Below are 55,800 nucleotides of genomic sequence, written 5' to 3' on the forward strand. Positions count from 1 at the left end.
GATCTCCACCCAGCCGTGAGGATCGAGCGTCAGTCCGATCCGTTCCGGCTGGTGTCGCAGATGTTTTGAGACGTATTTGGACACCTTCACGGTGCGTCTTTCATCCATGAGCCCCAGCGTGCCCGCTCGGCACGCCCTCCGGCAGGGATTTTCGGCGGCGGCGCGGCGCTGGACACCCCCTATCGTCATTCCAAGATGCGGAATATATTTTCCATTATCACTTCTGCCTTGGGGGGCCCATGACACCTCAGACCTCTCTCCCACGCCGTGCGGCTGCCGAGCTGATCGGGACCGCCGGCCTGCTCATGGTCGTGATCGGATCCGGGCTCAAGGCCGCGGAGCTCAGTCCCGACACCGGTGTGGCCCTCCTCGCCAACTCGTTCGTGTCGGCGATCGGTCTCGGTCTGATCGTCACTCTCCTCGGCCCGCTGTCCGGTGCCCATCTCAACCCGGTGGTGACCCTCACCTCCTGGTGGGCCGGCCGCACCGGCGGTACAGGGCTCGGCGGCCGTGAGGTGTCCGTCTACGTCACCGCACAGACGGCCGGTGCCATCGGTGGCGCCGTCCTCGCGGAGGCCATGTTCGGCCGGCCTCCGGGCAGCTTCGCCACCCAGGTGCGCGACGGGGGCCATCTGCTCGTCGGCGAGGTGATCGCCACCGCCGGCCTCGTCCTGGTGATCCAGGGGCTGGGGCGTATCGGGCGCGCCGGGCTGATACCGGCGGCGGTGGCGGCGTACCTCGCGGCCGCGATCTGGTTCACCTCCTCCGGGTCCTTCGCCAACCCCGCCGGCACCATCGGGCGCAGCTTCAGCGACTCCTTCACGGGCATCGCGCCCGGTTCGCTGCCGGGCTTCGTCGCCGCCCAACTGGCCGGCGGGGTGCTCGGCCTGGTCTTGGCCGCCCTCCTCTACGGGACCGGGGCGAGGGGCGGCGCGAGCGACCGCTCCGCAGCCGGCGAAGGCTCCGAGGCCGGGGAGCCGAAGCCGGGCGGAACCGCCGTACCGGCTGCGCTCCCCGGGGTCGCCACGGCGGCCGGGGAGGGCCCTTACAGGGACGCGTACCGGACCGTGGGTTGAGACGCCGTCTCGGTTGCCCACAGGGAAAGGGCACTTGTCCACAGCTGTTTGGGCGGGTTTTGGCGGCAAACGAGTGATCCGCCCTGGGGAAACCGGGGACCCGGGGCACCGCATACGTTCAGGGCTGACGTCCGGCCCGGCTCGCCAGGGCGTTCATCGTGCGTGCCTGGAGCTCGCGCTCTGTCGCAGCCCGCACGAACTCCGCCACGTGTTCGGCTCCGACCAGCTCCTGGACCGCCCGTACCGTCCCCGCCGGCAGCGCCACGGGTGAGGAGCCCGCCGGCTGCGGGGTGCCGGCCGTTCCCAGGTGCCGCTGGAGGTGCCGGGTCGCGAAGAGCCGCATCGCCCGCGCCAGCTCCGCGTCCACGGTCTGCTGTGCCAGCGGCCGCAGCCGCCGCACCATCGTCGCCGCCTCCGCGGCGTCCGCGTCCGAGGGCGGCACCTGACCGAGGTAGCGCGCGAAGACGTGCTCGGTGGTGAACTCCAGGAACCGCGAGGCGATGTGCTCCACCTGGCCGCGCAGTTCCCGGAGGTGCCCGGTGATCGCCGTGAGCGGCACCCCGGCCGCGTACAACTCGGCGGCCACCGCGAGCTCCTGCGGGGACGGCACCAGGAACTGGTCCGGTCGCCCTGGAATCCGCTCCAGCACGCCCAGCTCGCAGGCCTCGCCCACCGCGTCGTCGTCCGGCAGGCCGCCGAACCGTTCGTTCAGCTCGTCCCGGCTGATCCGGGCAGCCTCCTCGTCGGTCCACGGCCCGTGCACCTCGGCGACCAGCCCCAGTACGCCGCCCAGGCCGCGCCCCGCGTCCCATGCCTCCAGCAGCTCCTTGATGGAGGCCAGGGTGTAGCCCCGGTCCAGCAGGTCGGCGATCTGGCGCAGCCGCGCCAGATGCGTGTCCCGATAGACGTTGGAGCGGCCCCGCCGCTCCGGCTTGGGCAGCAGACCGCGGTCCTGGTACGCGCGGATCGTGCGCACCGTCGCTCCGCTGTGGTGCGCCAGATCCTCGATCCGGTACTCGGCTACCGCCTGATCGGACAATCCCGGCTCCCTACGACATGGCGGCCCGCCCGGCCGCGCCGACCGCGCCGGCCGCGGCCCGGGCGGCAGGTACGGCCGCGGGGTACTCGACCGCCCTGTACGGCGAGCGCTCCTGCGAGGGATGGTACGACCGCCGGAAGGAGCGGGACATGGCCGTGCCGGGCTCTCTCCCCCCGGGCGGGGCAGGACACCGGTGCCCGCTCACAGCTTCGGCTCGATCCGTGCGATGCGCCGCAGGGCGCGCGGCGCGAAACGGGACATCCACAGGGCGCCCTTGGACTCGGGCGTGACCGGTACGACCGCCTCGTCGCGGACCACGGCGCGCAGGATCGCGTCGGCCACCTTCTCCGGAGGGAAGTTGCGCAGGCCGTAGAGCCGCGAGGAGCGTTCCTGGCGGCGTTTCTCCTCGGCCTCGTCGACTCCGGCGAAGCGCGAGGTGGCGGTGATGTTGGTGTTGACGATGCCCGGGCAGATCGCGGAGACCCCGATGGACTTCGAGGCGAGTTCCGCACGCAGGCACTGCGACAGCATCAGCACCGCGGCCTTGGAGGTGCTGTAGGCGGGCAGGGTGCGGGAGGGCAGATAGGCGGCGGCGGACGCGGTGTTGACGATGTGTCCGCCCTGGCCGCGGTCGGCCATCTGCTTTCCGAAGACGCGGCAGCCGTGGATGACGCCCCACAGGTTGACGTCCAGGACCTTCTTCCAGTCCTCGGCGGTGGTGTCGAGGAAGGCTCCGGACAGGCCGATGCCGGCGTTGTTGACCAGGACGTCGACGATTCCGTACTCGGCGGCGACCTTCGCCGCCAGTTTCTCCATCGCCTGCTCGTCACTGACGTCGACGCATTCCGCCCACGCCTCGGGGGCGCCGACGAGTCGGGCCATGTCGGCCGTGCGGGCCGCGCCCTCGCCGTCGCGGTCCACCGCCACCACCCGTGCTCCCGCCTCGGCGAAGGCGAATGTGGTGGCCCGGCCGATGCCGCTGGCCGCTCCGGTGACCAGGACCAGCTGGCCCCCGAAGCGTTCGGCGTACCGTGCCGGCGCCTTCTGCCGAGGGGCCCGCGCGGCCGGCTCCTCCCGGGCGGCGACGAACTCGGCGATCCAGGAGGCCAGCTGGTCGGGCCTGGTGCGCGGGATCCAGTGCTTGGCCGGCAGGGTCCGCCGCAGCAGGTCCGGAGCCCAGCGCTCAAGATCGTCGTAGAGCCGCTCGGACAGGAACGCGTCCCCGGTCGGAGTGATCAGCTGCACAGGCACGTGCGCGTAGGCGTCGGGGCGCGGCCGGCGCAGCCTCGGCCGCACGTTGTCGCGGTAGAGCCAGGCGCCGTGCGCCGCGTCCGACCGCAGCGAGGCCGTCGGGTAGGAGCCGACCGGCACCTTCTCGACCCGCTGCAGCATCGTGGGCCACCGCTTGCCGAGGGGGCCGCGCCAGGCGAGCTCCGGCAGCACGGGAGTGTGCAGCAGGTAGACGTACCAGGACTTGGCGCCCTGGCCGAGGAGCTGCGCCGCCGCCCGGGGGGTCGGCCGCGACATGCGCCTCTTGATCCAGTGGCCGAAGTGGTCCAGGGAGGGGCCCGACATCGACGTGAAGGAGGCGATCCGGCCCTCCGTACGGCCGACCGTCGCGAACTCCCAGCCCTGTACAGAACCCCAGTCGTGGCCCACCAGGTGCACCGGCCGGTCCGGACTGACGGCGTCCGCCACCGCCAGGAAGTCGTCCGTCAGCTTCTCCAGGGTGAACCCGCCGCGCAGCGGCTGCGGCGCGGTGGAGCGCCCGTGGCCGCGTACGTCGTAGAGCACCACGTGGAAGCGGGCCGCGAGCCGCTCGGCGACCTCCGTCCAGACCTCCTTGCTGTCCGGGTAGCCGTGCACCAGCAGCACGGTCGGCCGGCCCCGCTCGCCGAGCTCGACCACGCACAACTCGACCCCGCCGGTGCGCACCCAGTGCTCCCGCGCACCGGGGAGCTCCGCCGCTCCCGCTCCGCTCACGCCGCTCATGCTGCCTTCTCCTCCTCGGCCCAGCGCCGCACGTGCGGCAGGTCGTCGTCCAGCCAGAACGCGCTCTCCTCGGGGTCCCGGGAGTCGGTGACCACGAGTATCTCCTCGAACTTCGCGCCGGTGCCCCGGAAGCCCAGGTGCGGCTCCACCGCCCACAGGCCGGGCTGCGGCGGGTGGTCGGAGAAGCTGTAGGGGCTCCACAGCGGGGACCAGCCCTCACGGTGCCCGTGGAGGGCGTCGGAGGCCAGCCCCTTGAGGGACTGCGTGCCGAAACCGAAGGCCGTCGGCGACCAGCGCCGCTCCCTCACCCGGTCGATCTTGTGGGCGATCACGCCGAAGGGATAGGCGCGGTGCCGGTTGGCGTACCCCTGCCGGTTCATCAGGCGCTCGACGTCCTCGTAGATCCCGCGCAGGGAGCGGCGCTCCCGTATCCGCTCCAGGATCAGCGCCCGGTGCGCCCGGAGATCGGACATGAGCCGGTCCTGCACCGGATTGAGGCCGAGGCTGCCCGAATAGCCGATGTCCGCCGAGAAGCCCCTGTAGACGGGCGCCATGTCGAGGATGAACGGCATTCCCGGCTCCAGCCGCCGGCCGGTGGGGAAGAACTGCAGCGGTATGCGGAAGTTCGCGAAGGCGGTCCGGTCCCCGAACCAGGCGAACGGCAGGTGGAACCAGTCCCGGACGCCGCGTGCGCGCAGCCACTCCCGCTGCATCCGCGCGGCCTCGCGCTCGGTCACACCGGGCCGCAGCTGGGCTGCGACCGCCTCGGCGCACTCGTACGCGAGGCGCTGCACCTCTCTGAACCCGCTGAGGTCGGCGCCGGGCCGTCCGGTGATCCGTCCGGTGGAGCGTCCCGGGTGTCGTGCGGTGCGTTGCCTGGTGTCCCCAGCCATGTCAGCCGTCCATCCGTAGAGCCGTACGCGCCCGTAAGTTGACACTGATGAATGTGACAATGACCGGAGATCGCGTCAAGGGCCGTGCAGGGTCCTGTGGACAAAGTTGTCCGGTCCACATCAGCCTCCAGTACGGGTATGTACGCCGTAAGGCGGAGACCGGATCCAGCTCCAGGTCTGACGCCTGGCGAGAACCACACCACTAACGTCGGATCCGTGACTGTCATCGCGACCGAAAGCCTGAGCAAGCGGTACCCCCGAGTGACCGCCCTCGACCGGCTCTCCCTGGACATCGGCCCCGGCGTGACCGGGCTCGTGGGTGCCAACGGAGCCGGCAAGTCCACGCTGATCAAGATTCTGCTGGGACTGTCCCCCGCCACCGAGGGCAGCGCCGCCGTGCTCGGCCTCGACGTCAATACGCATGGCAGCGCCATTCGTGAACGCGTCGGGTACATGCCCGAACACGACTGCCTGCCACCCGACGTCTCGGCCACCGAGTTCGTCGTCCACATGGCGCGCATGTCCGGACTGCCGCCGACCGCGGCCCGCGAGCGCACCGCCGACACCCTGCGCCACGTCGGGCTGTACGAGGAGCGCTACCGCCCCATCGGCGGGTACTCCACGGGCATGAAGCAGCGCGTCAAGCTCGCCCAGGCACTCGTCCACGACCCCCAGCTGGTCCTCCTGGACGAGCCGACCAACGGTCTGGACCCGGTCGGGCGCGACGAGATGCTCGGCTTGATCCGCCGCGTCTACACCGACTTCGGCATCTCCGTCCTGGTCACCTCCCACCTCCTCGGCGAGCTGGAGCGGACCTGCGACCACGTCGTGGTCGTCGACGGCGGCAAGCTGCTGCGCTCCAGCTCCACCAGCGACTTCACCCAGACCACCGCGACCCTGGCGGTCGAGGTCACCGACTCCGACGCCCACCCGGACGGATCCGCCGCCCTGCGCAAGGCGCTCACCGAGGCCGGACTCACCCTGCACGCGGGCGAGGAGCAGGGCCTGCCCGGAGCCGGCCACATCCTCCTCGTCGAGGCTTCCGGCGAGCACACCTACGACACCATCCGCGACACCGTCGCCGAGCTGGGCATCGGCCTGGTCCGCATGGAGCAGCGCCGCCACCACATCGCGGAGGTCTTCCGCGACAACGACCAGCCCCCGTACACCGCTCAGCAGAAGGGAGCCGGTTCCGATGGCGCCTGAGACGTCGACGCAGATCCACAACATCGGCTACCGGTCCTACGACGGACCGCGGCTCGGCCGTGCCTACGCCCGCAAGTCGCTCTTCTCCCAGTCCCTGCGCGGCGCCTACGGGCTCGGCCGGTCCGCCAAGTCCAAGGTCCTCCCGATGCTGCTCTTCGCGGTGATGTGCGTCCCGGCGCTGATCATCGTCGCGGTGGCCATCGCCGTGCCCGGTTCTACGGACCTGCCGATCAAGTACACGACGTACGCCCTGACCACCCAGGTGGTCATCGGCCTCTACCTCGCCTCCCAGGCGCCGCAGTCCGTCTCGCGTGACCTGCGCTTCAAGACGGTCCCGCTCTACTTCTCGCGGCCCATCGAGCGTGTCGACTACGTCGTCGCCAAGTACGCGGCCATGGCCTCGGCCATGTTCATCCTCACCGCGACCCCGCTGCTGATCATGTGGATCGGCGCGCTCCTGGCGAAGTTCGACTTCGCCGACCAGACCAAGGGATTCGGGCAAGGACTCGTGTCGGTTCTGCTGCTGTCGCTTCTCTTCTCCGGGATCGGCCTGGTGATGGCCGCGCTCACCCCGCGCCGCGGCTTCGGCGTCGCGGCGATCATCGCGGTGCTCCTGATCCCCTACGGGGCGGTCACCGCGGTACAGGGCATCGCCTACAGCACCGGGAACACGGGATCCATCGACTGGCTGGGCCTGTTCTCCCCGATCACCCTGATCGACGGCGTGCAGACCGCGTTCCTCGGCGCCACCTCCGCCTTCCCCGGCGGAGAGGGCCCCTCGGCCGGCATCGGCTTCGTCTACCTGCTCGTCGCCCTCGGCCTGATCGCCGGCTCCTACGCCGCCCTGATGGCCCGCTACCGGAAGGCCGGGCTGTGACCACCATCGACATCGACCACACCTCCCGCTGGTTCGGGAACGTCGTCGCCGTCAACGACGTGACGATGCGCATCGGCCCCGGTGTCACGGGACTGCTGGGCCCCAACGGCGCGGGCAAGTCCACGCTCATCAACATGATGGGCGGCTTCCTCGCCCCCTCCACGGGCACCGTCACCCTCGACGGTGCTCCGATCTGGCGCAACGAGCAGATCTACAAGCAGGTGGGCGTCGTGCCCGAGCGCGAGGCGATGTACGACTTCCTCACCGGCCGTGAGTTCGTCGTCGCGAACGCCGAGCTCCACGGCCTCGACGACGCGGCCGCGCAGCGCGCACTCGCCACCGTCGAGATGGAGTACGCGCAGGACCGCAAGATCTCCACCTACTCCAAGGGCATGCGCCAGCGCGTCAAGATGGCGTCCGCCCTGGTCCACGACCCGTCCGTGCTGCTCCTGGACGAGCCGTTCAACGGGATGGACCCCCGTCAGCGCATGCAGCTGATGGACCTGCTGCGCCGCATGGGAGACGAAGGACGCACCGTCCTGTTCTCCTCCCACATCCTGGAGGAGGTCGAGCAGCTCGCCTCCCACATCGAGGTGGTCGTGGCCGGACGGCACGCCGCCTCCGGCGACTTCCGCAAGATCCGCCGCCTGATGACGGACCGCCCGCACCGCTACCTCGTCCGCTCCTCCGACGACCGGGCCCTCGCGGCGGCCCTCATCGCCGACCCCTCCACGGCCGGCATCGAGGTCGACCTGAAGGAGGGCGCGCTGCGCATCCAGGCCGTCGACTTCGGCCGCTTCACGGAACTGCTGCCCGTCGTGGCCCGACAGCACGGCATCCGGCTGCTGACGGTCTCGCCCTCGGACGAGTCCCTTGAGTCGGTCTTCTCCTACCTCGTCACGGCCTGAAAGGAGCTGGCACCCATGTACGTGTACAACCCCACCGTCGCCCGGCTCACCTACCGGGCCCTGCTCGGCCGGCGCCGCGCACTGATCCTCTTCGCGCTTCCCGCGCTGCTGATCGTCATCGCCGTCGCCGTCCGCGCCTTCACGGGTGTGGACGACAAGGTCGCGGCGGACCTGCTCGGCGGCTTCGCCCTCGCCACGATGGTCCCGCTGATCGGCGTGATCGCCGGCACCGGCGCCATCGGCCCCGAGATCGACGACGGCTCCATCGTCTACCTGCTGGCGAAGCCGGTGAAGCGCCCGACGATCATCATGACCAAGCTGATCGTGGCCGTCGCCGTCACCATGGCGTTCTCCGCGATCCCGACCCTGATCGCCGGGTACATCCTCAACGGCAACGGCCAGCAGATCGCCATCGCCTACACGATCGCCGCACTCGTGGCCTCGATCGCCTACAGCGCGCTGTTCCTGCTGCTGGGCACCGTCAGCCGGCACGCGGTCGTCTTCGGCCTGGTGTACGCCCTCATCTGGGAGTCGCTCTTCGGCAGCCTCGTCTCGGGCGCCAAGACCCTCAGCGTCCAGCAGTGGGCCCTGGCCCTCGCCGAGAAGGTCGCCGGGCAGGGCTACGTCGACGCCACGGTGGGCCTGCCCACCGCCTCGGTCCTCCTTGTGGTGGTCACCGTCGGAGCGACGGTCTACGCGGGCCAGAAGCTGCGCCGCCTCACCCTGGCCGGCGAGGAGTAAGCCGCCCGCCGTACCGCGCGTGACCGTGCCCCGCCCGGCCCATCGGCCAGGCGGGGCACAGCTTTGCGGGTCATCATCGGTGCATGAGCGAGCGAACCGACCCGGAGCCCTCCCGGCCCCTGCGGTCCTGGATACGTTCCTCGCCCGGAACGCACATCTGGCTGCTGATCATCGCCGTGACCAGCGTCATCGTCGCGATAGCCCCCGACCAGGTGGACCGCGTCCTGCTGCACCGCAACAGCAGCAACATCCACCAGCTCGTCCAGCACCCCGTCCGCGCACTCATCAGCAGCGCGTTCTGGATCGCCAACCCCGCCTCACTGGCCCTCTACGCCGTGCTCTTCGAGGTGTTCCACGCCCCCGTCGAACGCTGGCTCGGAACCCTGCGCTGGCTCGTGATCGTGGCCACCGCCCATGTGGTCGCCACCCTGATCAGCCAGAAGGTCCTTCTGACGGCCATCCAGGACCACCGCGCCCCGCGCAGCATGACCCATGTCGTCGACATCGGCGTCAGCTACGGGCTCGCGGCCTCCATCGGAGTCCTCACATACCGGCTCCCCCACCCCTGGCGCTGGGTGTACCTCGCCGGAGCGATCGCCTTCTTCGGGATCCCCCTCGTCACCGGCGGGACCTTCACCGACCTCGGACACGGCATCGCGCTGGCCGTCGGACTGCTGGCCTGGCCGCTTACGCGCGGCGTTGTTTCACGTGAAACAACGCCGACGTTTCACGTGAAACGGGGCCACCCTTAGGGGGTGTCCGCGTTCGCGATCCCGTGCTCCCACGCCCAGGCGGCGATGCCCACCCGGTTCCTGGCCCCGGTCTTCGCCTGGATGTTCGCGATGTGGGTCTTGGCGGTGCCCGCGGTGATGAACAGCTCCGCGCCGATCTCGGCATTGGTGAGCCCCCGCGCCACCAGCCGTACGATGTCCAGCTCCCGCGCCGTCAGGGGATGGTCCACTGGCCGGGCGGCCGGAGCAGGCTGCGTCAGCCGGCTCAGCAGCCGTACCGTGATCTGCGGGCTGATCAGGGTGTCTCCCGCCATCGCGGCCCGTACGCCCTCGATCAGCAGCGCCGGTCCGGACCGTTTCAGCAGAAATCCGCAGGCGCCGTTGCGCAGTGCGGTGTGTACGTACTCGTCGAGGTCGAAGGTGGTCACCACCACCACCCGTGTCTCGGGGGCCAGCAGCCGGGTCACCTCCAGCCCGTCGAGCCGCGGCATCCGGATGTCCGCGAGCACCACGTCGGGCCGCAGCTGCCGGGCCAGCGCCACCGCGCTCACGCCGTCCGCCGCCTCCCCCACGACGGTCATGTCCGGCTGCGAGTCGAGGATCAGCCGGAATCCGCTGCGGATGTCCTCTTGGTCGTCGGCTATCAGGATGCGTGTGGTCACGCCGCCATGATCACCTGGCGGCGTTCTCCTGCGCCGGGAAGAGGGCGGAAACCCGCCACCCGCCGTCTTCGACCGCTCCGGCCCACAGGGTTCCGCCCGCCGCCTCCACCCGCGCGCGCAGCCCGGCCAGCCCGGTACCGCTCCGTCTGCGACGCGGCAGACGCCCGCCGCTGCGCCGAGCCGCGGAGTTGGTCACAGTCAGCTCGGTACCCGTGCCGGACCGGCGTACGGCGACCCGGACCACGGCCGCTCCCGGCGCGTGCCGGCGTACGTTCGTCAGCGCCTCGACGGCCACCCGGTAGGCGGTGGTGTCCGCCTCCCGCGACAGCTCGCTCACGGCCACGGCGTCGGCGTCCAGCGCTCCACCCTCGAACCGCTCCACCAGCTCCGGCAGTCGGGCCAGCCCCGGAACGGGAGTCGTCGGCCCCGCGGCATCCTGGAGTGCGTGCACGGTGCGGTCCATCGACGCCAGCGCGCTCAGCCCCGCTGCCTCGATGCGCTCCAGGGCGCGGACCACCTGCCGGGCGCCCTGCCCGGAATCGTGCCCGGAATCCAGTTCGGAATCCTGCTCGGCCACGAACCTCGCGGCCTGCGCCTGCACCACGATGGCGCTCACGTCGTGCGCCACGAAGTCATGCAGATCCCGGGCCAGTTCCAGCTGCTGGTCGCGCCGCGCGTCCCGCAGAGCCTGTGCCATCCGGGCACTCTGCCGGCGCAGGTAGCCGCCGGCCAGGGCCGCCCCGAGCGCGGGGAGGGCCCAGAAGCCCGCCACACCGCAGAAGTCCAGCCATGAGCCCGTCTCCCACACCAGCGGCACCGGCCAGACCGAGACCGCGACCACACCCAGCACACCCGCGACGGTCCCCGAACGCACCGGTGACCAGCGGGCCACCAGGGCGAGTAGCACAAGCAACAGGCCCGCCCATACAAGCAGCCACTTCGCGGGCGCGCCCAGGACGGTGGCCGTGAGGCCTGCGAGGGCGGCCGAAGCCAGCAAGGGGGCCCATACGACCCGGAGTTTGACGGTCATGACCCGACCCTACGAGCGGGATCCGACGCCCGGCCATCTGCCGTCCGGCAGATCCGCGCACTCTGACCTCGCGGTCGGCCTGCTGATCGGCGGATGGTGCGGAGGACCGAGGCCGACAAGGCTCGAACCATCAAACCCCGTCTCTGTGAAGGGACTTGGACGATGACTTCCACCCCTGCCGTTCTCGCACGGGCCTCGGACGCCGTGCCCGGAGTCTCTCCGGCCCTGCGCCGCCTCGCCACGCTTGCCTCGCTGACCGTGCTCCCCAGCTGCCTGTGGCGGCTCGCGATCGCGGCCGGCATACCCATGGGCTGGGGCCCGGGCAGCGATCTTCACCACTCGTACTATCCGGGCCGGGAATCCCTGGTTCTCGTCCTCGTCACCCTCCTGCAGGAAGGCCTGGGGCTGTTGAGCCTCGGTCTGGTGCGGCGCTGGGGCGAGGAGCTGCCACGTTGGATCCCCCGGCTGGGCGGGCGTCGGCTCCACCCGCTCGTGGCAGTGGTCCCCGCGGCGCTGGGCGCGCTCGCGCTCACCGGCATCACCTGCCTCGGCGCCGCGACCTGGACCGAGGTCAACGCCGCCAACCCAGACGCGCCGACCGGACTCGCACTGTGGATCTTCAACCTGTCCTACGCACCGCTGCTGCTGTGGGGGCCGCTGCTGGGCGTGCTCACCTTCGCCTACTGGCGGCGCCGCCGGATTCACGGCTGATACGCGGAAAATCGCTGGTACGGGGCTTCGGGCAAGGGCAGAGTGAGTCGTGCGGGGAGCAACAAAAGGTCCGGGGCAGCCACTTCGAGCGCGCCTTCTGGCGCGGGCTGCCCCGGACTTCTCGTGTCCTGCCGTCCTCCCGGCTGCGTACTACGCCGCGCCCAGCAGACGCTCCAGCACGACCGCGATGCCGTCCTCCTCGTTGGAGGCCGTCACCTCGTCGGCCACCGCCGTGAGCTCCGGATGCGCGTTGGCCATGGCCACCCCGCGAGCGGCCCAGCCGAACATCGGGATGTCGTTCGGCATGTCGCCGAAGGCGATCGTCTCCGCAGCCTTCACCCCGAGCCGGCGCGCGGCCAGCGACAGGCCCGTGGCCTTCGTCAGGCCCAGCGGCAGGATCTCCACTATCCCCGGGCCCGCCAGGACGACGTCGACCAGGCTGCCCACGGTCTCCCTGGCGGCCTTGACGAGCTGGTCGTCGCCGAGCTCAGGGTGCTGGATGTAGAGCTTGTTGAGCGGAGCCGTCCACACGGCGGCGGTGTCCTCCAGGTAGAGGGCCGGGAGGCCTTCCTGCACCTGGTAGCCGGGCCCGAACAGGACTTCGCCGTCCACCCCGTCCCGGCTGGCGGCCAGGGCCAGCGGGCCGACCTCGGCCTCCAGCTTCGAGAGCGCCAGCCCGGCGAGCTGCCGGTCCAGCGTCACTGAGGTCAGCAGCCGGTGCGCCCCCGCGTCGTAGACCTGGGCGCCCTGACCGCAGACCGCGATCCCCTTGTAGCCGAGATCGTCCAGCACGTGCCGGGTCCAGGGCACGGCGCGGCCGGTGACGATGATGTGGGCCGCGCCCGCCGCGGTGGCCGCGGCGAGCGCTTCACGGGTGCGTTCCGAGACGGTGTCGTCGCCACGCAGCAGCGTGCCGTCGAGGTCGGTCGCGACGAGCTTGTACGGGAACGGGGCCGGGCTCACTTGGTGATCGGCTCCAGGACCTCGCGGCCACCGAGGTACGGCCGGAGCGCCTGGGGCACCCGCACGGAACCATCGGCCAGCTGGTGGTTCTCAAGGATCGCGACGATCGTGCGCGGCACCGCGCACAGCGTGCCGTTCAGCGTGGACAGCGGCTGGGTCTTCTTGCCGTCGCGGTACCGGATCGACAGACGGCGGGCCTGGAAGCTGTCGCAGTTCGACGCGGAGGTCAGTTCGCGGTACTTGCCCTGGGTCGGGATCCACGCCTCGCAGTCGAACTTGCGCGAGGCGGAGGCGCCCAGGTCACCGGTGGCGACGTCGATCACCTGGAACGGCAGCTCCAGGCTGGTCAGCCACTGCTTCTCCCATTCCAGCAGCCGCTGGTGCTCGGCCTCGGCGTCCTCCGGCGCGACGTACGAGAACATCTCGACCTTGTCGAACTGGTGGACGCGGAAGATGCCGCGGGTGTCCTTGCCGTACGTACCGGCCTCACGGCGGAAGCACGGGGAGAAACCGGCGTACCGCAGAGGCAGCTTGTCGCCGTCGATGATCTCGTCCATGTGGTACGCGGCGAGCGGGACCTCGGAGGTGCCGACCAGGTAGTAGTCGTCCTTCTCCAGGTGGTACACGTTCTCCGCGGCCTGGCCGAGGAATCCGGTGCCCTCCATGGCGCGCGGGCGGACCAGCGCCGGCGTCAGCATCGGGACGAAGCCGGCCTCGGTGGCCTGGGCGATGGCGGCGTTGACCAGGGCGAGCTCCAGCAGCGCGCCCACACCGGTCAGGTAGTAGAAACGCGAGCCCGACACCTTGGCGCCGCGCTCGACGTCGATGGCGCCCAGCAGTTCGCCGAGTTCCAGGTGGTCCTTGGGCTCGAAGCCCTCGGCGGCGAAATCACGGATGGTGCCGTGCGTCTCCAGAACGGTGAAATCCTCTTCACCGCCGACCGGAACGTCCTCGTGGACGATGTTGCCGAGCTGGAGAAGGAGGCGCTTGGCGGCTTCGTCGGCCTCGTTCTGCTCGGCCTCGGCGGACTTGACGTCCTGCTTGAGCTGCTCGGCCTTCTTCAGGAGCTCCGCCCGCTCCTCCGGGGAGGCCTTCGGGATGAGCTTGCCGAGCGACTTCTGCTCGTTGCGCAGTTCGTCGAAGCGCATGCCAGAGGACCTGCGGCGCTCGTCCGCGGAGAGCAGGGCGTCGACGAGTTCGACGTCCTCTCCACGAGCGCGCTGCGAGGCGCGGACACGGTCAGGGTCTTCACGGAGCAGCCGGAGGTCAATCACCCCTCCAGGCTACCGGGCGGGGCTTCCTGGGATCACACCGATATCACGCTGCGTGTCGCTATGCCCCAATTGCAACGAATGGATAAGCCTTGATCGCCGACCGGAAGTGACCCTTGCCGAGCGGTCGATAAAGCGGGGCCATTCCCCGGAATGGGGCACAATGCCGCATCGTGACGCGCCTCCTGAGCAGGGCCGGAGGGGGCCTTGTCCACAGGAATTGTGACCGTCCGCAGCTTATCCACAGGCTGTGTGCTGCCTCTGTGGATACAGGAATAGATCATTCCTGATCGGCGGATGGCGGAGGCGAATCAGGGTTCAAACCACCCTCACACACTCATTCGGGTGGGAATGACTCGCTCCAAAGAGTTGAACGGCGATACGGAGGTGACGCCGTTCACCCACCGCTTCCCTGCGCGAAACCTGAGCCGTACAGCCGATTTGTCGACCTTGTCGGGCTCGCGTGTCGACTTGTCCCCAGGCCTCCACCGCCGCCTGTGGATAACCCTGTGGACAGAGGCGGCGCTAAGCCCGGCCGTCGAGGCAGCGCGCCAGCCAGTCGGAGGCGGCGGTGAAGTCGCCATCGGAGGTCCCGGCCCGCGGAGAGCGGACATCACTCTGAGCGACGCCGGCACGAGGGTAGGAGCCGAGGAAGCGGACCTGCGGACAGGTTCGCTTGAGGCCCATGAGCGCCTCGCTGACCCGCCGGTCCGAGATATGGCCCTCCGCGTCGACCGCGAAGCAGTAGTTGCCGATCCCCTGTCCGGTCGGACGGGACTGGATCAGCATCAGGTTCACCCCGCGTACCGCGAACTCCTGGAGGAGCTCCAGCAGCGCGCCGGGGTGGTCGTCGCCCAGCCACAGCACCACTGACGTCTTGTCCGCGCCCGTCGGCGCGGCCGGCCGTGCGGGACGTCCGACCAGCACGAACCGGGTCTCGGCGTTCTCCGCGTCGTGGATCTCGGTGACCAGAGGGACGAGGCCGTAGGTGGCCGCGGCGAACTCGCCGGCGAAGGCCGCGTCGAAGCGTCCCTCCTGGACCAGCCGGGCGCCGTCGGCGTTCGACGCCGCGGACTCCCACACCGCGTCGGGCAGGTTGGCCCGCAGCCAGTTGCGTACCTGCGGCTGGGCGACCGGATGCCCGGTGACGGTCTTCACGTCCGACAGGGCGGTCCCCGGCCGTACGAGCAGGGCGAACGCGATGGGCAGCAGTACCTCGCGGTAGATCATCAGCGGTTCGCCCGAGGCCAGCTCGTCGAGGGTGGCCGTCACCCCGCCCTCGACCGAGTTCTCGATCGGGACGAGCGCGGCAGCGGCCTCCCCGCCCCGCACGGCGTCCAGGGCAGCCGGGACCGACACCATCGGGACGAGCTCCCGGGTCGCGGCTTCCGGCAGGGTGCGCAGGGCGGCCTCCGTGAAGGTGCCCTCGGGACCGAGATACGTGAAGCGGGTGGCTGACATGCGATCAGCCTAATGCCGGGGCGCCGGCGGCCGTGGTGCTGTTCACCCTTCGAGCAGCCGCTGGCCCACGTACTCGCCGCTGCGCGGACCGGGCGGAACCGCGTACAGGCCGCTGGACTCGTGCCGGATGAAAGCCGACAGCGCGTCGCCGCGGTCTAGCTTGCGCTGTACGGGTACGAACCCGCGCAGCGGGTCGGCCTGCCAGCAGATGAACAGCAGCCCTGCGTCGGGGGCGCCGTCGGGGCTGATCCCGTCGTGGAAGGAGAAGGGGCGCCGCAGCATCGCGGCTCCGCCGTTCTGCTCGGGTGCCGAGATCCGGGCGTGGGCGTTGGACGGGATGACGGGCCTGCCGTCGGCGCCGATCTTGTCGAGCGCCATCTCGGTGGTCTCCCCGCCGCCTGTCAGAGGGGCGCCGGTGGCCTTGGTCCGGCCGATGACCTGCTCCTGCTGTGTGAGGGACTGCTTGTCCCAGTCGTCGAGCAGCATCCGGATGCGCCGCACGACGGCGTACGAGCCCCCGCCCATCCAGGCGTGCTCCGCGGGTCCCGGTCCGGTGGCGGGTACGAAGACCCGCCGGTCGAAGTCGGGCTCGGAGAGCTTGGGGTTGCCGGTGCCGTCGACCTGCCCCATGAGGTTGCGAGCGGTCATCGGGGTGCCGGTGGCACCGGGGGACCGGTTGAAGCCGTTCATCTGCCAGCGGACGCGCGCGGCGTCACCGGCATCCTTCTGGAGTGCGCGCAGGGCATGGAAGGCGACGAGTCCGTCGTTCGCGCCGATCTGCACCCACAGGTCGCCGTTGCTGCGCTGGGCGTCGAGCCGGTCGGAGGAGAAGTCGGGCAGCGGGTCGAGCGCCGTCGGACGGCGGGCGCCGAGGCCCGTGCGCTCGAAGAAGGAGTATCCGAAGCCGAAGGTGACGGTGAGGGAGGACGGCCCGGCGTCGAGGGCGATACCGCTGTCGGCGGTCGGGGCGGTCTCGCCCGCCATGAGCCGCCGCGCGGTGTCGGACCAGCGCCGCAACAGCGCCGCGGCCGCGGTGCGGCCCGCTCCGGCGGCCAGATCGAAGGCGACGAGGTGCCCCTTGGCCTGCAGGGGCGTGGTGATGCCGGCCTGGTGTTCCCCGTGGAACGCCACCTGGGTGGCTCCGAGGGAGGAGAGGCTTCCCGCCGCTCCGTCGGCGGAGCCGCTGCCGGATCCGGCGAGTGCGGAGTGCGCGAGGGCCCCTCCGGCGCCGCCGAGGGCCAGGCCGGCGGCGCCTGCGGCGCCGACGGTGCCCAGCAGCCGGCGCCGGGAGATCTCGATGTCGGGGTTGCTCTCGGTCACGCTGGTCAGCCGATCTTCACGGTCTTCTGGATGGTGGTCTGGTCGATGTCGGAGGTACGGACGGTCACGTCGATGCGCCATTCGCCGGCGAGCGGCAGTTGGACGCCGGACGCGGTCCAGTGACCCGGGGCGGCCTGTTCGGGCACGACCGGCAGGGGGCCGATGTCCTTGGCCGGCAGGGTGAAGGCGACCTTGACCTCGGGGAGGGCGAAGGGCCGGCCGTCGCCGGTGTCCGCCCACAGGTGCAGCGTGTTGGCGCCGACCCGGCCGGGATCGAGTTCCAGCCGGACCGACCCCTTGCCGTTCTGGCCGCCGGTGTCGAACGGCAGGGTGATCTTCACGGGGCGGTCGGGGACCGCGGTGGCACCGGAGCCACGTGCCGCCTCCCGCTCTACGGTGCGCCCGGGCTCCGTGCTCGTGAGGATCGTGGTCACCAGGAGCACGATCACGGCGATCGCAGCCTCGGCGAGCACCGAGCGCCGCAGACCGGCGCGGTCCGGGTCCGCGTCCCGTACCCGCTTCTCTCGCGCGCTCTCCAGTGCGGCACGCTGCCGGGCCAGCTGGGCGACGCGCTCCGGATCCGCGGGGACGGCGGCGGGCGCGGCCACGGACGATGTTTCACGTGAAACATCGTCCGCTGCGGTTGCGGTTGCGGTTGCGGCTACGGCGGCCCGCCCGTCCGCATCGCGGACGGCCGGAGCCTCCGCCAGCCGGGCGGTCCACTTCCGGGACATGGAGGCGACGCCGATGAGCACGGCGACCAGGGCGGCCTTGAGGAGCAGCAGCCGCCCGTAGTCCGTGCCGGTGAGGGCGGACCAGCTGCCGGTCTGCCGCCAGGCCTGGTACACGCCGGTGACGGCCAGGACCACCACGCTGACGAAGGCGACCCCGGAGAACCGCCGCACCGCCGAGCGCTCGATCCCGGGGGCCTTGTACAGGGCGACGAGCAGGGCGGAAAGCCCGCCGAGCCAGGTGGCGACGGCGAGCAGGTGCAGGATGTCGGCGGGCATGGCGAGCCCGGGCTGGAGACCGGTGGACGCGTGCTCGGACAGGGCCCAGGTGGCAGCGATGCCGCCGGCGACGACGGCGCCGCCGATGGCCAGGCCGAAGGTGAGGTCGCTGGTGTCCTTGTCCTCTTCCTGACCGCCGGTGTCCCGCACCCGGCGCGCGTACGCGCCGAAGAGGACCGCGACGAAGAGGGCGGCTGCGCCCAGCAGAAGCAGCCGGGAGAGCAGCGACGCGCCCGTCTTGGTCTCCAGGACCGCCCTGAGCCCGTCCAGGTCGAAGACGTCGGCGAACCGGCCGGATCCCGTGTACGGGTTCCGCAGCACCAGCATCGCGAGGGTGGCGGTGGTCAGGGTGACCCAGGCCCGCACGACGAGCTTCTGGAGCGGTCGCTCCGCGGCACCCCGGCGCCAGCACAGCAGGATGAAGGCCGCGCCTCCCACCAGAACGGTGAAGCCGCCGTAGGCGGCGTAGCGGGCGATGCCGTAGGCGATCCCGACCGGTCCGCCGCCCGCCGTCGCGCCGGGGAGGGAGACCTCGGTGGCGGAGGGCGCACCGATGGAGAAGGTGAACGCGCCGGAGATCGGGTGGCTGTCGGCCGATACGGCCTGCCAGGCGACGGTGTAGGTGCCGTGGGGCAGGCCGGAGTGCAGGGCGGTCCCGTAGCGGACGGTGTTCCCGCTGCACATGTCGCGCAGCTCACCGGTGTCCACCCGCCTGCCCTGGGGGTCGAGGACGCGGATCGAGTCGTCGCCCATGGCGACCTGCTCCGAGAAGGAGAGGGTGACCTGGGCGGGTGCCGTGGCGACCACCGCCCCGTCCGCGGGGTCGCTCGCGGTGAGTGCGGCGTGTGCCGCGGCCGGGGAAGCCGCGGTGAACAGGATCGCCAGCAGGGCCGCGAGGACCAGCGCGAGCCGTGGCAGCGATGCCGTGGCACGGGCGCGGGCCGTGGAGGGGGTGGGGGCGGTGGCCGTCATGGAGTGTCAGTCCTCGGTCCGTCAGTGGCCGCTGTGGGCCGTGGATGTCGGAGCCTGCGCGTTGTACGTGCGTTCCTTCACGTCCAGCTCGACCTTGACGGCACCGGCCTTCTCGAAGCGGAGCTCGACGGTGACCTTGTCGCCGATCTTGGGGGTGTTCTTCAACCCCATGAACATGATGTGGTTGCCGCCGCGCTCCAGCCGGAGCTCGCCGTTCGCCGGCACGTCCATCGACTGGACCTGCTGCATCTTCTGGTCCTTGGTCTCGTGGATCTGGAGATCGTCGGAGAGCGGGGAGGTGGCACCGGTGAGCTTGTCGGCGGTGCCGGAGCCGTTCTCGATGACCATGAATCCTCCGGCCATCTTGTCGTTGACCGGCTGCGGCATGAAGGCGCCGCTGACCGTCATCTTCGGCTCGCTGCCGCCGGAGCCGGAGCAGCCGGATATGACGAGCGCTGCCGTCAGGGAGAGGGCGGCGGCGAGGATGCGGGTGGTGCGGACGTTCACGGGTTCTCCCCCTTGATGAGCTTCGGCAGGTCCTTGGCGTAGTCGTCGACGGTCGTGCCCTCTCCGTAGAGGACGTAGCCCTCGTCGGTCTTGGGCGAGAACGCGATGACCTGCGCGCCGTGCATGGAGACGACGTTGCCGCCGGCGTCCTTCGTGGCGGGGTCGATGCCGATGCCGAGGGTCCGGGCGGCGGCCTGGATGGTCGCGAAGTCCCCGGTGAGCCCGGTGAAGGACGGGTCCTGCGCCTTGAGCCACGCGCCGAGGGACTCAGGGGTGTCCCGTTCGGGGTCGGTGGTGACGAAGACGACCCGGAGGTTGTCCTGGTCCTCCTTGGGGAGGTTCTTCTTGGCGACGGCGATGTTGCTCATCGTCAGCGGGCACACGTCGGGGCAGCTGGTGTAGCCGAAGTAGACGAGCGTCGGCTTGCCCTTGGTCTGCTCGCGGAGGTTCCACGGCTTGCCGGTGGTGTCCGTCAGGACGAGTTCCGGCTTGGTGAAGGGGCGGTCGAGAACGGTGGCGGCCTTGCCGCCGCTCTGGCCGCCGGCGATCTGGGTGACCCCGCTGCTCTTGGCGGGTTCGCCACCGCCGCAGGCGGTGAGGGTGAGTACGGCCGCGGCGAGGAGCGCGGCGGCCGTCACACGTGTGGTGCGCATGGGGAGATGTCCCTGGGATCGGGGAATGTAGGGGTGTGGGGATGCCGGTGAGGTACGGGGCGACAGCGCCCCGGACCCGGTAGGTCAGGAGGAGCGGCGGCGCGAGGCGACGCCGAAGGCGACACCGCCGAGTCCGATGACGATGCCGGCGATGCCGAGGGCGCGCGCGGTGGTGTCGGGTGCGGGGTCGGCGGCGGCCTCGTCGTGGTCCCGTCCGGCGTTCTTGTCCGCGTTCTTCGCCTCGTCGCCCTTGGCGCCGGCGTGGTGGTCGTCGCCCTTGGCGGCGGTCAGCTTCAGCACCGGTGCCGGGGTCTGCGGCTCCGGGGCGCCCTCCTTGGCCTCCTCGATCCAGCGCACGACCTCGTTGTTGTCATAGGTCTGGATCGCCTTGAAGACCATCTGGTCGGCGTTCTCGGGGAGCCTGCCGACGGAGACCGGGAACTGCTGGAACATGCCCGGCCCGATCTTTCCGCCGGACCAGGTCACCTTGGTGACGACCTCGGCCACCTGCTTGCCGTGCACGGTCAGCGGCTTGTCGAGCTTGGTCTTCTCGACGTTCACGGTCCAGCCGGGCACGTCCTGCGGCATGACGGACGTGAGGGGCTGGTCGACCGGGAAGTTGACTTCGAGCTGGTTCGTCGAGGCGTTGTCGCGCTCGTTGGGGACCTTGAAGTTGAGCGTCGCGTACCCGCCCTTGGCGGCCTCGCCGACGGGCTGCACGCCCACGTGCGCGAAGGCGGTGCCGGAGAGGAGGAGGACGGAGCCGGCGGCGAGGGCGGCGGCGAAGGCGGCGCGAGAGGTATTCATGGCGGGAACACTCCACGGAAGTTGTGGTGGCGGTTGCTCCGCGCACGGGCGCGCGCGGAGTACGCGGCACCGGTGCTCCCGATGTGTCCGGGGAGGGCGGAGGCCGCGTCAGGCTGCGAGGGCCGGCGCTGCGGGCGGCCCGCGGCGGATCACCGTGTGCTGGAGTGCTTCCCGGCCCGTGGAGGCCGCCGGGGCGGTTTCGGTCCGGCGGCCGGGCCGCGGGGTGCGGGCGGCGGAGCCGCCGAGTCCGGCGCCGAGGGCGCGTACCAGGGCCAGTGCGGTGCGCAGCGGGCGTACCGGGGCGGCCTCGGCGGTGAGCCGGGACAGTTCGACGAGCCGGAAGAGCGCGGCGTCGCCGCGGCCGAGCAGCCAGCCGGCGACGAGCGCGGCCAGCAGGTGCCCGAGGAGCATGGCCGGGCTGAACAGACCGGCCTCGGGTGCGAGGGCGGCGGCCCGGGTCATGTGGGCGTGTGCCTCGTGGCCCTGTTCGGCGGCCTGCCCGGCCTGTGCTGCCAGGGTTGCCGGGTCCAGACCCGCGGCCTGAAGGATCCGGCGGGCGTCGGCCGGGCTCAGCGGCACGGAGTTGCCGCCGCACACCAGCCGGGCGGCGAGTTCGGCGAGCGAGGCGTCGGATGCGCCGCCGGGTGCCTGCGCGGCAGCGGTGCTGTGCTGGCCGAGGCCGAACAGCGTGTGGAGGGAGAGCTGGCCGACGGCGAGCCCCACGGCGAGGCCGGGCAGGGTCCGGCGGCGTCCCGCGAGCGGGGCCGCGACCGCGAAGACGGCGAGAAAGCCGATGCACAGGGACCACCACGGCACGGTGGCGCAGGACGCCAGGGCGTGCCCGGCCGCGGACAGCACGACGCAGACCGCGGTGAACACCGCGGCCCGGATCAGCCGGAGGCCGGCTCCGGCGTGTGTCGCGTGGGGGTCAGACATGGCCGGGTCATCATCGCACTGCGCTGACGGCCTCCATACGGCAGGTCCGGAAGGTCCGCATGAGCCCACTCTGCGAAGGCGGTCCCCACAGGTCCGGTCCCGACAGGTCCGGTCCCGACAGGTCCGGTCCCGACAGGTCCGCCACGTCGGGGGCGGCCGTGGACGTGGTCCGGGCCGCACCCACCGCATACACCGCCCTCCCGGCGGGCCGCATCCGCCGGACGGGCGCAATGCCGTCCCGGACGGGCCCCGGGGCGCTTACGGTCCCCTGCGGGCGGCAATAGGTACCCGTATGAGCATCTGGTGGTCTCTCCACTTGAGGCGCGAAGCCGCGAGCGTGTCGCTCGCCAGGCGACTGCTGCTGGGGACGATGCAGACCGCGGGGGTGGACCCGGACATCTCCTTCGACCTCTCGGTCGCGCTGGGCGAAGCCTGTGCGAACGCGGTGGAGCACGGCGGGGGCGGCGGTGCCCCGGACGAGACCGAGGCTTACCACGTCACGGCCTATCTGGACGGGGACTGCTGCCGCATCGAGGTGACGGACTCCGGGCCGGGATTCCCGCCCGCCACGGTGGCCCGCCGTAGACCGGCCCTGGCCGAGCACGGCCGGGGCCTGCACCTGATCGCCGAGCTCTCCGACCACGTCCGCTTCCGCAACAGGCCGGGCCGTGGCGCCGTGGTGAGCTTCGACAAGGTGCTGAAGTGGCGCGACGACGCGGTGCTGAAGGTGTCGTAGGAGGCCGGTCGTAGTACGCCGGTGGGCGGGACCCGTTCGGGATCCCGCCCACCGACATACCCCGGTACGCACTGCGGTCATGGGACGTCGGCCCCGGGAGGCCGGTCCCGAGCACCTCAGCCCTTCAGGCGCGCCATCCAGGCCTCGACGTCGGCCGAGGTGCGGGGCAGGCCCGCCGACAGGTTCCGGTTGCCGTCCTCGGTGACGAGGATGTCGTCCTCGATCCGGACGCCGATGCCGCGATACTCCTCGGGCACGGTCAGGTCGTCGGCCTGGAAGTAGAGACCCGGCTCGACGGTGAGGCACATGCCCGGCTCCAGCGTCCCCTCCACGTACGCCTCGGTGCGCGCGGCGGCGCAGTCGTGGACGTCCATGCCGAGCATGTGGCCGGTGCCGTGCAGGGTCCAGCGGCGCTGCAGGCCGAGCTCCAGGACACGCTCGACCGGGCCCTCCAGCAGACCCCACTCGACGAGCTTCTCGGCCAGCACGTGCTGGGACGCGTCGTGGAAGTCGCGGAACTTCGCCCCCGGCTTCACCGCGGCGATGCCGGCCTCCTGGGACTCGTAGACCGCGTCGTAGATCTTGCGCTGGATGTCGGTGTACGTGCCGCTGATCGGCAGCGTGCGCGTGACGTCGGCCGTGTAGAGGGAGTGGGTCTCCACACCGGCGTCGAGCAGCAGCAGGTCACCGGAGCGGACGTCACCGTCGTTGCGGACCCAGTGCAGGGTGCAGGCGTGCGCGCCGGCGGCGCAGATCGAGCCGTAGCCGACGTCGTTGCCCTCGACGCGGGCGCGAAGGAAGAAGGTGCCCTCGATGTAGCGCTCGGACGTGGCCTCGGCCTTGTCGAGGACCTTCACCACGTCCTCGAATCCGCGGACGGTGGAGTCGACGGCCTTCTGCAGCTCGCCGATCTCGAACTCGTCCTTCACGGCGCGGGCCTCGGAGAGATAGACGCGCAGCTCCTCGTCGCGCTCCTTGGTCACCTTGTCGGTGAGGGCCGTCTCGATGACGGGGTCGTGGCCGCGCACGTTGCGCACCGGGCCCTCGGCCTCTGCGAGGGCCTCGGCGAGGTCGCGGACGTCCTTGGCGGGAATGCCCAGGAGCTGCTCGGCCTCGGTGAGGGAGTGGCGGCGGCCGACCCACAGCTCGCCCTGGCCGGACAGCCAGAACTCGCCGTTCTCCCGGTCGGAGCGCGGCAGCAGGTAGATGGTGGCGGTGTGGCCGGTGGGGCCGGCCGGCTCCAGGACCAGCACGCCGTTCTCGGTCTGGTCGCCGGTGAGGTACGCGTACTCGGTCGAAGCCCGGAAGGGGTACTCGGTGTCGTTGGAGCGGGTCTTCAGCCGGCCCGCCGGAACGACCAGGCGCTCGCCGGGGAAGCGCTCGGACAGCGCGGCGCGGCGGGCGGCGGTGTGCGCGGCCTGCGGGATCGGCTCCAGGCCGTGGAGTTCGGTGTCGGCCCAGCCGGTGCGCATGTTCTCGGCGAGTTCGTCGCTGACGCCCGGGTACAGACCGTTCTTGCGCTGCTTGTGCGTCTTCTTGGGCTGCTCTTCTTCCGGGGTCTCCGGGGTGAGCTCGTCAGCCACGTCTTCTCCTCCGCTACGACGGTACGGACCTGGGTGTGGACCTCATCCATCGTATGCGTGTGCGGGGAAGGCGTGGCCCGGATCGTGCGGGTTGTCACGGTCCGGACCCCGTGGCGATCACTCGAACCGGGCCGCCAGCAGCACGATGTCCTCCGGGGCGTCGCCCGGCTCCCCGTGGGGCAGCACGGTCCGCAGGATGTGGTCGCACAGGGCCGCCGGGTCCTCCCGGGCGGCGCGGGGCGCCGCTGCGGCCGCGGCGTGCAGCCGCGAGTACGCCCGGTCCATCGCGTCGCCGGTGTGGCGCAGCAGCCCGTCGGTGTACAGCAGCACCGTTTCTCCTGGTGCGGGTTCGATCTCCATGCTCGGCGCCTCCCAGCAGGACAGCATGCCCAGGGGAGCGGAGAGCGAGGTCTCGACGTACTCGGTGCGGTGCTCGCCGATGAGGAGGGGAGGGGTGTGCCCGGCCCCGGCCAGGACGATCTTGCTGCCCTGGCCGCCGGACTGGGGGCCTCCGGCGGGCTCGCAGTAGGCGAAGAGCGCGGTGGCCGAGCGGGCGGGCTCGGTGAGCCGCAACAGCAGTTCCAGGTCGGAGAGGACGGCCACGGGGTCCTCGCCCTCCATGACGGCGTAGGCGCGCAGGGACGCGCGCAGCCGTCCCATGGCGGCGACCGCGCTCGGACCGGATCCGGTGACGGATCCGACGGCCAGTCCCAGGGCGCCCTCGGGCAGTGGGAGCGCGTCGTACCAGTCGCCTCCGCCGTGCGGTCCCGTGTGGTGGCGGGCCGCGAGCTGCACCCCGGGGATCCGGGGGAGGCGGCTGGGCAGCAGCTCCTCCTCGACGGTGGCCAGGCGGGTGCGGGATCGTTCCACCTCCAGCATCCGGGCCAGGTGCTCGGCGGCGTGCCGCACGTACAGTCCGGCCAGGTCGCGCTGGCGGTCGTTCGGCTCGGCCTGCTCGTCGTAGAGCCACACGGCCGCGCCGAGCCGGCCGGTGGCCTCGGCGGTCAGCGGGAGCGCGTAGCTGGCGGCGTACCCGAGGCGGGCGGCGACCTCGCGGTGCCGGGGGTCCGCGGGGGCGGCGAATCCGCCGGTGCCGGGGGGCGCGTCCAGCTCGGGGAGGAACTCGGAGCCGCCCTGGGCGCCGGGCAGTCCGTCGAGGATCCGCCCGTAGGACGTCGCACTGCGGGGGACGGTCTCGATGTGGCCCAGTTCGGCGTGGCCGAGGCCGAGGCCGATCGTGGTGGTGGGGCCGAGCCCGTCGGAGGGCTCCAGGACGATCAGGCCGCGGCGGGCGCCCACGAGTGAGGCTCCGGCGCGCAGGAGCTCGCGGAGGGAGGTGTCGAGGTCGCCTGCGCGGGCGAGGCGTTCGGTGAGCTCGTGCAGCGTGGTGAGGTCGGACACCATGCCCGCCAGGCGGTCCTGGATGAGGCTGCTCGCGGCCGGCGGCGCCGGTGCGGGGGTGGTCCGGGCGGGCGCGGGCGCCGCAGTGTGCGGCGACGCGGTGACTGCTGAGTCGATTCCAGCCACTTTCGGCAGATGCGGGGCGCTCATGGCGTCCGCCTTTCCACCTGGTGCGATTCGCCGAATAGCATCGCAAACCCCCAGATCGTGCTGCGCCGCCATCAAGGAATCCACATCTACACGCACACATGGATGCATGTCCAGCATTGCCCACGTGGGAATCCTGGTGTCCGTGAGGCGGCAACTCACCGTCCGGTCAAGGCTAGAACTTGGCCGGAAAAAGCGGGAAGCGGTCGGTTTCTGAGGTCGACTGGGCGGGCTCCGCAAGGGGGTCGGGTACGTACTCGGTGGCGGGCGAGGCCAGTTGGCGTACCGGGAACCACTCGACCGCGGGTGGTCGTCCTTAGCGGCGGCAGCCGGTCTCGGCAGTCCGGGCGGGTCGCACTCCCTCCCCGCCGGGCGTTTGACGGACCCGTAAGAGGACTGCACGAACCGCGTGAACCTGCCTCTGGCGGACCGTGACGCGCAACCTGTACGTGTGGTGAGTCTGCGGTTACATGGTGTGATGTGGCCTTCGGCGTTCAGCCCTCGGCGTTCAACGGAAAGGAACGAGCGCACATGCGCGAGATCCTCGGAAGGCGTCTCCAGCGGCTCCGCGATCGCTTTCAGTCCCTACGCCCCGACCGGGTACAGAGCGGCGGCACTTCCTCCCTCCTCGAAGCGGCGCTCACCTGCGCCACCACGTTCCAGTGGCCCGTCCTGCCCGGGGTGGGCCGGTCCGGTACGGACGGCGCGCGCTGCGCCTGCCCCGACCCGGACTGCGCCGTTCCGGGAGCCCATCCCTTCGACCCGGGTCTGCTCGCCGCCTCCACCGACCCCCGGATGGTGGCCTGGTGGTGGACCAACCGGCCCACCGCGCCCGTCCTGCTGGCGACCGGCGGCTCCGCCCCGTGCGCGGTGAGCCTCCCGGCCGGCGCGGCCGCGCGGGCCCTCGTACGACTCGACGCGCAAGGGCTGCGCCTCGGGCCGGTCGTCGCCACGCCCACCCGGTGGGCGCTGCTCGTGGCGCCGTACTCGCTGGAGCGGCTCGGGGAGCTCCTGTACGCGAAGGACCACGTGCCCTCCTCCCTGCGGTTCCACGGCGAGGGGGGCTACCTGCTGATGCCGCCGTCCGCCGCGTCCAGTGGCGGCCAGGTGCGCTGGGAGCGGGAACCGCGTCCGCTGCCTCCGGTTCCGGCGGATCCGAAGTCCGGTGGGGGGCGGGCCTCACAGGCCGCGGGCAACACACTCTGGCTGCCCGACGTCGAGGCGGTCGTGGACGCGCTGGTCGAGGCGAGCAGCGGGGCACCCGGCGGCGGAAGCCGGCTCGCGTACTGACCTGCGCGGTCCCGCGCGATCACTCGTACGGGTGCCAGCGGGACGAGTTTCCAAGGGAATTGGGCGCGGGGATCTCCGCGCCCCTTTCCCGCATCGCTATCTTCGGCGAATGAATCTCCGCCTGATCGGTATCGGCGCCGGTGTGCTGGTCATCTTGTCGCTCCCGCTCGCCGGCGCGATCGCCGGGCCGGATTTTGCCGGTCAGGATGACGGAAAAGGCGGGGGTCTGTTCAGGACCCTCGGTCTTTCGGAGCCCGCTCGCACCGCTCCCGCGCCGGGTGCCCGCCCGGGGGCGCCCGCCGAGGCCGAGCCGTCCGGCACCGCGCAGCAGCCCCGTACGGACTCCCGTTGTGGCCCCGAGCTGTCCTCGCCCCACGGAGTGGAGGCGCAGACGTGCGTGTTGGTGGCCGAAGGCCGGACGTGGGGCAGGAGTTACTACCGGAACACGAGTGGTCGCGCACTGGATGCCGTGCTGACGCTGATGGGGCCGGCCGGGCGCACGGTGCAGATCGCCTGCGAGGTCGGTGCCGGTGACGAACCCGACCTGTGCGAGACGCCCAAGGAGGACTCGGCCGGGGAGCCGGAGAGTTACTCCGCAGTTGCGGAGTTTGCAGTTCCGGATGATGAAGGGCAGCTGCTCCTGCGGTCCGGGAGCAACTCACCGGGACCGAGTGACGGTTGAGTACCGCCTTAAATGGAAGGGCCCGGTCGCTGGCGACGGGGGATGCACCAGCGACCGGGCTACAAGAACGGTAACAAGAGATCGCCTGTTCGCAAATTCGATCTCTGATATTCAGACACCGATTTGCAGACGATTAGCGGGAGTTGTGACTCCGGTCACCGCTCCGCGCGAGCGCGCGGCGTCAGCTGAGGGTCACCTGGCGGTTGGTGAGACCGCCGCGCGCCCGGCGCTCCTCCATGGTCAGCGGAGCATCCGTGGCCAGCGCCTTGGCCAGCCGCTCGGCGAACTCCGCGGCCGGCTTCTCGACGTCGTCGGCCGTCACACCGGTCGGCAGGTCCCAGACCGGGACCATCAGCCCGTGGGCGCGGAAGGAGCCGACGAGCTTCGTCCCCTCGCCCAGGGAGGACGTGCCGGCCGCGTGCAGGCGGGCGAGGGCGTCGAGCAGCTTCTCCTCGGGGTGCGGCATGACCCAGCGCAGGTGGTTCTTGTCGGGGGTCTCGCACCAGTAGGCGGCGTCCACGCCGGTCAGCTTGACGGTGGGGATGGCGGCCGCGTTGGCGCGCTCCAGCGAGGCGGCGATCTCCGGGGACGCGTTCTGCCCGCCCTCCGATTCCGGAATCCAGAATTCGAAGCCGGAGTGCACAACCGGCTCGAAACCGCCGTCGGCGTCCAGGAGATCCTGAAGTCGGGGACCCTCGGCGGGCACCCGGCGGGCCGCGACCGGGGTTCCCGGCTCCGCGACGAGCGCCCGCTCCAGGGTGTCGGCCATGTCGCGGCTCAGGTCCCCGCTGGACGTCTCGTTCTGCAGGCCGAGCAGGACGGACCCGTCCTCGCGACGCAGCGCCGGCCAGGCCATGGGCAGTACGGTCACCAGCGTGACGGAGGGGACGCCTTCGGGGAGGCCTCCCTTCAGCGACAGCGGGATGGTGGCCGCGGGCACCAGCTCGCGCAGCGCGACCCAGTCGCACTCGCCCGGCAGGCCCTCGAAGGGGCGCCGGACGTGCTCGGTGACGGCGTGCGCGGCAGCCGCGCCGTGGCAGGCCTTGTAGCGGCGCCCCGAGCCGCAGGGGCAGGGCTCGCGTGCGCCGACGACGGGGATCTCACCGTTGTCGAGCTGCGGCTTTGCAGACTTGGCTGCGGGGCGCTTCTTGGCCATCGTGCGTGTCTCCCGGTTGCGGCGGTACGGCGACGTGTCTGGGCGCGAGCCTAGCCGTTCGTACCGCCGGAACCGGTGGGGTGCGGCCGGGAGCACGGTCGGCGTGCGCTCCCGGACGGCCGCCTGTGCGGATGACCGGTACTGCTGTGCGGATGCTGAGCTGTCGTGCGGTCAGGGGTCCCGCTGCCGGGGTTTCCCGGGTCGCGGTTCCGCGGGTTCAGGCACCGAGATCGTCGAATGCCGTGCTGAAGTCGATCGCCGGGGGCGCAACGCGCGTAGCGAAATCCTCGTGCCGGGGCCCGCAGGCGACGACCACCCAGACGGTGACCTCACCCGCCGCTCCGTCCCGGACACCCCAGTCCTGTGCAAGGGCGCTGATGATGTTCAGCCCCCGGCCGCCGCGTGCGGTGACCGAGGGCGTGGAAGGAACAGGCCGGGTCGGCCCACCCCCGTCCGTGACCTCGACCGTCAGCCGCCCCGCCCTGTCGACGCGCCATGCGGCGCGTATCTCCCCGTCCCCGACCTCCGGCGCGCCCAGGGGCCTGCCGTGTCGGCAGGCGTTGCTGAGCAGTTCGGAAAGGATCAGTACGGCATCGTCCACGACCGATTCGGCCACCCCGCTGATGCGCAACTGATCGCGCATCCGGTGCCTGGCCTCACCCACGCCCGCAGGACCATGGCGTACATCCATGTACGACGACGTGGGCACTTCTTGTGCCACCACCAACGCCACCCCCGGAACCTCCTTAGCCCCACGCATGGTCTGGATGCCCCTTTGGCCTGGACCGGAAACCGCCGGAGCGGGCCGCTCTGGCGCATTCGCGCCGACCGGATACGGAGCGGATGCGCCGGAGCACGCCATGTGACGGGCGGGGTGGGGGTGGCACACGCGCAAATGGGTACGTCAGCGCCCCAGTTGGGACAGAACTTGTCGCGGTCTGTTCGTGATGATTGCTTCGACACCCATGTCAGCGCAGAGCTGAACATCTTCCGGATCGTTCACTGTCCATACGTGCACGGAATGGCCGGCGCTCTGGAGCTTGCGGATGTAGCCAGGATGATTGCGCACGATCCGCATCCCGGGGCCGGCGATCGTCACCCCGGCCGGGAGCCGCCCGTCGCGCATCCGCGGCGAGATGAACTGCATCAGGTACACGGTCGGGATGGTGGGCGCGGCGGCCCGCACCCGGTGCAGGGAACGCGCGGAGAAGCTCATGACGCGGACCGGGTGCGGTCCGCCCGGCGGCGGGGCGTCCAGGCCGAAGCGCTTCAGGAGGAAGAGGAGGCGCTCCTCCACCTGTCCGGCCCAGCGGGTCGGGTGCTTCGTCTCGATCGCGAGCTGTACCGGCCGTCCGGCGTCCGAGACCAGCTCCAGCAGGCGCTCCAGGGTCAGGACGGAGGTGCGTTCGGGGTCGGCGTCCCAGTCCGGCGACTCCTCGCGGTCCTTCCAGGAGCCGAAGTCGAGGGCGGCGAGATCGGCCAGCTCCAGCGCCGAGACGGCGCCGCGGCCATTGGAGGTGCGGTTCACCCGGCGGTCGTGGACCAGGACCAGATGGCCGTCGGCGGTGAGGCGGACATCGCATTCGAGGGCGTCGGCGCCGTCCTCGATGGCCTTGCGGTAGGCGGCCAGCGTGTGCTCGGGGGCGTCCTCCGAAGCGCCGCGGTGGGCGACGACCTGGATGGTGCGCGGCATTGCGTGGGTCACCGGCTCATGGTGCCACCGTCAGCCCCTCGGCGGTCCAGGTCCGGCCCTGCGAGTGCACCCGGAATGCCGGACATAAAGAATGGGGGGAGATGCACAGGTCCGGCTTACAGTGCTCTGACGGGGCATGGGAAAGGCTTTGCCCTGGAACTTGTACGGCACGTCGAACGTTCAGCCGGATCGGTATCGCCAGATTCTGCAGCTGTGTGTGACGAGGAGAGAGAGCTGTGAGCACCGAGAACGAGGGCACCGCGGCCCCCACGCCCCCCGCGGCCCCGTCCGTAACCCCTGCTCAGGGCTCCGAGACGGCGGCGGCGCCCGCACCCGCCCCGCAGTCGGACCACGCCCCGAGGGATGCCGCCCCGAGTGCCCCGGCGGCGCCTGCCGTCCCGCCTGCCGCACCCGGTGCGGCTTCGCCCGCCGCCGGTGAGCAGGTGACCCAGCAGCTTCCTCCGACAGCCGCACCGGGCACCGAGCCGACGCGGCAGATCCCGCCCGTGCCGGCGGCCCAGGCGCCCGCCTACGGCCATGACCCCGCGTACGCCCAGGACCCCGCCTACGGCCGGCCTGCCGCCCCGGCCGCGCACGGGGCCGAGGGCTGGCCGCCCCCGCCGCCCACCGTGCCGGCGTACGGCGCGGGCGGCGCCGGAGGCGGCCCCGTCTGGGGTGCCCACCCGACGGCCGGCGGCGTTCCCGGGCCGGGGTCCAAGGGCAAGGGCGGGATGATCGCGGCCGTGCTCGTGGCGGCCCTGCTCGCGGGCGGCATCGGCGGCAGCGTGGGCTACTGGGCCGCCGAGCGCAGCAACAACGGCAGCGGCTCGACCACCATCAGCGCGACCAACACCCCGAAGGACCTCAAGCGCGAGGCCGGCTCCATCGCCGGACTCGCCGCGAGCGCGCTGCCCAGCGTGGTCACCATCGAGGCCTCGGCAGGCGACGGCGAAGCGGGCACCGGCACCGGGTTCGTCTACGACCAGCAGGGCCACATCCTCACCAACAACCACGTCGTGGCCTCCGCGGCGAACGGCGGCAAGCTCTTCGCGACCTTCTCCGACGGCAAGCGGTACGACGCCGAGGTGGTCGGCCGCGCCCAGGGCTACGACGTCGCCGTGCTCAAGCTGAAGAACCCGCCGGCCGGCCTCAAGCCGCTGGCGCTCGGCGACTCCGACAAGGTCGCGGTCGGCGACGCCACGATTGCGATCGGTGCACCGTTCGGCCTGTCCAACACGGTCACCACCGGCATCGTCAGCGCCAAGAACCGCCCGGTCGCCTCCGGTGACGGCACCGGCAGCAAGAACTCGTACATGAGCGCCCTCCAGACGGACGCCTCGATCAACCCGGGCAACTCCGGTGGTCCGCTGCTCGACGGCCGCGGGGCGGTCATCGGCATCAACTCCGCCATCCAGTCGGCCGGGAACGGCGGATTCGGCGGCGGTCAGGCCGGCTCCATCGGCCTCGGCTTCGCCATCCCGATCAACCAGGCCAAGAACGTGGCCGAATCCCTGATCAAGACCGGCAAGCCGGTCTACCCGGTGATCTCGGTCTCCGTGGACCTCCAGGCCAAGGCCGAAGGCGCGAAGATCTCCGAGCAGGGCGCGGCCGCCAACGAGCTCGTCGACCCCAACGGTCCGGCCGGCAAGGCGGGCCTCAAGCCGGGCGACATCATCACGGACTTCGGCGGCAAGCCGGTGGACAGCGGTCCGACCCTGATCAGCATGATCTGGACGTACAAGCCCGGCGACACGGTGAAGCTGACCTACCTGCGGGACGGCAAGCCGACCACCGTCGACATCACGCTCGGCTCGCGCGTCGGCGACAAGTAGCACCGCCGGCCACGGCAGTGGCCCGTTGACGATCGGCGACTGGCGACTGGCGACTGACGAGGGGCGACTGACGAGGGGCCGTGGGCGGGATTCCGCCCACGGCCCCTCCAATGTCCGCTTATGCTTCGCTGGTGTTCGATTCTCGGCACATACGGACGTTCCACACGGTGGTCGCCTCCGGTTCGTACTCGGCGGCCGCTCGCGTGCTGGGATACACCCAGCCCGCCATCACCCAGCAGATGAAGGCGCTCGAACGCGCCGTCGGCACCCCGCTGTTCACCCGCGTGGGCCGCAGGATGCAGCTCACCGAGGCCGGGGAGTCCCTCTCCCGGCACGCCGAGACCATCCTGGGCAACCTCTCCGCAGCCGAGGCCCAGCTGAGGGCGTACGCGCGCCTGCGCACCGGCCGGGTCAGGCTGTGCGGCTTCCCCAGCGCCAACGTCACCCTCGTCCCGGAAGCCCTGAGCGGCCTGGCCAAGGAGCATCCCGGCGTACAGGTGGAACTGCTGGAGGGAGAGCCCCCGGAGTCGCTGCGCCGCCTGGAACGCGGCGAGTGCGACATCACCCTGGCCTTCACCTATCCCGGCCTGCACGAGGAGATACCGGAGGAGGTCGCCGAGGTCCGGCTGCTGGAGGACCAGCTGACGGTGCTGCTGCCGACAGGGCACCCGCTGGCCCGGCGCCGTGCCGTGCACCTGGCCGACCTCGCCGAGGAACGGTGGATCGCGGGCTGCCCGCGCTGCCGGGCGAACCTGCTGCACGAGTGCGCCGAGCTGGGCTTCGTGCCCGACATCCGCTTCGCCACCGACGACAACCTGGTGGTCCAGAGCCTCGTGGCCCAAGGCCTGGGCGTCGCGATGATGCCCGCGCTGGTCCTGCCCTCGCTCTCGCTGAACCGGGTCTGCGGAAGGGCCCTCCAGCCCGCCGCGCGCCGGCACATCGCCGCTTACGTCTACCGGGACCATCTGCGGATCCCGGCGACAGGAGTGGTTCTCAACGCGCTGCAGCAGGTGGCCGCCAACCGGGTCGGCTGCTGACCGATCCATAAGCGCTGCTTGGGATTTCCGGTCACAACTGTCGTTGGACGGAATCGAACGACGCCCGCACGCTGCCCGTATGACCACCACCACACCGGCCCGTACCACCACGAGGATGGCCGCCCTCGTCAGTGAGATCCGCACGGTCGTGGAGCGGGGGCTGGCTCCCGACCTCACCGCCTACCTGGTGGGCGAACGACTCGCCCCTCATCTGGGGGAGCCCGACCTGCTGACGCCGACGCAGCAGGAGGGCGACCCGGAGCGCTACCGGCAGCACATCCTGCACGCGGAGTCCGACGGCAGTTTCTCCGTGGTGGCACTGGTGTGGCTCCCCGGGCAGGAGACCTGCATCCACGACCACGTGTCGTGGTGCGTCGCCGGGGTGCACCAGGGCGAGGAGAGCGAACGCCGCTTCCGGCTCGCACCCGGGGTCGGCCCCGCACGCCTGGTGGCGACCGAGGACGTGGTCAACACCCAGGGCGAGGTCTGCGGTTTCGCGCCGCCCGGTGACATTCACAAGGTCCGCAACTCCTGTGCCGCCAAAGCGATATCGGTGCACGTGTACGGCGCCGACGTCTCCCGGCTGGGAACCAGCATCCGTCGCGTCTACAAGCTCCCCGTCGACTGATGGCACTCCTCCACCGCCCACAGGGAACGGCAGTTCGGCCTGTTTCACGTGAAACATCCACCCCCTGGCCCGGGTTGGCACTGGCTGCGGGCGGAGCTCTGACCGCCTGGTGCATCCACCGACTCGTACCTGCCGTGCCGATGCTGACCGCGTCGGTGGTGCTGGGCATCGCGGCGGCGCACGTTCCCGGGCCGCGGACCTTCGTACGAGGAGCCGCGCGCGCCGGTCTCTCCCTGGCCGGTCGACGGCTCATGCGGATCGGCATCGTCCTGCTGGGCCTCGGCCTGGGGCTGGACCAGGTGCTCCGGCTGGGCTGGGCCACGGTGGCCATGGTGGTCGGGGTGGTCGCGGCCACCTTCTTCGGCACCCTCTGGCTGGGGCGCCGGCTCGGGCTTCCCGGCGATCAGCCGTTGCTGATCGCCACCGGATACTCGATCTGCGGGGCCTCGGCGATCGGCGCGGTGAGTGAGGTTTCCGGAAGCGACGAGGAGGACGTCGCGGCTTCGGTGGCACTGGTCACCCTCTGCGGGACCCTGGCCATCGCCGTACTCCCCCTGCTCCAGGCCCCTTTGGCCCTGTCCGATCCGGCGTTCGGGCGGTGGGTGGGCGCCGGTGTCCACGATGTCGGACAGGTGGTGGCGACGGCGCAGACGGCCGGCCAGGACGCCCTCGGCGAGGCGGTGCTGGTCAAGCTGATGCGGGTGGCCCTGCTTGCTCCGCTGGTGGCGGCGGTCGCCTTCTCGGTACGGGCTCGGCGGCGCGGGGTGCGCACCTCCACGGGCCGCCGGCCGGCTCCGATTCCGCTGTTCGTGGCGGGGTTCCTGGCCGCGGCCGCGTTGCGCGCCACCGGTGTGCTGCCCGACGTGGCGCTGGAATGGGCGCGCACCGCTCAGGAGGCACTGCTGGCGGCGGCGCTCTTCGGCCTGGGGAGCGCGGTCCACCTGCCGACGCTGGCGCGGACCGGAGGGCGGGCGGCGGCGCTCGGGCTCGGCGCGTGGGTGGTCGTCGCCGGCGTTTCGTATGCCGGCGTGATGCTCACCGTATGACGCTGCACCGGCTGGTAGTTGGCCATTTCCTGGCCGAAACCGACCGAACGTTCTGACTGTCCGCTGACTTTGACGCGGGGCCGTGCCACTCTGCCCCCGCAAGCCGCACCACGTACGACGCACGACGCACAGCCGATCCGCACCGACCGCTCTTCACCCCCACCCTGCCCGGCTCCGACCGGTCCGGGCACGGCAGAAGGAGTCATGCGTGAATCGTCATCGCACGGCCTTGTCCGTCCTGCTCTCGGCGGGCGCCCTGGTCGCGGGCGTCCTGACGGCAGCCACCCCCTCGATCGCGGCGGACGCCCCGGCGTCCTTCCGCCAGCAGCACACCCAGGGCTTCTGGACAGCCGAGCGGATGCGGGAGGCCATTCCGCTCGACGTGACGGCGGTCCCCGGCGCCGCCCGCACCCCGGTGGCCGGCTCCTCGACCCCCACCGCCATCGCCCCCACCGCCGCCGCGCCCGCAGCATCACCCACGGCGTTCCCGCAGGCGGGCGGGGCATGGACGGGCGGCGGCGCCGTCGTGAAGACCTCGGGCCGCGTCTTCTTCACCATGGGCAGCCGTACCGCCTCCTGTTCCGGCAACTCGATCACCAGCGCCAACGGCAGCACGGTGATGACGGCCGGCCACTGCGTGAAGTACCAGGGCGCATGGCATACGAACTGGGTCTTCGTCCCCGCCTACGACAACGGGTCGGCGCCCTACGGCCAGTGGTCGGCCACCAAGACCTTCGCCACCGACCAGTGGGCGGCGAGCGAGGACATGAACATGGACGTAGGCCTCGCCGTCGTCGCCCCGCTGAACGGCCAGACCCTCAGCCAGGCCGTCGGCGCCCAGGGTGTCCTCTTCAACGGCGGCTACAACAAGAGGATGTACTCCTTCGGATTCCCCGCGGCGGCCCCGTACGACGGAACGAAGCTGGTCTACTGCAGCGGCAACAGCGGCAAGGACTTCCTCCTCACCAAGGACCACAGCCTGGGCTGCAACATGACCGGCGGCTCCAGCGGCGGCCCCTGGTTCCAGGACTTCAACGAGGCCACGGGCCTGGGCACCCAGGTATCGGTGAACAGCTTCGGCTACACCTTCCTGCCGAACCGGATGTACGGCCCGTACCTCGGGAACGAGGCGAAGGCCGCCTACGACAAGGCCCAGGCCTCCTGACCTCACGGTCGCCCGCCACCCCCGCCCGGCCGGTACTCTGTACCGGCCAGGTGGGTTGCCCGAGCGGCCTAAGGGAACGGTCTTGAAAACCGTCGTGGCGCGAGTCACCGTGGGTTCAAATCCCACACCCACCGCAGATGAGCGGCCCCTGACCGGTGCAACCGGGCAGGGGCCGCTTTCGTGTCCGGGGACACCACCGGGGTAAGGCGTGCCGGGGAAATCCCGGATTGCGGGCCGGGCGCCGGTGTGCCGGAGGCCACAGCGCAGGTGGGGCCCGGTGCCGGCGGGCTCCGGGGGCGCCGCCCCCCAGGGGTTGAGAGGAGGTGCGAAAGGCCCGATTGGTTCTTCCGAGTGGTGTTAGTCGGAAGATCGGCGCGTGTGATGAACGCGGTGCGGTTGCCCCCACATCATGACGAATGTATTCAGATCCGCCCGTCGGAACATCGCGAATCGAGGCACCCCGTCATGACTGACCGCACCATCCTCTCGTCGATCTGGACCTCCGTCCTCGCCGCCCTCGTGGCTGTGCTCTCCGCCCTCGGCTTCGGCGGCAAGGCGGCCCCGGCCGCCGCCTCCCCCGCCGGTGGCGCCGCCGCCGCAGCCGTCACCGCCCCCACGCGCCGGCCGGTCGCCAGGGCCCCGCGGAGCTGGCGGGAGATGATGCGGGGCGGTTCGCTCCCGCCGACCCTGAAGCAGCGCATCCGGGCCGAGGCCCACGGCAAGACTCCCGGTGTTCGCCGCTCGACCACCGCCGCGGCCATGGGTGCCACACCGGGAACCGCCGCCCGCGTCACGGCCTCTGCCGCACAGCCCGCCACCCGCGCCCTTGCCCCTGCCACGGCATCCGCCGCCGCCCGCGAGACGCTGGCCCTCGCCGCGTAGCCCCGTACGGGCAGTCCGGACGAACGGAGCAGGACCGCAGTCGGCAGCACCCCGTACTCGGCAGAAGCAGCACCACAGACGGACGCAAGGCACGCGCGAGCAGGAGCGTGGCAGGCGCTGGAGCCCGGTCGGCAGTGACCGCGGATCGCGCCACACGGTGCCCCCAGCGGGGCACGAATGGATCACCCGGCGTACGCCGGGGAGCGTGCCAGGGGCGTGAGTTCGGCATGGCAGGGCCGCAGGCCCGGGAGACGGTGGGGTTCCCGGACAGCGCGGCCCATTCGGCATGTCCCGGCACCCTTGCATGCGGCCGGTCCCCTCAGCCCGTCCCGACCTTGACACCATGGGTATATCTGACGGACAGTCAGTTACTCGATGATGTGATGCCGGGAGGCCTGCGCCGTGCACCTCGCCCCGACCGAAGGCCAGTTGCGGCTCCGTGCCGAACTGCGCGCGTACTTCAGGGAACTCCTGCCCGACGGGGTCCCCCAGGATCCGGACCACCAGCGCGCACTCCTGCGCCGCATCGGCGCCGACGGACTGCTCGGCCTCGGCTGGCCCGTCGAGTACGGCGGGCAGGGCCGCGGCGCGGACGAGCAGTTCGTCTTCTTCGACGAGGCTTACCGGGCAGGCGCCCCCGTGTCCATGGTCACGCTGAACACGGTCGGCCCGACCCTGATGAAGTACGGGACCCGGGAGCAGAAGGACTACTTCCTCCCCCGGATCCTCGCGGGCGAGATCGTGTTCGCCATCGGCTACTCCGAGCCCGAGGCGGGCACCGACCTCGCCTCACTGCGTACCCGGGCGCTCCGTGACGGAGCCGACTGGCTGATCGACGGGCAGAAGATCTTCACCTCCAACGCCCAGAACGCGGACTGGATCTGGCTCGCCTGCCGGACGGACCCCCAGGCCCCGAAGCACAAGGGCATCTCGATCATCCTCGTCCCCACCGACGACCCCGGGTTCTCGTGGACCCCGATCGACACGGTGGGCGGGCTGACGACCACGGCCACGTACTACGACCGGGTCCGCGTGCCCGCCGGCAACCTCGTCGGCCCCGAGCACGGAGGCTGGGGACTGATCACCAACCAGCTGAACCACGAACGGGTGGCCCTCGCCGCCATCGGCATGCAGGCCGAGGACTTCTACGAGCACGCGCTCCGGCACGCCCGCACCCCGGACCCGGCCACCGGGGGGCGGCCCGCCGATCTGCCCTGGGTGCGGTCCCGCCTCGCCGAGGCCCACGCCCGGCTGGCCGCCGTACGCCTCCTCAACTGGCGCCTCGTACAGGACGTGGGCAGCGGCAGCCTCGCCCCCGGCGACGCCAGCGGCGTGAAGTTCCTCGGCACCGAGTCCGCCGTCGAGGTGTACCGGATGTGCCAGGAGGTGGTGGGGGAGGACGCGCTCGTACGGGGGCCGGAGGCGTTCGCGGGCGGCGAGCTCGAACGGATGAACCGGGCCGCGCAGATCAACACCTTCGGCGGCGGGGTGAGCGAGGTCCAGCGGGAGATCGTCGCCATGATGCGGCTCGGCATGAAGGGGAGGAAGCGATGACGGCGGACGCAGCCGGCACGGCCGAGGAGGCGGCCCGCTTCCACAGGAGGCTGGCGGCTTTCGAGGGGCGGCCGGCCGCCACAGCCGGCCGGGGCAAGGACGCGGTCAACGAGCCGATGATCCGCCACTGGTGCGAGGCGATGGGCGACGACAACCCCGCCTACCGCGGGCCGGACGCCATCGCTCCCCCCACCATGCTCCAGGCCTGGACCATGGGAGGCCTCTCCGGTCACACCGACCGCTCCTCCGCCTACGACGAACTCTTCGCGCTCCTCGACGGCGCCGGCTTCACCTCCGTCGTCGCCACCGACTGCGAGCAGGAGTACCTGCGCCCGCTGCGCCCCGGCGACACGATCACCTTCGACGCCGTCATCGAGTCGGTGTCGCCGCGCAAGACCACCAAGCTGGGCACCGGCCACTTCGTGACCACCCGGATGGATGTCCGGGCAGGCGGGCAGCCCGTTGGAACCCACCGCTTCCGGATCCTCAAGTACGCACCCGCCGGCAGGCCGGCGAAGGACCCCGCGCCCCGCCCGAAGACCGCGGCCGTTCGCCCGCGCCCCGTGGTCAACCGCGACAACGAGGGGTTCTGGGACGGGGTACGGGAGCACAGGCTGTTGATGCAGCGCTGCACCTCCTGCACCGCCCTCCGCTTCCCCTGGCTCCCCGGCTGCAACACCTGCACGAGCCCTGACTGGGACACGGTCGAGGCCTCCGGCGCCGGCACCGTCTTCAGCTACGTCGTCATGCACCACCCGCCCTTCCCGGCCTTCGACCCGCCCTACGCGGTGGCGCTCGTCGAACTCGCCGAAGGGGTCCGCATGATCAGCAACATCACCGGGGTCCCGTACGACAAGGTCCGCATCGGCATGCCCGTCCAACTGGAGTTCCTACGCGTCGACGACGACCTCGAACTCCCCGTCTTCCGCGGGAGTGAGGGCTGATGGACTTCCACCCCACCGAGGAACAGGCCGCTGCTGCCGGCCTCGCCGCCCGGATCTTCTCCGACCTCGCCACCCACGAGCGCCTCACCGCCGCCGGGACCGGCAGCGACGCCGAACTGTGGAAGGCCCTCACCTCCGCCGGGCTCATCGCCGCCGTCGAGGAGATCGGCCTGCTCGGACTGGTCCTGCTGCTGGAGGAACAGGGGCGCAGCACCGCGCAGGTCCCCTACGCCGCCACCTGCGCCTACGGGATCCTCCCCGTGGCCGCCCACGGCAGCGCGGAGCAACGCGCCCGCCTCCTGCCCGCGCTGGGCAGCGGGGACGCGGTCGCCACCGGAGCCCTCCCGGCCCGCGGCCGGATCACCGCCGGGGGCGGCCGGCTGACCGGCACCGCCCCCGTCGTCCCCTGGCTGCGCGACGCCACGCACGTACTGGTCCCCGACGCCGAGCGGGCCCTGTGGCTCGTACGGACCGACGCGCCCGGTGTGCGGACGTCCCCCGTCGAGACCACCGCCCCCTGGTCGGCGGGCCGCCTGGTCCTGAGCGGGGCCGCCGCCGAACGCGTCGGCTCCGACGGCGCCTACGAGCACACCCTCGCCGCCGCGCGCACCGCCTTCGCCGGGCTCCAGGCGGGCGTCTGCGCGGGCTCGCTTGCCCGCGCGGTGGAGTACACCTCCACCCGCGAGCAGTTCGGCCGGCCGCTCTCCACCAACCAGGGGGTCATGCTGCGCGCGGCCGACGCGTACATGGACACCGAGGCGATCCGGGTGACCGCCTACGAAGCGGCATGGCGCATCGACCAGGGGCTCCCGGCGCGCGAGCAGGTGCTGACGGCGGCCTGGTGGGCCTCGGAGGCAGGCAAGCGGGTGGTGCACACGGGCCAGCACCTGCACGGCGGCACGGGGGCGGACCTGGACCACCCCGTCCACCGGCACTTCCTCTGGGGACGTCAACTCGACGCCTACCTGGGCTGCGGCAGCGAGCTGCTGGCCGAGCTGGGAGCCCGCATAGCCGAGGGAGGACGGGCATGAACGTCGGCGACACCCTGCCGCCGCTGGAGATCGCGGTCACCCGCACCCTGATCGTGGCGGGCGCGATCGCCTCCCGCGACTACCAGGACGTGCACCACGACACGGCGCTGGCACGGGAGAAGGGCTCCCCGGACATCTTCATGAACATCCTGACCACCAACGGACTGGTCGGCCGCTACATCACCGACCATCTCGGACCGCGGGCCGTCCTGCGCAAGGTGGCCATCCGCCTCGGCGCCCCCAACCACCCGGGGGACACCATGACCCTCACCGGTACCGTCACCGCCGTGCTCGGCAACACCGTCGAGATCCGGGTCGTCGGAGCCAACGGCATCGGCCGCCACGTGACGGGAACGGTCACCGCGGAGGTGGCGGCATGAGCGTCCGTACCCGGGACCGGCTCGGAGGCCGGGCCGCGATCGCCGGTATCGGCGCGACCGAGTTCTCCAAGGACTCCGGCCGCAGCGAGCTCAAGCTCGCCGTCGAGGCCGTGCACGCGGCCCTCGACGACGCCGGGCTCACCCCGGCCGATGTCGACGGCATGGTCACCTTCACCATGGACACCAGCCCCGAGATCACCGTCGCGCAGGCGGTGGGCGTCCGGGAGCTGTCCTTCTTCTCCCGCGTCCACTACGGCGGCGGCGCGGCCTGCGCCACTGTCCAGCAGGCCGCCCTCGCCGTCGCCACGGGGGTCGCGGAGGTCGTGGTCTGCTACCGCGCGTTCAACGAGCGCTCCGGACGCCGCTTCGGCTCCGGCGTCCAGCAGCGCGAGCCCTCGGCCGAGGGCGCGGCGCTCGGGTGGTCACTGCCCTGGGGGCTGCTGACCCCCGCGTCATGGGTGGCCATGGCCGCCCAGCGCTACCTGCACACCTACAACCTCACTCCCGAAGCCTTCGGGCACGTCGCGGTCACCGACCGCCGGCACGCCGCCAACAACCCGGCCGCCTATTTCCACGGCAAGCCGATCACCCTCGCCGACCACGCCTCCTCACGCTGGATCGTCGAACCGCTGCGCCTGCTGGACTGCTGCCAGGAGACCGACGGCGGCCAGGCCCTCGTCGTCACCACGACCGAACGGGCCCGCACCCTGCGCAACGCGCCCGCCGTGATCACCGCGGCGGCGCAGGGAGCCGGGCGCCGCCAGGAGGGCATGACCTCCTTCTACCGCGACGACCTGACCGGCCTGCCGGAGATGAACGTGGTCGCGCGGCAGCTGTGGCGCACCAGCGGGCTGCGGCCCTCCGACATCGACGTCGGCATCCTCTACGACCACTTCACCCCCTTCGTCCTGATGCAGCTGGAGGAGTTCGGCTTCTGCCGGCCGGGCGAGGCCGCCGACTTCGTGGCCGCTGACGCACTCGCGCTCAACACCCATGGCGGCCAGCTCGGGGAGGCGTACCTGCACGGCATGAACGGCATCGCCGAGGCCGTCCGCCAGTTGCGCGGCACCTCCGTCAACCAGGTGGCGGGAGCCGCGCACGCACTTGTCACCGCCGGCACCGGGGTGCCGACGTCCGGGCTGATCCTCGGCGCCGACAGCTGAGACCCAGGTCCGTGCCGCGCCCCCGCCCCCTCCACCTTCAGGGGGTGGGGATGGCCCTACTACTACAACCTGAGATGGATCCCCCATCGGCACCTGCGGCCGATTCCACGGGTGGCGGGCGCTCCTAGCGTGGAGACATGACCCCGCCTGTGTGCACGCTCGCCTCGAATCCGACGCCGTACCCGTCGTTCTCGGCGTACGTCCGTACCCGCGGCACGGTCCTGCTGCGCACCGCGCGCTCCCTCACGGCCAACCCCTGCGACGCGGAGGACCTGCTCCAGACCGCCCTCGCGAAGACGTACGCGGCCTGGGACCGCATCGAGGACCACCGCGCACTGGACGGCTACGTCCGGAGGACCCTGGTCAACACCCGTACCTCCCAGTGGCGCAAGCGCAAGGTCGACGAGTTTGTATGCGACGAGCTCCCGGAGACCGAGCCGGCTCCCTCCTCCGACCCCGCCGAGGCCCAGGCGCTGCGCGACGCGATGTGGCGTGCGGTGGCCCGGCTGCCCGACCGGCAGCGCGCCATGGTCGTCCTGCGCTACTACGAGGACATGAGCGAGGTGCAGACCGCCGAGCTGCTGGGAGTCTCGGTCGGAACGGTCAAGAGCGCCGTCTCCCGTGCGCTGGGCAAGCTTCGCGAGGACCCGGAGCTCACCCCCGTCCGCTGAGACGGGCGGTGTTTCACGTGAAACGTGGGGATGTTTCACGTGAAACACGAGGCGGTTTCTACCCTCGGGTAGTGACAGACCGATCGGTACGTGCGCAGAATCGGCAGCATCCGTAGCCGCCGCGGCGCAGCAGCGCTCACCGGGAGGACGCATTGCTCAGCACCATGCAGGACGTACCGCTCCTCGTCACCCGCATACTTCGTCACGGGATGACGATCCACGGGAAGTCCCAGGTCACGACCTGGACCGGAGAGGCCGAGCCGCACCGCAGGAGTTTCGCCGAGATCGGCGCCCGGGCCACCCGCCTCGCCGGCGCCCTGCGCGACGAACTCGGAGTGCGGCAGGACGACCGGGTCGCGACCCTCATGTGGAACAACGCCGAGCATGTCGAGGCGTACTTCGCGATCCCCTCCATGGGCGCCGTCCTGCACACGCTGAACCTGCGGCTGCCCCCGGAGCAGCTGGTCTTCATCGTCAACCACGCCGCCGACCGGGTCGTCCTGGTCAACGGCACGCTGCTCCCGCTGCTCGCACCGCTGCTGCCGCACCTGCCGACCATCGAGCACGTCGTCGTGACCGGCATCGGAGACCGTTCGGTGCTCGACGGCCTGAACGTGCGGGTACACGAGTACGAGGAGCTCCTCGAAGGCCGCTCCGACAGCTTCGACTGGCCCGAGCTGGACGAGCGCCAGGCGGCCGCGATGTGCTACACCTCCGGCACCACCGGGGACCCGAAGGGCGTCGTCTACTCCCACCGCTCGCTCTACCTGCACTCCATGCAGGTCAACATGGCCGAGTCGATGGGGCTGACCGACAAGGACACCACCTTGGTGGTCGTTCCGCAGTTCCACGTGAACGCCTGGGGCCTGCCGCACGCCACCTTCATGACCGGCATCAACATGCTGATGCCGGACCGCTTCCTGCAGCCCGCCCCGCTCGCCGAGATGATCGAGCGGGAGAAGCCCTCGCACGCCGCGGCCGTTCCCACCATCTGGCAGGGGCTGCTGGCCGAGGTCACCGCCAACCCGCGCGACCTGAGCTCGATGAAGCAGGTCACCATCGGCGGCGCGGCCTGTCCGCCCTCCCTGATGGAGGCCTACGACAAGCTCGGGGTCCGTGTCTGCCACGCGTGGGGCATGACGGAGACCTCCCCGCTCGGCACGATGGCGCACCCGCCGGCCGGCCTGAGCGCCGAGGAGGAGTGGCCCTACCGGATCACGCAGGGCCGCTTCCCCGCAGGCGTCGAAGCGCGTCTCGTCGGCCCCGGCGGCGACCTGCTGCCCTGGGACGGAACGTCGGCCGGCGAGCTTGAGGTGCGCGGCAACTGGATCGCGAGTGCCTACTACGGCGGCGCGTCCGGCGAGCCCTTCACGCCCGAGGACAAGTTCAGCGCCGACGGCTGGCTCAAGACCGGGGACGTGGGTGTCATCAGCCCCGACGGATACCTGACCCTCACCGACCGGGCCAAGGACGTCATCAAGTCCGGCGGCGAGTGGATCTCCAGCGTCGAGCTGGAGAACGCGCTGATGGCGCACCCCGAGGTCGCGGAGGCCGCGGTGGTCGCCGTACCCGACGAGAAGTGGGGCGAGCGGCCGCTGGCTACGGTCGTCCTCAAGGACGGCGCGACCGTGGACTACGCGGGGCTGCGTGACTTCCTCTCGCAGTCGATCGCCAAGTGGCAGCTGCCGGAGCGCTGGACGCTCATCGAGGCCGTGCCGAAGACCAGCGTCGGCAAGTTCGACAAGAAGGTGATCCGCCAGCGGTACGCGGACGGCACCCTGGACGTCACCAAGCTCGCCTGACGCCCCGCGTCTACCCCCGCGTGAGCCATGGCCGCAGCAGCCTGCTGACGGCGGGCATGGCCACATAGGTCATCAGCGTGCTGAACACGACGGCGAAGACAGCCGTCCGCAGGACGAAGTGCAGATCCATTAGGTACGGCCCGAGCACCGCGTTGCCGACGAGTGAGATCGGAAAGATGGCCAGCCCCGAGCTGATCGCCATCTTCCACCGTGGCGGCGCGGGCCGGGTCGTCCCCGGCTTGGCGAACCAGGTCTCCATGCCGTGCAGTTCCCGCCGGGCTATCTCCGTGTGGTGGTGGCCCAGGCAGTTGGCGAACCACTGCGCCCGCTCCGGGGACTCCTGCCAGCGCTGCAAGGCGGCCTGGTCGCGGAAGCGGTGGACCAGGAACCACGGTCCGCCCTGCGTCGCCGGCCGGAAGAGCCCGTAACCCAAGTGGTCCGGGAAACCGGCGGCCGTCTCCAGGATGCCGTGGGCCCAGGCCTCGAACGTCTCCTCGTGGCCAGGGTCCACCTGCCGCGCGATGAGCAGGTTCACCTCCCCGTTGTCGGCGGGGACGGTGTGCTCGGTCGAATCGGTGAGGGCCATCGGGCCAGGATCGCTAGTTGGTGCCGATCTTGGCCAGCAGGTCCACGATGCGGCCCTGCACGTCCGTCGTGGTGGCCCGCTCCGCGAGGAAGAGCACGCTCTCGCCCGAGGCCAGGCGCGGCAGTTCGGCCGGATCGATGCCGGTCGCCGTGTAGACCACCAGCGGAGTCCGGTTCAGCTGCCCGTTCGCCCGGAGCCAGTCCACGATGCCGGCCCGCCGGCGGCGCACCTGCATCAGGTCCATGACCACCAGGTTCGGCCGCATCCGCGTGGCCAGTTCCACCGCATCGGTGTCCGCGCCCGCCCGGGCGACCTGCATGCCGCGCCGCTCCAGGGCCGCGGTCAGCGCGGTCGCGATCTCGTCGTGCTCCTCGATCAGCAGGACCCGCGACGGATGCTGCTCGCTGTCACGCGGCGCCAGCGCCTTGAGCAGCACGGCCGGATCGGCTCCGTACGCCGCCTCGCGCGTGGTGTGCCCCAGCCCGGCCGTGACCAGTACGGGCACCTCGGCGGCCACGGCGGCCTGCCGCAGCGACTGCAAGGCGGTCCGGGTGATCGGCCCGGTCAGCGGGTCGACGAACAGTGCGGCGGGGAACGCCGCGATCTGCGCGTCCACCTCCTCACGGGAGTGCACGACCACCGGCCGGTAGCCCCGGTCGCTGAGCGCCTGCTGCGTCTGCACATCGGGGGCAGGCCACACCAGGAGCCGACGCGGATTGTCCAGGGGCTCCGGCGGGAGTTCGTCGTCCACGGGCTGCGGCACGGGCCGGTTGACCACCTCGACCGCACCGCCCGGACCGTCCAGCGGCTCGGGACCCTCGGCGGCGCCCGCCTCGGGGGCGCCTATGGCGAAGGCCCGGCCCTGCGGGCTGGGCTCGGCGAGCCGGCGGCGCCGGCCGGACCCGGAAGCCGCGGGCGGGGCCGCGGCGGCGGGGTCGACGGCGATTCCCTGGCCGAGGGTGCCCAGCGCGCGCACACTGATCGGCTGCGCGGCCTGGCCCTGCGCGGAGGAGTCCTGCGACCGGCGTGCTCCGGGGACCGCGACCTGGCCGCTGGCCCCGTCGTCCTCGGAAGCCGTACGGGCTGCCGGAACCGGCCACGCGGGAGCGTTGGACAGCGCACGCCGCCGCCCCGTCGGGTTCTCGGCGGGAGCGTCCGAGGGCCCGTCCGGCGCCTCGGGCTCGGCCGCGGGGGCGCCCAGCGCACGGCGGCCACGCCGGCCGGCCGGTACTTCGGCGCCGGGGCCCGCCTTCCCCTCGGAGACCGCGGCACCGGGGCCCGCGACGGCGGTCGGAGCAGGAGCGACGGGAGCGGGGCCGGCGGGCAGCGCGAAGCCGCCTTCCGGGGCGATGGGCCGTGCCGGGGCGGGCGTCGGTCCGAGACCCGTCGCCGGTACGGGGCCGCCCGGCTGGACGGGACCGCCGGGCTGTACCGGACCGGCCGTACCCAGCGCCCGTCGCCGGCCGGCCGGGTGCTCGGTCACCGGCACAGCGGGCACGGGCGGGAGCGCGGGCATGGCGGAGCCCTGCGGCTGCTGAGGGAGACCAGGGCCGCCCTGGCCCTCGGCACCGCCGCTCCCACCGTCGTCACCGGCCCGGCCGCGCCTGCGTCCGGTTCCCAGACCCGCGGGGTTCACCGGGGACTGCGCGAGCTCGGGCCCCGCCGGCGGTCCGGCCTCGCCAGCCCGCCGCCGGCCCGACGGCAGCGCCAGCGCGCCTCCGCCCTGGCCGGCCTGCGCGGCCTGGGGCGCGGCGTTCTCGTCCTCCAGGAAGGCGTCCACTCCGCGCCGGCCCCGCCGACCGCCGGAGACCTTGCCGGGAGCGGCACCCGAGGCCGTCCCGGCGCCGTCCGGGCCCGGGTTCGCCGGGGGCTCCGCGGGTTCGGGCAGCGTCACCGTGCCGGCACCCGAGCCGAGCGGCAGCTCCAGCACGTAGGCCCCGCCGGGCGCGCCCGGGACCTCCACCGTCTGCAGCACGCCGCCGTGCGCGGCCACGATGCCCCGGACGATCGGCTCGTGGACCGGGTTGCCACCCTCGTAGGGGCCGCGCACCTCGATCCGTACGACATCGCCGCGCTGTGCCGCGGCCACCACGATCGTCGAGTCGCTGTATCCGCTGCCCTGACGGGTCTTGCCGGTGGCGTCCACGCCGGCGACGTCCGCGACCAGGTGCGCGAGGGCGGTCGCGATCCGCGCTCCGTCCACCTCGGCCTCGATGGTCGGTGCGTGGACGGCGAACTGCACGCGACCGGGCCCGATCAGCTCGACCGCGCCGTCGACGCCGGCCGTGACCACACCGTTGATCAGGACCTTCTTCTTGGCGAGCTTCTCGCGGCCGGCGTCCAGGCGCTGGAAGCCGAGCACGTTGTCCACCAGGGTGGTCATCCGCGAGTAGCCGGCGGCCAGGTGGTGCAGCAGCTGGTTGGCCTCGGGCCACAGCTGCCCGGCGTCGTCGGCGGCCAGGGTCGCCAGCTCTCCGCGCAGCTCGTCCAGCGGGCCGCGCAGGGAGTCCCCGAGGACGGCGAGCAGCTGTGCGTGCCGGGCGGCCAGGGCGTCGTAGGGGCGGCGGTCCGTGAAGGTCATGACGGCGCCCACGAGCTGCTCCCCGTCCCGTACGGGAGAGGTGGTCAGGTCGACGGCGACCGGCTGTCCGGCCTTGTTCCACAGGACCTGTCCGCGTACGCGGTGCTTGCGCCCGCTGCGCAGGGTGTCGGCGAGCGGGGACTCCTCGAAGGGGAAGGGCGAGCCGTCGGCGCGGGAGTGCTGGACCAGGCCGTGGAGTTGGCGGTTGCCGAGGTCGGTGGCGCGGTAGCCGAGGATCTGGGCGGCGGCCGGATTGACGAGCACCACCCGTCCGTCGGTGTCGGTGCCCACGACGCCCTCGGCGGCGGCGCGCAGGATCATCTCGGTCTGCCGCTGGGAGCGGGCCAGCTCGGCCTCGGTGTCGACGGTCTGCGAGAGGTCCCGGACCACGAGCATCAGCAGCTCGTCACCGGTGTAGGCGGGTTGCGGCTCGCGGTAGGCGTCGCGGCCGTCGAGGTGGGCGCTGGTGACCTCGACGGGGAACTCCGACCCGTCGGTGCGGCGGGCGACCATCCGCTTGGGTTTGGTCCGGCCGCCTTCGTCGTCGCCGGGCCGGCGCATGGAGCCGGGGATCAGCTTGGAGTCGAACTCGGGCAGGAGGTCGAGCACGCCCCGGCCGACGAGCCCGGTGCCGGGGCTCTCCATGATCTCAAGCGCGATCGAATTGGCGTTGACGACCGTGCCGTTGGCGTTGACGAGCAACAGCGCGTCAGGAAGGGCGTCGAGTATTGCTGCGAGGCGAGCAGCGCCTCGGGATGGCCTGCTGCTCACGACGAGCTTCCTCCCTGACCAACGACTACCGGCAAGTCACGGGAGGAGTCTAAGGCCACAGGCTCGCGGCGGGGTGGCCGATGTGGGGCCGGCCACGCCCCGCCCGGGCATCCTCCCAGGTCAGGAACGCCCACTCGGAAGCACAGGTTCCAACTCGTCCCAGCGCTTGATTTCGCATCCGTCCGTCCGGCGGAACGTGGCGTTCACCTTGTGTCCGTTCCATGTGCCGGTGACGCGCGCGGTCGCGGGTCCTCCGTACTGCTTGGTGCAGATCTGGTCCGGGGGGACGGGAGCGAAGGGGTCGCGGCCCTCCTTTGCGAGCTGGTCCAGTCGTGCGCAGGCGCCCTCGGCCTCCGGGTGGTCACCGCCGACGGGGCCGCATTCGAGCCTGTACTCGCGGTCCAGCTGGCGGTTGCCGGTGTCGGTCATGGCCATGGTCAGCCGGTCGGGCGGGGCCAGCAGCTGTCCCAAGGGCAGAGGGGGCAGCGGCCCGGCGGCCGCGGTGGCCAGGGCCGAGGTGGCGGCGAAGGCGGCGAGACGCAGCATGGGGCACTCCAGGTCGTGCGTACGGCATACGCCTGACCAACGACGCGGGCGCGCTGATGTTGCGTGCGGCGGGGCCGTTAAGGCTTTGCCCTCGGCCCGTTCCGCCTAGTACCGTGGGAGCGGATTGGTGAGGGGCCCTGCGCCTGTGTCATCATCTGCACGCACCTTCGTAGCCGAGGGTGTGCTGGAGGCGTCGCCTAGTCCGGTCTATGGCGCCGCACTGCTAATGCGGTTTGGGTCTTACCACCCATCGAGGGTTCAAATCCCTCCGCCTCCGCAGTTCGTCGAAGCCCCGGTCCATCAGGACCGGGGCTTCGACGCGTTCCAGGGCTTGTGCGCCGAGGCGTTGCCGCCGGCCCGAGCGCACGTGGCCGTCGGGGTGTTCCGGCCCGGCCCGCCTCTTGCGCGAAGTCGCGCCGACGATCTTCATCCTGAGCGTTTCCGCAGGTCAGGAGTGGTTTGGGTAATGGATTTCGCGTCCCGGCGAGGTCCATGTATTGTTGTTCTCGCAAGGCCAACGGGGCGAAAAACCCCGGGAAGCCCAAGCACTCGTAGCTTAACGGATAGAGCATCTGACTACGGATCAGAAGGTTGCAGGTTCGAATCCTGCCGAGTGCACAGCAGGGCAGAGGCCCCGGACGAAAGTCCGGGGCCTCTGCCGTATGCCCGGGATGTGCCAGGTGTGCCGGTGGGGCTCTCCTCCTTGTTGGGGAGGCGTCCCCCGGAAGATGTCAGGGGCGGGATGGCTCCGGCGGGGGACGTCGGCTACCCGGTGGCCTCGGTACGGTTCTTGAAGATCGTCCGAAGCTGGAAAACGGGGGCACTCATGGGACTGTTCGGGAACGCGCACACCGTCGACCCCGTGTCGGCGCAGCGGGACTACGCGCGGCTGCTGGGGCAGGGGGAGCGGGTGCATGCCGCCTACCTGCTGATCCGCGACACGATCCTGTTCACCGACCGGCGGCTGGTGCTCGTCGACAAGCAGGGGATCACAGGCAAGAAGGTGGAGTACCACTCGATCCCCTACCGGAGCATCACCCACTTCTCGGTGGAGACCGCCGGTCACTTCGATCTCGACGCCGAGCTGAAGATCTGGATATCCGGCAGCTCGACGCCGATCGAGAAGACCTTCACCAAAGGCGTCGACATCTACGAGGTGCAGGCGATCCTGACGCAGTTCGTCGCCCGGTAGGGACGTCCTGCCGTCCTCAGAGGACTCGGGGGAGGCCGGTCACCGACATGACCAGCGAGTAGAGGGACGTGGTCGCGGTGATGAAGAGCCGGTTGTTCTTGGGTCCGCCGAAGGCGATGTTCGAGACGGGCTCGGGGACGCGCAGGCGGCCGATCAGGGTGCCGTCCGCGGCGTAGCACTGGACGCCGTTCTCCATGGCGGCCGCCCACAGCCGGCCCTCGTCGTCGAAGCGGATGTTGTCGACGCCGGGACAGGTCGCGAAGACCCGGTCGTCGGTGAGGGTGCTGTCGTCAGCGACCTTGAAGGCTCGGATGTGGCCGGCCCTGGTGTCCGCCGCGTACAGCTCGCTCTCGTCGGGGGAGAAGACGACGCCGTTGGGGCCGAGGAAGCCGTCGGCGGCCATGCGGACCTCCCCGGTCGAGGGGTCGGCCCGGTAGAGGTTGCAGGCGCCGATCTCGCCGGACGCGCGGTGGCCCTCGTAGTCGCTGGTGATGCCGAAGTCCGGGTCGGAGAACCAGATGGAGCCGTCCGAGCGGACCACCGCATCGTTCGGGCTGTTGAGCCGCTTGCCCTCGAAGCGGTCGGCGATCACGGTGATGCTGCCGTCGGGCTCGGTGCGGGTCACGCGGCGGTTGCCCTGTTCACAGGAGATCAGGCGGCCTGTGCGGTCGAGGGTGTTGCCGTTGGAGTGGCCGGCGGGTGAGCGGAAGACGGAGACGGCCCCGGTCGCCTCGTCCCAGCGCAGCATCCGGTCGTTGGGGATGTCGCTCCACACCAGTTGCCGCCAGGCCGGCAGGTACAGCGGGCCTTCGGCCCAGCGGCAGTCGCCGTAGAGCCGGTCCAGTCGGGCGTCACCGTTGGCGCAGCGGCCGGTTTTGAAGCGCTCGTCCAGAATCTCGTACAAGGTGAGGTCGGCTATGGCAGACATGATTCCCCCTGGAAGAAAGTTGCCGAATTTTGTTCGGTCCGATGGTGAGATTGCAGGATCAGGTACCGTCTTCGCAAGGGTTCTCAGGCCCATGAGAGGAAGATTGCGTGGACGACATCGACCGGGCGCTCGTCCTGCGCCTGCAGCAGGACGCCGGGCAGTCCTATGCGGCTCTCGGTACGGCTGTCGGGCTTTCGGCCGGGGCCACCCACGAGCGCGTACGCAAACTGCGCGAGCGCGGGGTGATCCGGCGGACCACCGTCGACGTCGACCCGGCGGCGGTCGGCAGCGGGGTCCTCGCCTACGTGATGGTCGACTCCAACGCGTGGATGGGCGAGTCGGCGGACGCCTTCGCCGCCATCCCGGAGATCCAGGAGGCGCACATCATCGCGGGCAGCGCGTCGGTGCTGGTGAAGGTGCGCACGGCCTCGACCGGGCAGCTGCAGGACGTCCTGCGCCGGCTCTACGCCATCGACGGTGTCAGCGGTACGCACGCGACCGTCGTCCTGGACACCTTCTTCGAGCGGCCGCTGCCGCTGTGACCTGGTGGTGCACCGGGATCCGGTGGAGGGACTCCGGCCCCGGGATCGGGTGGTACGACCGTGAGCGCGGCGAGCGGGTGAGCGCGCTCGCGTACGGGCAGCGGCTGGCCTTCGCCGCACACGGGCAACGGCACTGCCTCGGTGTGCGGAGGGCCGGGAAGCGGACGCCCTGCCCCACTTCCGCCATCGTGCCCGGCCGCGGCGGGAGCGCGCAGTGCCCCGAATGCGCCCGTCTCGACCGGTCGTTCTCCGTGGCGGCCGACACCAACGCGGCCGACCCGCGGACCTACCGGGTCTATCTGGCCTGGTTCGGGCCCGGCATGGTCAAGGTCGGTATCACCGCCGAGGAGCGCGGCTCCGCCCGGCTGCTGGAGCAGGGGGCCGTGTCGTGGACCTGGCTGGGGCGGGGGCCGCTGATGGCCGCCCGGCGCACCGAGGAGCTGCTGCGGGCGGCGCTCGGGGTGCCCGACCGGATCCCGTACGCCCGCAAGCGCGTCCTGCGGGCGCACCTGCCGGATGCGCCGGAGCGGGCGCGGGAGGTCGCCGAGCTGCACGGCCGCGCGGCGGCGCTGGCCGGGTGGCCGGAGTCCCTGCGGCAACTGGGATGCGAAGTCATTGACCATGCGGCAGCGTTCGGGATGCACGGCTGGACGGGACTCGCCGCACCCGACCGGGTCGTCGTGGAGATGGCGGCCGACGGGGCCGTGGTGGGGCGGCTGGTCGGCGCTGCCGGACCCGACCTGCACTTCGAGGACGGGCTCGTGGTCGACACCCGGCTGCTGGCCGGATGGGAGCTGGCCGTCCCCGGCGAGGGGGCCGTGACCTCGGTGCCGGTGGCGCCGATCCCGGCCGCTGCGGCCCCGCCCGCCGAGCAGGACGGGCTGTTCTGACGTTGCGGACGCCGCCGACGGCGAGGGACCATGCCCGTCCACGCGGTGCGTGCGCGGCCCGCGCGCCAGGTCAAGACTTGGATCCCTTTGGCCGTCCGGGGCTGATCCGGGTGGACATGCCGGGGGCCCTCCCCCGAGGGTGGTGGGCATGACCACTCAGCCGGTGGCGGCCTTCGAACCGCCCTATGTCATGGCCGTTTTCACCAGCATCCGGACCGCGGACGACACCGGGTTCGACGAGCGCAACGACCGGATGGAGGAGATCGTCCAGACGATCCCGGGCTATCTCGGCTACGAGTCCGCGCGCAATCCGGGCGGCCTGGGCATCACCGTCGCCTACTTCCGGGACCACGAGGCCCTCAGGGTGTGGCGCGAGGACGCGGAGCACCAGGCGGCGATGAACAAGGGCCGTGCCGACTGGTACGAGAGCTACACCCTGCATGTCGCCACCGTCGAGCGGAGCCACGGTTTTGTCCGCAACGACTGATGCGGTGCGCGCCTTCCGGGAGCGGCTCCGGCTGCCCGGACTGGTCGACGTCCACACGCACTTCATGCCCGAGCGGGTCATGGAGAAGGTGTGGGACTACTTCGACGCGGTCGGCCCGCTGACCGGAGTCGCGTGGCCCATCACCTACCGCCACGAGGAGGAGCAGCGCGTCGCGCTCCTGCGGGAGTTCGGGGTGCGGGCCTTCACCGCCATGCTCTACCCGCACAAACCCGGGATGGCGGCCTGGCTCAACGCCTGGTCCGCCGATTTCGCGGCCCGCACCCCCGACTGCCTGCACACGGCGACCTTCTACCCGGAGGAAGACGTGGCCGACTACGTCCGCCGGGCCGTCACCGCCGGCGCCCGGGTCTTCAAGGCACACCTCCAGGTCGGCGGCTACGACCCGAACGACGGCCTGCTCGACCCCGTGTGGGGGATGCTGGCCGAGGCCGGGATCCCCACCGTGATCCACTGTGGCTCCGGTCCGGCGCCCGGCGCGTACACGGGCCCCGCCCCGATCGCCCGGCTGCTGGCCCGCCATCCGCGGCTGCCGCTGATCATCGCCCACATGGGCATGCCCGAGTACACGGACTTCCTCGACCTCGCCGACCGCCACACGGCGGTGCGTCTCGACACGACCATGGCCTTCACCGACTTCTCGGAACGGCTGAACGGATTCCCGCCCGGGGATCTCGGACGGCTCGCGGACCTCGGCGACCGGATTCTCCTGGGCACCGACTTCCCGAACATCCCGTACCCGTACGAGCACCAGCTCGCCGCCCTCGAACGGCTGGGCCTCGGAGACGGCTGGCTGCGGGCGGTCTGCCACGACAACGCCGCCCGCCTGTTCGGCCTCGACGCCTGACCCGCCTTTCTCAGGCAATTCACAGGTTGGGGCAAGAACGCTCTCAGAGGCGCTGGGGAGCGTGTCCGTATGACTGCGACGACCACCTCCCCCGCGTCCACGTCCACCGGAAACCACACGGCCCTGGTACGGCCGGACGGCGAGCCCTGCCGGGTGCTCGTCGTCGACGACGAGGCCTCGCTCTCCGAGCTGCTGTCCATGGCCCTGCGCTACGAAGGCTGCGAGGTCCGCAGCGCCGGCGACGGGGCCGGGGCCTTGCGGGCCGCACGCGGCTTCCGCCCGGACGTGGTGGTCCTCGACGTCATGCTCCCCGATATGGACGGCCTCGCCGTCCTCGGGCAGCTGCGCCGGGAGATCCCCCAGGTCCCCGTGCTGTTCCTGACTGCCAAGGACTCCGTGGAGGACCGGATCGCCGGTCTCACCGCCGGCGGCGACGACTACGTCACCAAGCCCTTCAGCCTGGAGGAGGTCGTGGCCCGGCTGCGCGGCCTGGTGCGGCGTTCGGGGGCGGCACAGGCGGCGCGCGGCGGCTCGGTCCTGACCGTCGGGGACCTGCGCCTCGACGAGGACAGCCACGAGGTGGTCCGGGACGGCCGGGAGGTGCATCTCACCGCCACCGAGTTCGAGCTGCTGCGCTACCTGATGCGCAACCCGCGGCGCGTGCTGAGCAAGGCGCAGATCCTGGACCGGGTCTGGTCCTACGACTTCGGCGGCCAGGCCAACGTGGTCGAGCTCTACATCTCCTACCTGCGCCGCAAGCTGGAGAGCGGCCTCGGCCTGCCCTCGATGATCCACACCCGGCGCGGGGCCGGATATCTGATCAAGCCGGCCGAGTAGTGGCCCCGCGCGGGAGCCGGCGCTCGCGTGGCCGCCGTCCCTGGTCGCTGCGGACCCGGCTCGTCGTCTCGGCGGTGGCGCTGATCGCCGTGGTGGGTGCGGCCATCGGCACCGTCACCACCCTCGCGCTGCGCTCGTACCTGGTCACGCAGCTCGACGAACAGCTCGCCTCGTCGCTGCGGATGGCCGCCCGGGCGCCCGGCGGGAAAGCGGCCCGCGAGAGCGGCGGCTTCGCCATGCCGCCCGGCAGCCCGCTGGACGCCGCCGCGCTCCGCCTGGACCCGGGCGGGGCGGTCCTCGGAAGCGCCCGCTACACCCGCGGCGAGGGCTGGGCGCCCGACCAGGCACCGCCGGCCCTCACCGACGCCCAGAGCAGGGCCCTCACCCGGTCCGCCCTCGAAGGCGCACAGACGGCACCCGGGCAGGCGGTGAGTGCGGACCTGCCGGGCCTCGGGGCCTACCGGGTGCTCGCCTCCCCCGACCGCGGTCTCGTCTTCGCCTTCCCGCTCCGCGAGGTCGACTCCACGGTGAGCACCCTGGTCGGGGTCGAGGTCTGCGTCACCCTGGCAGGGCTGATCGCCGCCTCGCTCGCCGGGCAGGCCCTGGTCGGGGTCGCCCTGCGCCCGCTGCGCCGGGTCGCGGCCACCGCCACCCGGGTCTCCGAACTCCCTCTGCACAGAGGCGAGCCCGCCCTCCACGAACGGGTCCCGGACGCCGAGGCCGACCCCCGCACCGAGGTGGGGCAGGTCGGAGCCGCCATCAACCGGATGCTCGGCCATGTCTCCGCCGCCCTCACAGCGCGCCAGCAGAGCGAGACGCGGGTACGGCAGTTCGTCGCCGACGCCAGTCACGAGCTGCGCACGCCGCTCGCCTCCATCCGCGGCTATGCCGAACTCACCCGCCGGGGCCGCGAGGAGCCGGGCCCCGACACCCGGCACGCCTTGGGCCGGATCGAATCCGAGGCCACCCGGATGACCGGCCTGGTC

53 protein-coding genes, 3 tRNA genes and 1 pseudogene (2 of these 57 cut by a window edge) are annotated in these 55,800 nt (G+C 71.5%); 33 read left to right on the forward strand and 24 right to left on the reverse strand.

The genetic code is table 11. The annotated features are described in order from the left end of the window. Positions 1-108: the beginning of an RNA 2'-phosphotransferase gene (locus tag BSL84_RS18180; protein ID WP_075970741.1), read on the reverse strand. 432 nt of this gene lie to the left of the window's left edge; only the first 108 of its 540 coding nucleotides appear in the window; the start codon lies at positions 106-108; its stop codon lies off the left edge, out of view. Positions 109-239: 131 nt separating this feature from the next. Here BSL84_RS18180 and BSL84_RS18185 point away from each other — a divergent pair, with 131 nt between their 5' ends. Next, positions 240-1,076, forward strand: a complete 837-nt coding sequence (locus BSL84_RS18185) for an aquaporin (protein WP_079273237.1) — start codon at positions 240-242, stop codon at positions 1,074-1,076. Positions 1,077-1,194: 118 nt separating this feature from the next. Here BSL84_RS18185 and BSL84_RS18190 read toward each other — a convergent pair whose 3' ends face one another. From BSL84_RS18190 to BSL84_RS18200, 3 genes are all read right to left on the reverse strand, one after another. Further along, positions 1,195-2,115, reverse strand: coding sequence for a MerR family transcriptional regulator (locus tag BSL84_RS18190; RefSeq protein WP_075970742.1), 921 nt, complete (start codon positions 2,113-2,115; stop codon positions 1,195-1,197). Between the two features lie 201 nt (positions 2,116-2,316). Continuing rightward, the gene (locus BSL84_RS18195; protein ID WP_075970743.1) at positions 2,317-4,107 is read right to left on the reverse strand and encodes an SDR family oxidoreductase; all 1,791 of its coding nucleotides are present in this window, start codon (positions 4,105-4,107) and stop codon (positions 2,317-2,319) included. Then, positions 4,104-5,000 (reverse strand): M24 family metallopeptidase, encoded by an 897-nt coding sequence (locus BSL84_RS18200; protein WP_079273238.1) that lies wholly within the window; start codon positions 4,998-5,000, stop codon positions 4,104-4,106. The genes BSL84_RS18195 and BSL84_RS18200 overlap by 4 nt, the downstream gene beginning before the upstream one ends. 216 nt (positions 5,001-5,216) lie before the next feature. Between BSL84_RS18200 and BSL84_RS18205 the strand changes: the two genes are divergently transcribed. The 5 genes from BSL84_RS18205 to BSL84_RS18225 all read left to right on the forward strand — a co-directional run bounded on the left by BSL84_RS18205 (position 5,217) and on the right by BSL84_RS18225 (position 9,484). After that, the gene (locus BSL84_RS18205; RefSeq protein WP_075970744.1) at positions 5,217-6,206 is read left to right on the forward strand and encodes an ABC transporter ATP-binding protein; all 990 of its coding nucleotides are present in this window, start codon (positions 5,217-5,219) and stop codon (positions 6,204-6,206) included. Further along, positions 6,196-7,083 carry an ABC transporter permease subunit gene (locus BSL84_RS18210; RefSeq protein ID WP_075970745.1) on the forward strand — a complete coding sequence of 296 codons (888 nt, stop codon included), beginning with the start codon at positions 6,196-6,198 and terminating at the stop codon, positions 7,081-7,083. Before BSL84_RS18205 ends, BSL84_RS18210 begins: the two co-directional genes overlap by 11 nt. After that, entirely contained in the window at positions 7,080-7,991 is a 912-nt protein-coding gene (locus BSL84_RS18215; RefSeq protein ID WP_030026437.1) for an ABC transporter ATP-binding protein, read from the forward strand. The genes BSL84_RS18210 and BSL84_RS18215 overlap by 4 nt, the downstream gene beginning before the upstream one ends. 21 nt (positions 7,992-8,012) lie before the next feature. Continuing rightward, positions 8,013-8,732, forward strand: coding sequence for an ABC transporter permease (locus BSL84_RS18220; protein WP_030026439.1), 720 nt, complete (start codon positions 8,013-8,015; stop codon positions 8,730-8,732). Between the two features lie 83 nt (positions 8,733-8,815). After that, positions 8,816-9,484 (forward strand): rhomboid-like protein, encoded by a 669-nt coding sequence (locus tag BSL84_RS18225; RefSeq protein ID WP_037660731.1) that lies wholly within the window; start codon positions 8,816-8,818, stop codon positions 9,482-9,484. Here BSL84_RS18225 and BSL84_RS18230 read toward each other — a convergent pair. Continuing rightward, the gene (locus tag BSL84_RS18230; RefSeq protein ID WP_030026442.1) at positions 9,481-10,125 is read right to left on the reverse strand and encodes a response regulator; all 645 of its coding nucleotides are present in this window, start codon (positions 10,123-10,125) and stop codon (positions 9,481-9,483) included. The genes BSL84_RS18225 and BSL84_RS18230 overlap by 4 nt on opposite strands. A gap of 10 nt (positions 10,126-10,135) precedes the next feature. Beyond that, positions 10,136-11,155, reverse strand: a complete 1,020-nt coding sequence (locus BSL84_RS18235; RefSeq protein WP_051873048.1) for a sensor histidine kinase — start codon at positions 11,153-11,155, stop codon at positions 10,136-10,138. A gap of 162 nt (positions 11,156-11,317) precedes the next feature. On the opposite strand from BSL84_RS18235, the gene BSL84_RS18240 reads away from it, so the two are divergent. Continuing rightward, positions 11,318-11,866 carry a hypothetical protein gene (locus tag BSL84_RS18240; RefSeq protein WP_030026444.1) on the forward strand — a complete coding sequence of 183 codons (549 nt, stop codon included), beginning with the start codon at positions 11,318-11,320 and terminating at the stop codon, positions 11,864-11,866. 150 nt (positions 11,867-12,016) lie between these two features. On the opposite strand, the gene BSL84_RS18245 is transcribed toward BSL84_RS18240, so the two are convergent. The 9 genes from BSL84_RS18245 to BSL84_RS18285 all read right to left on the reverse strand — a co-directional run bounded on the left by BSL84_RS18245 (position 12,017) and on the right by BSL84_RS18285 (position 21,766). Further along, entirely contained in the window at positions 12,017-12,829 is an 813-nt protein-coding gene (locus BSL84_RS18245) for an HAD family hydrolase (RefSeq protein WP_075970746.1), read from the reverse strand. Continuing rightward, entirely contained in the window at positions 12,826-14,103 is a 1,278-nt protein-coding gene (gene serS, locus BSL84_RS18250) for a serine--tRNA ligase (protein WP_075970747.1), read from the reverse strand. Before serS ends, BSL84_RS18245 begins: the two co-directional genes overlap by 4 nt. 522 nt (positions 14,104-14,625) lie before the next feature. Next, positions 14,626-15,561, reverse strand: coding sequence for a prephenate dehydratase (gene pheA, locus BSL84_RS18255; protein WP_030026448.1), 936 nt, complete (start codon positions 15,559-15,561; stop codon positions 14,626-14,628). Between the two features lie 42 nt (positions 15,562-15,603). Then, positions 15,604-16,890: an iron uptake transporter deferrochelatase/peroxidase subunit gene (efeB, locus tag BSL84_RS18260; protein ID WP_420711095.1), complete on the reverse strand. Its 1,287-nt coding sequence runs from the start codon at positions 16,888-16,890 to the stop codon at positions 15,604-15,606. Next, positions 16,887-18,863: a copper resistance CopC/CopD family protein gene (locus BSL84_RS18265; RefSeq protein WP_075970748.1), complete on the reverse strand. Its 1,977-nt coding sequence runs from the start codon at positions 18,861-18,863 to the stop codon at positions 16,887-16,889. Before BSL84_RS18265 ends, efeB begins: the two co-directional genes overlap by 4 nt. A gap of 21 nt (positions 18,864-18,884) precedes the next feature. Next, a complete protein-coding gene (locus BSL84_RS18270; RefSeq protein WP_045320647.1) occupies positions 18,885-19,370 on the reverse strand; it encodes a copper chaperone PCu(A)C in 486 nt (161 codons plus the stop codon). Further along, complete coding sequence (locus tag BSL84_RS18275) at positions 19,367-20,023, reverse strand: SCO family protein (RefSeq protein ID WP_030026454.1); 657 nt, start codon at positions 20,021-20,023, stop codon at positions 19,367-19,369. Before BSL84_RS18275 ends, BSL84_RS18270 begins: the two co-directional genes overlap by 4 nt. Before the next feature lie 84 nt (positions 20,024-20,107). After that, positions 20,108-20,830 (reverse strand): YcnI family protein, encoded by a 723-nt coding sequence (locus BSL84_RS18280; protein WP_030026455.1) that lies wholly within the window; start codon positions 20,828-20,830, stop codon positions 20,108-20,110. A 108-nt stretch (positions 20,831-20,938) separates the two neighbouring features. After that, complete coding sequence (locus tag BSL84_RS18285) at positions 20,939-21,766, reverse strand: hypothetical protein (RefSeq protein ID WP_045320649.1); 828 nt, start codon at positions 21,764-21,766, stop codon at positions 20,939-20,941. A 292-nt stretch (positions 21,767-22,058) separates the two neighbouring features. Between BSL84_RS18285 and BSL84_RS18290 the strand changes: the two genes are divergently transcribed. After that, a complete protein-coding gene (locus BSL84_RS18290; RefSeq protein ID WP_030029938.1) occupies positions 22,059-22,502 on the forward strand; it encodes an ATP-binding protein in 444 nt (147 codons plus the stop codon). 116 nt (positions 22,503-22,618) lie between these two features. Here the strand turns inward: BSL84_RS18290 and BSL84_RS18295 are convergent, their stop codons facing one another. Beyond that, positions 22,619-24,085 carry an aminopeptidase P family protein gene (locus BSL84_RS18295; protein WP_030029937.1) on the reverse strand — a complete coding sequence of 489 codons (1,467 nt, stop codon included), beginning with the start codon at positions 24,083-24,085 and terminating at the stop codon, positions 22,619-22,621. A 117-nt stretch (positions 24,086-24,202) separates the two neighbouring features. Further along, positions 24,203-25,753 (reverse strand): PP2C family protein-serine/threonine phosphatase, encoded by a 1,551-nt coding sequence (locus tag BSL84_RS18300; RefSeq protein WP_075970749.1) that lies wholly within the window; start codon positions 25,751-25,753, stop codon positions 24,203-24,205. 411 nt (positions 25,754-26,164) lie between these two features. Between BSL84_RS18300 and BSL84_RS18305 the strand changes: the two genes are divergently transcribed. Further along, entirely contained in the window at positions 26,165-26,923 is a 759-nt protein-coding gene (locus BSL84_RS18305; RefSeq protein WP_075970750.1) for a bifunctional DNA primase/polymerase, read from the forward strand. Between the two features lie 109 nt (positions 26,924-27,032). Beyond that, on the forward strand, positions 27,033-27,605 hold the full coding sequence (locus tag BSL84_RS18310) for a hypothetical protein (protein ID WP_075970751.1): 573 nt from the start codon (positions 27,033-27,035) through the stop codon (positions 27,603-27,605). A gap of 181 nt (positions 27,606-27,786) precedes the next feature. On the opposite strand, the gene BSL84_RS18315 is transcribed toward BSL84_RS18310, so the two are convergent. The 3 genes and pseudogenes from BSL84_RS18315 to BSL84_RS18325 all read right to left on the reverse strand — a co-directional run bounded on the left by BSL84_RS18315 (position 27,787) and on the right by BSL84_RS18325 (position 30,454). Beyond that, a complete protein-coding gene (locus BSL84_RS18315) occupies positions 27,787-28,761 on the reverse strand; it encodes a DUF5926 family protein (RefSeq protein WP_075970752.1) in 975 nt (324 codons plus the stop codon). A gap of 217 nt (positions 28,762-28,978) precedes the next feature. Further along, a pseudogene (locus BSL84_RS18320) lies at positions 28,979-29,580 on the reverse strand (ATP-binding protein). A gap of 85 nt (positions 29,581-29,665) precedes the next feature. After that, positions 29,666-30,454, reverse strand: coding sequence for a glycerophosphodiester phosphodiesterase (locus BSL84_RS18325; protein WP_199816091.1), 789 nt, complete (start codon positions 30,452-30,454; stop codon positions 29,666-29,668). 236 nt (positions 30,455-30,690) lie between these two features. Between BSL84_RS18325 and BSL84_RS18330 the strand changes: the two genes are divergently transcribed. The 14 genes from BSL84_RS18330 (at position 30,691) to BSL84_RS18395 (ending at position 44,589) form a co-directional block, all read left to right on the forward strand. After that, positions 30,691-32,286, forward strand: coding sequence for a S1C family serine protease (locus BSL84_RS18330; protein ID WP_075970753.1), 1,596 nt, complete (start codon positions 30,691-30,693; stop codon positions 32,284-32,286). A 131-nt stretch (positions 32,287-32,417) separates the two neighbouring features. Continuing rightward, a complete protein-coding gene (locus tag BSL84_RS18335; RefSeq protein ID WP_030029755.1) occupies positions 32,418-33,323 on the forward strand; it encodes a LysR family transcriptional regulator in 906 nt (301 codons plus the stop codon). Between the two features lie 79 nt (positions 33,324-33,402). Then, positions 33,403-33,951 carry a cysteine dioxygenase family protein gene (locus BSL84_RS18340; protein WP_030029754.1) on the forward strand — a complete coding sequence of 183 codons (549 nt, stop codon included), beginning with the start codon at positions 33,403-33,405 and terminating at the stop codon, positions 33,949-33,951. Then, positions 33,951-34,997: a YeiH family protein gene (locus BSL84_RS18345; protein WP_075970754.1), complete on the forward strand. Its 1,047-nt coding sequence runs from the start codon at positions 33,951-33,953 to the stop codon at positions 34,995-34,997. The genes BSL84_RS18340 and BSL84_RS18345 overlap by 1 nt, the downstream gene beginning before the upstream one ends. 208 nt (positions 34,998-35,205) lie before the next feature. Beyond that, positions 35,206-36,162, forward strand: coding sequence for a trypsin-like serine peptidase (locus BSL84_RS18350; protein WP_030029752.1), 957 nt, complete (start codon positions 35,206-35,208; stop codon positions 36,160-36,162). A gap of 49 nt (positions 36,163-36,211) precedes the next feature. Further along, positions 36,212-36,296: transfer RNA gene (locus BSL84_RS18355), tRNA-Ser, on the forward strand. 331 nt (positions 36,297-36,627) lie between these two features. After that, positions 36,628-37,044, forward strand: coding sequence for a DUF6344 domain-containing protein (locus BSL84_RS18360; protein WP_045320656.1), 417 nt, complete (start codon positions 36,628-36,630; stop codon positions 37,042-37,044). A gap of 402 nt (positions 37,045-37,446) precedes the next feature. After that, positions 37,447-38,598 (forward strand): acyl-CoA dehydrogenase family protein, encoded by a 1,152-nt coding sequence (locus tag BSL84_RS18365; RefSeq protein WP_045320657.1) that lies wholly within the window; start codon positions 37,447-37,449, stop codon positions 38,596-38,598. Beyond that, positions 38,595-39,542, forward strand: coding sequence for a bifunctional MaoC family dehydratase N-terminal/OB-fold nucleic acid binding domain-containing protein (locus tag BSL84_RS18370; RefSeq protein WP_030027984.1), 948 nt, complete (start codon positions 38,595-38,597; stop codon positions 39,540-39,542). Before BSL84_RS18365 ends, BSL84_RS18370 begins: the two co-directional genes overlap by 4 nt. After that, the gene (locus BSL84_RS18375) at positions 39,542-40,573 is read left to right on the forward strand and encodes an acyl-CoA dehydrogenase family protein (protein ID WP_045320672.1); all 1,032 of its coding nucleotides are present in this window, start codon (positions 39,542-39,544) and stop codon (positions 40,571-40,573) included. The genes BSL84_RS18370 and BSL84_RS18375 overlap by 1 nt, the downstream gene beginning before the upstream one ends. Further along, positions 40,570-40,953 carry a MaoC family dehydratase gene (locus BSL84_RS18380; RefSeq protein ID WP_030027986.1) on the forward strand — a complete coding sequence of 128 codons (384 nt, stop codon included), beginning with the start codon at positions 40,570-40,572 and terminating at the stop codon, positions 40,951-40,953. The genes BSL84_RS18375 and BSL84_RS18380 overlap by 4 nt, the downstream gene beginning before the upstream one ends. Further along, on the forward strand, positions 40,950-42,116 hold the full coding sequence (locus tag BSL84_RS18385; protein WP_075970755.1) for a lipid-transfer protein: 1,167 nt from the start codon (positions 40,950-40,952) through the stop codon (positions 42,114-42,116). The genes BSL84_RS18380 and BSL84_RS18385 overlap by 4 nt, the downstream gene beginning before the upstream one ends. Before the next feature lie 137 nt (positions 42,117-42,253). Further along, positions 42,254-42,787 carry a SigE family RNA polymerase sigma factor gene (locus BSL84_RS18390; RefSeq protein ID WP_030027988.1) on the forward strand — a complete coding sequence of 178 codons (534 nt, stop codon included), beginning with the start codon at positions 42,254-42,256 and terminating at the stop codon, positions 42,785-42,787. 152 nt (positions 42,788-42,939) lie between these two features. Continuing rightward, positions 42,940-44,589: a long-chain fatty acid--CoA ligase gene (locus BSL84_RS18395; RefSeq protein WP_045320674.1), complete on the forward strand. Its 1,650-nt coding sequence runs from the start codon at positions 42,940-42,942 to the stop codon at positions 44,587-44,589. 10 nt (positions 44,590-44,599) lie between these two features. Here BSL84_RS18395 and BSL84_RS18400 read toward each other — a convergent pair whose 3' ends face one another. From BSL84_RS18400 to BSL84_RS18410, 3 genes are all read right to left on the reverse strand, one after another. After that, positions 44,600-45,175: an antibiotic biosynthesis monooxygenase gene (locus BSL84_RS18400; protein WP_075970756.1), complete on the reverse strand. Its 576-nt coding sequence runs from the start codon at positions 45,173-45,175 to the stop codon at positions 44,600-44,602. A gap of 13 nt (positions 45,176-45,188) precedes the next feature. After that, entirely contained in the window at positions 45,189-48,527 is a 3,339-nt protein-coding gene (locus BSL84_RS18405) for a PAS domain-containing protein (RefSeq protein ID WP_079273240.1), read from the reverse strand. Positions 48,528-48,647: 120 nt separating this feature from the next. Then, positions 48,648-49,073, reverse strand: coding sequence for an SSI family serine proteinase inhibitor (locus BSL84_RS18410; protein ID WP_075970757.1), 426 nt, complete (start codon positions 49,071-49,073; stop codon positions 48,648-48,650). 186 nt (positions 49,074-49,259) lie between these two features. On the opposite strand from BSL84_RS18410, the gene BSL84_RS18415 reads away from it, so the two are divergent. The 3 genes from BSL84_RS18415 (at position 49,260) to BSL84_RS18425 (ending at position 50,265) form a co-directional block, all read left to right on the forward strand. Next, positions 49,260-49,350: transfer RNA gene (locus BSL84_RS18415), tRNA-Ser, on the forward strand. 268 nt (positions 49,351-49,618) lie between these two features. Continuing rightward, positions 49,619-49,691, forward strand: a tRNA-Arg gene (locus tag BSL84_RS18420). A 208-nt stretch (positions 49,692-49,899) separates the two neighbouring features. Then, positions 49,900-50,265: a PH domain-containing protein gene (locus BSL84_RS18425; protein WP_030030035.1), complete on the forward strand. Its 366-nt coding sequence runs from the start codon at positions 49,900-49,902 to the stop codon at positions 50,263-50,265. 16 nt (positions 50,266-50,281) lie between these two features. On the opposite strand, the gene BSL84_RS18430 is transcribed toward BSL84_RS18425, so the two are convergent. Beyond that, the gene (locus tag BSL84_RS18430; RefSeq protein ID WP_075970759.1) at positions 50,282-51,193 is read right to left on the reverse strand and encodes an SMP-30/gluconolactonase/LRE family protein; all 912 of its coding nucleotides are present in this window, start codon (positions 51,191-51,193) and stop codon (positions 50,282-50,284) included. 107 nt (positions 51,194-51,300) lie between these two features. On the opposite strand from BSL84_RS18430, the gene BSL84_RS18435 reads away from it, so the two are divergent. The 6 genes from BSL84_RS18435 to BSL84_RS18460 all read left to right on the forward strand — a co-directional run. Then, on the forward strand, positions 51,301-51,735 hold the full coding sequence (locus BSL84_RS18435; protein ID WP_030030039.1) for an Lrp/AsnC family transcriptional regulator: 435 nt from the start codon (positions 51,301-51,303) through the stop codon (positions 51,733-51,735). After that, positions 51,732-52,625, forward strand: a complete 894-nt coding sequence (locus BSL84_RS18440) for a DUF2797 domain-containing protein (protein ID WP_075970760.1) — start codon at positions 51,732-51,734, stop codon at positions 52,623-52,625. Before BSL84_RS18435 ends, BSL84_RS18440 begins: the two co-directional genes overlap by 4 nt. A gap of 148 nt (positions 52,626-52,773) precedes the next feature. Beyond that, complete coding sequence (locus BSL84_RS18445) at positions 52,774-53,112, forward strand: antibiotic biosynthesis monooxygenase family protein (RefSeq protein WP_030027656.1); 339 nt, start codon at positions 52,774-52,776, stop codon at positions 53,110-53,112. Beyond that, a complete protein-coding gene (locus BSL84_RS18450) occupies positions 53,096-53,977 on the forward strand; it encodes an amidohydrolase family protein (RefSeq protein WP_420711096.1) in 882 nt (293 codons plus the stop codon). The genes BSL84_RS18445 and BSL84_RS18450 overlap by 17 nt, the downstream gene beginning before the upstream one ends. A 69-nt stretch (positions 53,978-54,046) precedes the next feature. Further along, positions 54,047-54,814, forward strand: a complete 768-nt coding sequence (locus BSL84_RS18455) for a response regulator transcription factor (protein WP_030027652.1) — start codon at positions 54,047-54,049, stop codon at positions 54,812-54,814. After that, positions 54,814-55,800 carry the 5' portion of a sensor histidine kinase gene (locus tag BSL84_RS18460; RefSeq protein ID WP_045320680.1) on the forward strand. Its footprint extends 663 nt past the window's final position, so 987 of the gene's 1,650 nt are visible here — the first part of the coding sequence; it begins with the start codon at positions 54,814-54,816; the stop codon falls past the right edge of the window. Before BSL84_RS18455 ends, BSL84_RS18460 begins: the two co-directional genes overlap by 1 nt.

The sequence above is a fragment of the Streptomyces sp. TN58 genome (assembly GCF_001941845.1).
Lineage (GTDB): Bacteria > Actinomycetota > Actinomycetes > Streptomycetales > Streptomycetaceae > Streptomyces.

What these genes read in the sequence shown, in the direction of transcription:
- BSL84_RS18185 (WP_079273237.1), top strand. Translation starts at nt 240, where the DNA reads ATGACACCTCAGACCTCTCTCCCACGCCGTGCGGCTGCCGAGCTGATC.
- BSL84_RS18195 (WP_075970743.1), bottom strand. Translation starts at nt 4,107, where the DNA reads ATGAGCGGCGTGAGCGGAGCGGGAGCGGCGGAGCTCCCCGGTGCGCGG.
- BSL84_RS18200 (WP_079273238.1), bottom strand. Translation starts at nt 5,000, where the DNA reads ATGGCTGGGGACACCAGGCAACGCACCGCACGACACCCGGGACGCTCC.
- BSL84_RS18210 (WP_075970745.1), top strand. Translation starts at nt 6,196, where the DNA reads ATGGCGCCTGAGACGTCGACGCAGATCCACAACATCGGCTACCGGTCC.
- BSL84_RS18225 (WP_037660731.1), top strand. Translation starts at nt 8,816, where the DNA reads ATGAGCGAGCGAACCGACCCGGAGCCCTCCCGGCCCCTGCGGTCCTGG.
- BSL84_RS18235 (WP_051873048.1), bottom strand. Translation starts at nt 11,155, where the DNA reads ATGACCGTCAAACTCCGGGTCGTATGGGCCCCCTTGCTGGCTTCGGCC.
- BSL84_RS18240 (WP_030026444.1), top strand. Translation starts at nt 11,318, where the DNA reads ATGACTTCCACCCCTGCCGTTCTCGCACGGGCCTCGGACGCCGTGCCC.
- pheA (WP_030026448.1), bottom strand. Translation starts at nt 15,561, where the DNA reads ATGTCAGCCACCCGCTTCACGTATCTCGGTCCCGAGGGCACCTTCACG.
- BSL84_RS18265 (WP_075970748.1), bottom strand. Translation starts at nt 18,863, where the DNA reads ATGACGGCCACCGCCCCCACCCCCTCCACGGCCCGCGCCCGTGCCACG.
- BSL84_RS18275 (WP_030026454.1), bottom strand. Translation starts at nt 20,023, where the DNA reads ATGCGCACCACACGTGTGACGGCCGCCGCGCTCCTCGCCGCGGCCGTA.
- BSL84_RS18280 (WP_030026455.1), bottom strand. Translation starts at nt 20,830, where the DNA reads ATGAATACCTCTCGCGCCGCCTTCGCCGCCGCCCTCGCCGCCGGCTCC.
- BSL84_RS18285 (WP_045320649.1), bottom strand. Translation starts at nt 21,766, where the DNA reads ATGTCTGACCCCCACGCGACACACGCCGGAGCCGGCCTCCGGCTGATC.
- BSL84_RS18290 (WP_030029938.1), top strand. Translation starts at nt 22,059, where the DNA reads ATGAGCATCTGGTGGTCTCTCCACTTGAGGCGCGAAGCCGCGAGCGTG.
- BSL84_RS18300 (WP_075970749.1), bottom strand. Translation starts at nt 25,753, where the DNA reads ATGCTGGACATGCATCCATGTGTGCGTGTAGATGTGGATTCCTTGATG.
- BSL84_RS18305 (WP_075970750.1), top strand. Translation starts at nt 26,165, where the DNA reads ATGCGCGAGATCCTCGGAAGGCGTCTCCAGCGGCTCCGCGATCGCTTT.
- BSL84_RS18310 (WP_075970751.1), top strand. Translation starts at nt 27,033, where the DNA reads ATGAATCTCCGCCTGATCGGTATCGGCGCCGGTGTGCTGGTCATCTTG.
- BSL84_RS18315 (WP_075970752.1), bottom strand. Translation starts at nt 28,761, where the DNA reads ATGGCCAAGAAGCGCCCCGCAGCCAAGTCTGCAAAGCCGCAGCTCGAC.
- BSL84_RS18325 (WP_199816091.1), bottom strand. Translation starts at nt 30,454, where the DNA reads ATGCCGCGCACCATCCAGGTCGTCGCCCACCGCGGCGCTTCGGAGGAC.
- BSL84_RS18340 (WP_030029754.1), top strand. Translation starts at nt 33,403, where the DNA reads ATGACCACCACCACACCGGCCCGTACCACCACGAGGATGGCCGCCCTC.
- BSL84_RS18345 (WP_075970754.1), top strand. Translation starts at nt 33,951, where the DNA reads ATGGCACTCCTCCACCGCCCACAGGGAACGGCAGTTCGGCCTGTTTCA.
- BSL84_RS18360 (WP_045320656.1), top strand. Translation starts at nt 36,628, where the DNA reads ATGACTGACCGCACCATCCTCTCGTCGATCTGGACCTCCGTCCTCGCC.
- BSL84_RS18370 (WP_030027984.1), top strand. Translation starts at nt 38,595, where the DNA reads ATGACGGCGGACGCAGCCGGCACGGCCGAGGAGGCGGCCCGCTTCCAC.
- BSL84_RS18375 (WP_045320672.1), top strand. Translation starts at nt 39,542, where the DNA reads ATGGACTTCCACCCCACCGAGGAACAGGCCGCTGCTGCCGGCCTCGCC.
- BSL84_RS18380 (WP_030027986.1), top strand. Translation starts at nt 40,570, where the DNA reads ATGAACGTCGGCGACACCCTGCCGCCGCTGGAGATCGCGGTCACCCGC.
- BSL84_RS18385 (WP_075970755.1), top strand. Translation starts at nt 40,950, where the DNA reads ATGAGCGTCCGTACCCGGGACCGGCTCGGAGGCCGGGCCGCGATCGCC.
- BSL84_RS18390 (WP_030027988.1), top strand. Translation starts at nt 42,254, where the DNA reads ATGACCCCGCCTGTGTGCACGCTCGCCTCGAATCCGACGCCGTACCCG.
- BSL84_RS18400 (WP_075970756.1), bottom strand. Translation starts at nt 45,175, where the DNA reads ATGGCCCTCACCGATTCGACCGAGCACACCGTCCCCGCCGACAACGGG.
- BSL84_RS18410 (WP_075970757.1), bottom strand. Translation starts at nt 49,073, where the DNA reads ATGCTGCGTCTCGCCGCCTTCGCCGCCACCTCGGCCCTGGCCACCGCG.
- BSL84_RS18425 (WP_030030035.1), top strand. Translation starts at nt 49,900, where the DNA reads ATGGGACTGTTCGGGAACGCGCACACCGTCGACCCCGTGTCGGCGCAG.
- BSL84_RS18430 (WP_075970759.1), bottom strand. Translation starts at nt 51,193, where the DNA reads ATGTCTGCCATAGCCGACCTCACCTTGTACGAGATTCTGGACGAGCGC.
- BSL84_RS18445 (WP_030027656.1), top strand. Translation starts at nt 52,774, where the DNA reads ATGACCACTCAGCCGGTGGCGGCCTTCGAACCGCCCTATGTCATGGCC.
- BSL84_RS18455 (WP_030027652.1), top strand. Translation starts at nt 54,047, where the DNA reads ATGACTGCGACGACCACCTCCCCCGCGTCCACGTCCACCGGAAACCAC.